We start from the raw sequence: 50,244 nt of genomic DNA, 5'->3' as shown, positions 1-50,244 counted from the left end.
GCTTATGCCGTGCAAGCAAATGGGTTTGTTTGATTCAATATAAACAGACTTGAAATGAGAGAATCTTACAATATTCGAGACTCTCATTCAACATACAAAACAGTGAATTATCATTATAAATCAGTGTGTTGTAGGTTTACAGAAAAAGACAAGCCGCCGCGTTTACCTTGGTTTATCAGGAGCCCCTTTGCTAATTTTTTATATTATTCAACGCCTATAACAGAAGGTCTGAATGACAGAGAGCATCATGAACATCATCTCATGGCAGAGAGGGTTGGTGGTGTTGAAACGCGCCCCGTTAATGTGAGTGTAATTTATGGGATCAAGACATGAGGAGTTGAAATGTCATTAAAACCGTTTGCGATATCAGAGATTAGCGACCCGTCTCAAGTACGGGTCGTTTTGTATTCTGGGGGAGGTTTTGTACATGCGCCGCTTACTGGCGTTTTTGATTTATTGAAAGCCGCTTTGAAAACAGAGCTTGATGGTTCACTGAAAGATTTAGAGAAGCGCTTAGAGACCTTAAGAGAAGAGTTTGAAGATTTGAAAGAGTGTTCATTAGACGAAGTGCTCTGAATGAAGGAATAAAGCAGATGAAGATACCCGATCATGAACATGAATATTTGATACCTGTTGCAACGAAAGAGGAAATCAGAGAAGGGACTTCGCAAGACAGCGTTGTTGTTCCGAAGCTTTTAGGGACGGCCTCTTTGTATTCGTATGAAACCTTTGCGCCGTTAGAGCAGGTTGTTAATGCACGTCAAGAAGCAGAAAAAGCCATGTCGCGTGCGAATGGTGCGCAACAGGTTGCAGAAGAGGCGAAAAAAGTATCGGAAAGAGCGCTTAGCGAAGTTACCAAAACGGGTGAAGCGGTTACAGCAGTAACGACAACGGCTAATCGTGCAAAAGATACAGCGGATACAGCCAAGGGATTAGCCGAAGAAGCCAAGAGTGCCTCTGATGCCGCCAAGCAAATGGCAGAAGAGGCGAAGGCAGGATTTGATAGAGCTACAGGGGAAATAAGTAGTACGAAAGGTTCATTGGCTACGGCATTGCAAAGTTTTGTAGAGGTCAAGCAGGCAAGTGAGAACGCCGTCCATGTTTCGACAGAAGCAAAGAGATTAGCCGATGAATCGAAGTCCATTGCTGAACGTGCAGAACAAACAGCGAGAGATGCTTCCCAAACAGCAACAGAGACGACGCAAGTAGCCGCAACAGCGGTAGCGACGTATCATGAAGTTAAGACAGTAGCGACACAAGCAAGTATGAAGGCAGATGGAGCCAAACAGACAGCCGCTGATGCGAAGGATATTGCCGAAGAAGCAAAAGGTTTATCGGAACGGGCGACATCTTCTGTTAGAGAACTTACAAAAACAGCGTCTCAAGTACAAACGGCAGTAGAGAAGGCATTAACGGAGTCAAGAGAATCCAAACAGATAGCAGAGTCATCTAAGACACTCTCAGAAGAAGCCAAACAACTTGCAACAGAAGCCCAAAATGCCTCTACCAATGCGCTTACAGAAGCGAATGCAGCGAAGGATAAAGCATCTACAGCGCTTACCTTAGTCAATGATGTCAAGAATATTTCTGAAGAAGTGAAAGGTATTGCAGAAACGGCATTATCGACCGCTACCACAGCTAAACAGGCTGGTGATGAGATCGGGCAAAAAGCTTTAGAAGCGTTAACGAAGTCGAGTGAAGCTAAGAGCACAGCAGAGACGGCAGAAGAGAAAGCCGCAAGAGCGGAAAAGAAGGCGGATGATGCGACAATCACAGCTTCTGAAGCCAAGACTATGGCGCAAGAAGCCAAACAGACGTTAGAGACATCAACAGCGCAACAAGATGCCTCAGAAGCACTGTCTAAAGCCGCTGAAGCGAAGAAAGTAGCAGATCAGGCAGCAACGTTAGCCAATGAAAGTAAAACGACAGCTGTTGAGGCAAAAGGTTTAGTGGAGGAAGTAAAACAATCGGTAGCGACAGCGACAGAAACAGCAGAGAGCGTAGCTAAGGAAGCCAAAGTAGCATCAGAAAGCGCTGTTACAGTTGCGAATGCAGCGAAGAGCACAGCAGAAGAAGCCAAGAGTGCAGCAGATAGTGCAATAGCGAAAGCGGAGCAAGCCCAACAGAGCACAACAGAAGCCTCTAGAATAGCTTTGGAAGCGAAAGCGGTAGCAGAGTCTGCGGCGCGTTCAGGAGAGACGGCAGGGCAGGTGAGTGGGGAAGCGGTGAAGGGCATAGCACAAGAGGCGAAGCGTAAAGCGGAAGAAGCCGAGAAAATAGCACAAGAAGCCAAACAGACAGCAGGTTATGCCAAGCATGATGCGGAGCAAGCGCGTAGTGAGGTGGAAAATGCAAAAAGCACAGCGAATGCAGCGTGGAATAAAGCCCACAAAGCGAATGAAACAGCAGATAGTGCTAAGCTTACAGCAAGTTTAGCAGAAACGGCAGGCGAAGAAGCCAAGAAAATAGCGGAGAAAGCCAATAACTACGCGTATGAAGCAAAAGATGAAGCCGAAAAAGCCAAGGAAATAGCCAATAGTGCAAAATATGCAGCAGGAGAGGCGAAAAAGGCAGCTGAAACAGCGGGTAAAAAAGCCGCGTCTTTAGAAGCAGCCGCAGAAGAAGCACAAAAAATAGCTAAAGAAGCCAAACAGACAGCAGGTTATGCTAACCATGATGCGGAGCAAGCGCGTAGTGAGGTGGAAAAAGTAAAAAGCACAGCGAATGAAGCGTGGAGTAAAGCTTACGACGCGAATGAAGCAGCCAATAACGCTAAGACTATAGCAAGATTAGCAGAAATGGCAGGTGAAGAAGCCAAGAAAATAGCAGAGAAAGCCGATGACCGAGCGTATGAAGCCAAGAATGAAGTAGAAAAAGCCAAGGAAATAGCGAGTAATGCAAAATATATAGCAGGAGAGGCGCAGAGGGCAGCCGAAACAGCGGGTAAGAAAGCCGCGTCTTTAGAAGAAGAAGCGGAAGAGGCACAAAAAATAGCCAAGGAAGCCAAGGAGTCTGCTGGTTATGCAAGACATGATGCGACGCAAGCGCGTAGTGAGGTGGAAAATGCAAAAAGCACAGCGAATGCAGCGTGGAATAAAGCCCACAAAGCGAATGAAACAGCAGATAGTGCTAAGCTTACAGCAAGTTTAGCAGAAACGGCAGGCGAAGAAGCCAAGAAAAAAGCCGAGGCGGCAGATTCACAAGCCTATCAAGCCAAGAGCGAAGCCGAAAAAGCCAAGGAAGTAGCCGATAGAGCGAAAAGGACAGCAGAAGAAGCCAAAACAACCGCCGATACAATGAAGAAAGAGCTTAGTGGTATCAAGAGTTCTCTGGAAACAGCGACAACAGCTCATACAGTAGCTTCACAGGCAAAAGCGCTAGCGGAAGAGGTAAACAATTTACTGAAACAGTCCAATTTAACGGTTCTTTCAATTTCCACGCCGTTTCTTATTGCAACAGGGAAAAAACAACTCACATTGAAGAAAGGAACGCGTATAACCTTGGCATTAGGCAATGATACTTTGGTTGCAAGTTATACGGAAGATACAATAATAAACGTTTCTTCTATTTCGGCGGGGAAGGATTATTATGTTTATTTGGTTTCTGATGGAAGACAGTCTCATAAATTTGTTTTATCAGAAAACTCTACGTATCCAAGGAATTACACAGTGAGTAATTCGCGAAAGATAGGAGGGTTTCATACGCTTTGTGCGGATGTTGGTACGATTTCCGGTCATCCATTGTCTGGTTATAGAGCAGGGGATATTTTACCCAATTCAGTTTGGTGTCTCAATCACCGTCCGCATAGTTCACCAGAAGGTATGGTTTATGACCCCTCTACAGATCTTTGGGTTGATATTTATCTTCAATCAGGGACGGGTGAAAATACGAAATCAATGTATCGTACCAATATAACAACAAACCGTAATTATACCGAACATGTAACAGATATGGCGCGTGTTAAAAAATCTTTACTGAGTGATGAAGCGTTTGCTTCTGCTATGTATGGAAGCAATGAAAAGACACATATTGTTGGCAAGAAAGAACCAACCTCTAAGGTTTCAGGTGGATATAAGGATACGGCGAATCGTCGAATGATCTCGCATATCGGTTGTGAGGATGGTTGCGGTTATGTTTGGCAATTTTTATCGGGCACGTTTCCTATACCCATAAGCCGTACGCAAAATACGTTTGAAATGAGAGCATTGTTAGGGGGTGGTAGCTGGAGTAATACAACGGATAATGGGCGTTTTACTCGAGCCACCATGATCGTCAATGGTGGAAATGAACAAGTTGCGGCGCGTGGATGTAGCCATACGCGTCATTTTGTTTAGGAGGGGGAGATGATAGAATATCCAGAACATTTAAATAGCAAAGAAGATTATCTGAACATGCTTTCTTTTGACAAAGTTGAAACAGTAAGAAGGCTAGGGAATCTTTTAACAACACGTTTTTATTGGGTTTTTGTTAAAGAGCTTGGAGAGGGAGAAGAGGGGATTGAAGATGACACGCATAAGGTTTGTCTAACAACAACCATGCCGTTTGATTCAAATGGTGATTTTGTAGAAAAGCGTTGTCAGTATGAATTACAGGAAAGCGACTATGCGCCGCTCTTTCAACTTGGCTTTCGTGTTGAAGAAGTCGAGCAGCTGATCAAAGAGCATAGCCAATAGAGATCATAAGAAAACATTTTTATGCCGCCTCACTTTTGTGGGGCTTTTTTTATGGAGCGTCAGATGAGAAAGATATCGAAAGAAGGATTAGAGCTTATCAAACAATGGGAAGGTTTGCGTTTAGAGGCATATCGAGATACGGCATGTGTCTGGACGATTGGTTATGGTCACACCAGCAATGCGGGTCACCCCCTTGTCAAAAAAGGCATGTGTATTAGCCAAAAGCAAGCAGAAGAAATCCTTTGTGAAGACTTAAAGCAATTTGAGCAGACGGTAGAGGAATCGGTGACGGTTTCGTTAACGGATTGCCAATTCGCGGCATTGGTCTCATTTTGCTATAATGTAGGAACAGCTGCTTTTCGCAAGTCAACCTTATTGAAGAAGCTTAATCAAGGGGATTATGAAGCCGTACCCTTAGAATTACAGAAATGGAATAAGGTCGGTGGGAAGCCTCTTGCGGGTTTAGCCAACCGTCGAGCAGCAGAAGCGGGATTATGGGTAAAAGGGGCTTATGTTTCTTCGAATTATCAAAGGGTAGAAACGAAAACAGCAAGCGGTCTTTTAAAGATAGAAGCACTTGCCCCGATTATAGGGTCTTGTTCGGGGTTTGGAGGCTTGTTGGTTGGCAATGGTCCGGTGCAATGGGCTTTAGCAGGTATCATGGTTTTAGCGGCTGTAACGGGCATAGTGATTGTCGCCAAGCGGTTTGGGGAGCAACGCTTATGATTTTTTGGCTAAAGAAATATTCTCTTATGTTTACAGCGGCTTTAGCCGTTTTTTTTATGGCTTTAGCCAAGGCATTTCAGCTTGGCAAGCAAAGCGAACGGCAAAAGCAAACAGAGAATGCTTTAAAGACAGCAACAACCCGTCTTGAGGTAGAAAATGAAGTTAATCAAAAAAGTGATGCTGGTGTGCGCTCTGAACTTTCTCGTTGGGTGCGCGGCAAATAGGTCTGTTTCTTGTGGTGGCTGGTTGCCCATTTATTTGGATAATCAGGATGTTGAGGTCATCAGTTCCAACCTTGCAAGAGATATTTTGAAGCATAACAAGCAGGGAGCCCATTTATGTGGTTGGAAAGATGGCTAGAAAAAACACAAAACGATACAGAACTTATAGAAGCAGAAAAGTGATGTCACATTATACCAAACAGATTGTATTCATTATACTCTTATTAGCGCTTGATTTTTTGCATCTCATAGAGGCATTGGAAAATATTTTTACACAAAAATCAAATATCCAACTCTAAATACACTCTGGACGCGCAAAATTTTTTAGCAAATGGATTATTAATTTTGCTTGTTTTATGGATGCGACAGATAACATCCTCTCACACTTAAAAAAGCGGATAATCAAAAGCCGAATAATAGAATGCTTCACTGGTTTTCTATGATCGATGGCATAACAAATCCTGTTTAATAATATTCATAAAAGTGCTATTTCGTGATTTTGCGTTACTTAAAATAGTGTGTAGAGAGATAACGTGTACACAAGCATTTAATGTAGGCCAATAACGTCGATAATATTTTCCTTCTGGAGAAAAAATTTTAGTGAAATTATTTGTAACAAGTAATACCTTTTCGTAAGCATCATCTACTTCAGCAATGAGATAGAGATACATTTCTTTAACACCGGCGCTTTGAAGTGTTTCGGCATAATACATTAATTGAGAAACACCTGAATTTTTGTAATCTGCTGTAGGACCTTTAAACTCTATTAAGACAGCACGGTTCCCATTCTCAGAGTCAAAATACACAGCTATATCAGGTCGACTGCGTAATTTTTTATTACTTTCCTCAGAAGTCGATAAAAGCAAATTAACCTTAGTAATAAAGGACTTTATTTCCTTTTCACTTTGTAAATAGCTGTAGCTCATTAAGTTGTCATCAAGTATCCACAAATTATTCTCTTTTAATGGTAAAGATAAGGTTTTATCAGCAGTGCATTGTTGTGGAATAAATAAATTATGAATTTCTTTCTCTAAGGTATTAGGTTTTAATAATTTAGAGAGCTCATTCAAAATATCATCTCGGAATTGAATATATTGAGTTAACTCCAGACTAGCAAAATTTCGTGCTTCTTGTAAATTCTTTTTCGGTGTTCCTTTACCTTCACGAAGAATCTTTCTAAATGTCAACTTCCTTTTTGAATATTCTCTTTCTGCTTTTTCAATAAATGAATCTTCTTTTGAGAAACCACCAATTACATACTTTGTGTCTAGAAAATCTACTAAATAAGGATATTCTTCAGAAATTTTTTTGAGAAGAGCGCTCTTTTTTTCTTTAATTTCTGGAAATCTTATATTAATTGTTTCATCCAAAATACTCTCTAGTTTTTGATTAATATCATACCAAGATAGTTGCGTTTCTAAGTCAGGATTTGTTTCATTAATCTCAAACTCATTTCGTTCATCGTTAACATATTTGTCAAAAACAGGAGATTCCAATAAAAATATCATAATCATATCGTTTATTGGATTGATATTTATAAACTTTGAAAAAGGCATGACAGTACGATTATTAGCACAATAGAAAGCTTCTATTTTAGCTTTAGAGTTTACGTTCTGTTCGAAATAATAAGAAAGGGTGAAGGGAATCTTTAAAGGACCAACTTCAAAAATTTTATTTTCTAAGTAAGGTAAATCTTGCGTATTTATTGTTCTTTTCTCTAAGTTTTCTATAGCTTCTAAATTTTCTATGTCCTTTAAGTTATTTAAATCTTCTAAATTTTTTACATCATGTACATAAAAGTTAATTTGAATATTTTTTTCTTTCAGTAAAAAAAGTAAAGGAAGGAGATGATAATAAATTTCGTTACGGACTAAATTTATATCTAAATCAGTTTGTTCATGAGTTTCTTGTAAATGCAAATGTGTAGTCCACCATTTATAGTTTTCGCTATTTTCCTTTTTAAAAGAATCTTGTGTAAACTGCGGAGTGAAATTTAGTGAAATTTTAGTATGATGTTCATTTTTGCTAAAACTAACAATTTTAACTGCCTTGAATATTTTCAAGTAAGTAATACGTCCAATCCCTTTACATCCTTCTTGAATTTTATAATCACTTTTGTAGGTAGAGAAAGATTTGATATTTTCTTTTGTAAATCCATCTCCATTATCAAAAACACTTATAGAAAAAACTGGTTGATTCTTCCATAAATCCGTATTGCCATAAAGTTGAAATAAAATATCAATTTTTGTCGCATGAGCTTGTATAGAATTAACTATAGCTTCCTTAAGAACTGTAACGATATTAGTTTTTGGAGAAAGATCGCGAATTATAGCATTAAGATTGACAAGCATGAGTACACCAATATATTTTATTTATATATCTCGTTGTAATATTTAAATTTTATGATGATATTAAACGCACTGTGCCTGATGAAAATTAATAACTTCTTACCATAATAGATATTGTATATGCTTGATAATGGTTTTTGTACAGTGATCGTGGAAAATATTCTACTTGTAAAAAATAATGTACCACTTTTGTCTTTTGTCGAGATTGACAAAAGACTTGTTCTTGTGGGGATGAAGGAAAAGATAACTGAACTCTATGCTTTAAATCAGAAAGCAGCAGAACATTAAGGATTTATCAAAATTCAAAAAATTATTAGAGAAAGTCGGCAAAAAAGAATGCTCTTTGTAAAAGCAAGTTTGAAAATCCTATTCCCTAACTTTTATCCACGTACCCCGTACTTTAAAAAAGATATATAAAATCGATAGATTGTGTACAGTAAAAAGAAACATGGTACGCCCAAGGGGAATCGAACCCCTGTTTCCGCCGTGAAAGGGCGATGTCCTAACCGCTAGACGATGGGCGCAAACCAATGATGAGGCTTATAGAGAGGATCTTTTTACTTCGCAAGCCCTCTGTGTCATTTTTTTTGAAAAAAGTGTGTTTTATTGAATAATTTTTGAGCGATTTCTGTTTGGATTGTTTTTTTCAGTTTGAGGAGTAGGCAAAAATGATCAAAAACAGCATTTTTAATGTATTTATTTTTTGCATATTTTATCGTTTGTTATCTTTGCTCACCATATGAGAATATTATTTAACTTGCTTGAAAGAGCCTTTATACAGAAGACTTCTCATTTGAGCTTATCATAAAGCAAAAACTGTATAATTTATGAAGTAGAAAGACAATATTTATTACCAAATTAACAAATAATACCAATCATACAAAAGTTTTTTGAGGAGCAAGCCACAGATTCCTTTCAGTTTAACAAAATATAAAAAGATTCTTTATAATAAAAATATTAAAGCAATTTTTACAGAATATATTAAAAAATAATTTTCTTATATTTACTTTTACATGACTGTAAAATTTTTAAAATTAAAAACCATTCATTTGTTCTTTTACATATTGAGAAATTCTTGATTTGAAAATGAATTAGCGTGGATAAAGGGTAAATTGAGTTTTTTGTCACTTCAATTCGCTAGTTTTGCAAAGAGGTGGTAATAAGTTGAGATAAAATATTCGAATTTTGCAAATTTATTCTCCATATTTATAATATTTCAGAATTATGGTGTACACATATCAAGTCTTGTTTTTTACTTTAATGTAAGGTTCTATTTTGATATATGAGTGCGTTAAGATTTTTGCATTAAAGATTTATAGTTAAAGCTATGGAATGGTAGGAAGGAATGTGTTATCATTTACTGATTTACTTTATTTTATTCATTCCCTTAATTTATCATATGAAAGAATGTTTTTTGTTCCATACTTGTTGATTTAGAAGAGATGTTTTTATTCTTTCTTACCAATTCTTCAATATTCTTTAACTGGTTATTGATTATTTTTTAGAACTTTTCTTTAGGGAAACTTGCATTTATAAGTTTTACAGATTTTCATTCTGAATTAGATATTTTATAAAGATTCTGAAATCTTTGAAGACAATAAATATTATATTTTTAGGAATGTTGATTGAACAAGCGGGGATAATTCTATTAGAGAAAATGAAATGAATAGAGCAGGGTATTTCTTTTGTTTTTATGAACATAAGTACTTTTTGTGTTGATTGGCACATCATTTAAACGATTTTTCAATGAAGATAGGGATCAGTGGTTAATAATGGCAGAAGCTTTAAAAGTTGGTGTTGCGGGACTTGGTACAGTTGGTACTTCAGTTGTTCGAACTCTATGTGAAAAAGCGAATAGTTTAGCTTGTCAATGTGGGCGATTCATCAAAGTTGTTGCTGTTAGTGCGCGCGATAAAGGCCGCAATCGTGGACTTGATCTCAGTGATATAAAATGGTTTGATTCACCTGTGGAGTTGGCTGCTTCTGATGAGATTGATGTTTTTGTAGAGTTAATTGGTGGTGAATTGGATGTGGTGTATACCGCTGTTAAGAGAGCGCTTGAGGCGGGACATCATGTTGTAACAGCCAATAAAGCTCTTCTTGCTCGACATGGAGTAGAGCTGGCTATAATTGCAGAAAAAAAAGGTGTTTTTCTTCATTTTGAAGCAGCTGTTGCAGGGGGGATTCCTGTCATCAAAGCGATGAGAGAATCACTTGTTAGTAATCGCATATCGCGAATTTATGGTATTCTCAATGGAACCTGTAATTATATATTAACACGCATGTTTACGGAAGGTCTTTCATTTAAAGATTGTTTAGCAGATGCACAGAGACTTGGGTATGCTGAAGCAGATCCAGCTTTTGATATTGAGGGAAATGATACTGCTCATAAATTAGCTTTGTTGACAAGCTTGGCATTTGGAACAGCTGTTTCGTTAGATGATGTTTATGTTGAAGGAATTCATAATATTTCGCAAATTGATATTAGAGCAGCTGATGAATTGGGGTATCGGATTAAGCTTTTAGGGGTTGCATTAAAAACGGATTCTGGAATAGAGCAACGTGTTCATCCAACAATGGTACCAGCTTCCTCAATGATTGCACAGATAAATGGTGTAACCAATGCTCTTTCTATTCAAAGTGATTTATTAGGTGAATTACTGTTTTCTGGTCCTGGCGCCGGAGGAAAGGCAACAGCATCAGCCGTTATTGGTGATTTGGCTGATATAGCAAAAGCGCGTTCTGGTTTTCAGTATGCGCCTGTTTTAAGACGTCCAGCATTAGAACTTACTCCTCATAAAAAAGCACGTATTTCGCATCATGCAGGTGGTTATTTTATTCGTTTAAATGTTCATGATCGTACTGGTGTTTTTGCCGCGGTCGCAAGGCATATGGCTGATAATCACATCTCATTGGAGTCGATTGTTCAAAGATCTTTTGTAGAAGATCAAATTGAAAAAACAATTATTTTAATTACGCATGAAACAACAGAGGTGAATGTACGACAGGCACTTGCAGAAATTGAAAAAGATGGACATCTTGTTGCAAAATCTCAATTTATTCGTATTGAACCTATGGCAAAGAATTGATAACTTTCTTGATAATAAAAAAAGCACGCTTGAGTTCTTTTATCTCTTGTGGAAAATTTTCATCTTTGCCAAAAAACTTTATTCTTAGTATTTAATAAGGACTCATATTTTTCTGGTATTCATTCGGTAGGATTTTTTCATATGCCCACAACTCAGAAGATTTTAAATGGACTTGATCGTATTTTGACGCTTGAATTGGTACGTGTTACTGAACGTGCTGCTGTTGCTGCTGCACGCTGGCGCGGACGTGGCGATGAAAAGGCAGCGGATCAAGCTGCTGTAGATGCAATGCGGCAGGAACTTAATCGATTGCCTATTGATGGTACAGTGGTGATTGGTGAAGGTGAGCGGGATGAAGCGCCTATGCTTTATATTGGAGAAAAAGTAGGTTTTCAAAGTGGATTGGCGATCGATATTGCACTTGATCCACTAGAGGGTACAACACTTTGTGCTAAAAATATTGCCAATTCTTTGGCAGTAGTTGCAATTGCTGAAAAGGGTAATCTCCTTTATGCCCCTGATGTTTATATGAACAAAATTGCTATTGGTCCTGGTTATCCAAAGGGAGTAGTCGATATAGATGCTTGTCCTACCGATAATATACATGCTCTTGCGAAGGCTAAAGGAGTGACTGTTAATCAGATTGTTGTTTGTATTATGGATAGACCTCGTCATGAAAAATTGGTTAATGAAGTACGAGCGACAGGGGCGTCGATTCGCTTGATTGGGGATGGAGATGTGGCTGCTGTTATTGATACAACTGATCCAGAAGAAACAGGTATTGATATCTATATGGGGATTGGTGGAGCACCTGAAGGTGTCTTAGCTTCTGCTGCTTTGCGCTGCATTGGAGGACAGATGCAAGGTCGTTTGCTGCTAGATACAGAAGAGAAAATTGCTCGTGCAGCTAAAATGGGGATTAGTGATCCCAATAAGGTTTATACAATGGAAGAAATGGCAAAGGGTGATGTTTTGTTTTCAGCAACAGGGGTGACAGATGGCAATATGCTTTCTGGTGTTAAATTTACATCTCGTTACATTCAAACGGAAACTCTCGTAATGCGCTCCTATACGGGTACAGTCCGTAATATTAAAGCAAAGCATAGAAATCATTCGAAATTTGATTAGTGCTTTCTTTTTTGTCACTAAAAATAGAGGGAGTTTTTCTAGGAAAAACGCTTCCATGAATCTACTTTCATGGAAGCGTTTATAGATATGAGAATACCTTAAATATTATGAGATCTGGACAGAATGTACCCAGCCATTTTTATCTTCTATGTTCCCTTTTTGAATGCCAACCAATTGTGTACGAAGCTGCTTTGTAACTTCTCCAACTGTTTCATTTCCAATAATAAATTCTCCCCCTTTATATCTAAAACGACCAATTGATGTGACAACGGCAGCTGTACCACAAGCAAAGGCTTCTTTAAGGTGTCCACTCTTTGCATCTTCTTGAAGCGCTGTAAAAGAATAAGGACGCTCTTCTATTTTTAATCCCATTTGTTGAGCTAACCTTAAGATTGAATCACGGGTTATCCCTGGAAGGATAGTTCCATTAAGTGGGGGGGTTACAAGTGTATTATTGTCCATAATAAAGCAGACATTCATACCACCAAGTTCTTCAATCCATTTATGTTCAATCATATCAAGGAAGAGTACTTGGCTACAATTATTTTCAGTTGCAGTTTTTTGTGCCAGTAAGCTTGCTGCATAGTTTCCACCACATTTGGCAGCCCCTGTTCCTCTTGGACCGGCACGACTATAATCTGTTTCAATCCAGACGCTGACAGATTTTTCTTCTCCTTTGAAATAGGATTCAACTGGAGAGGCTATGACACAAAAAAGATATTCTTGAGAAGGGCGGACTCCCAAAAAGTTTTCATTGCCAAACATAAATGGACGGATATAGAGGCTAGCGTTGGGCTGATCAGAAACCCATTTTTGATCAATCTTTACTAATTGATGAACGGCATCCAGAAAAATATCTTTTGGCAATTCTGGCATAGCTAAACGTTGTGCTGATTCTATAAAGCGTTGTGCATTGGCATCAGGACGGAAGAGCAAGATGCGTCCATCTTTTGCACGATATGCTTTTAAACCCTCAAAAATTTCCTGTCCGTAATGTAAAACGGTACTTGCAGGGTTAATTTCTAAAGCTTTGTATTGAGAAATGACGGCATTGTGCCAGCCTTTGTCTTCAGTCCATTGAATAGTACACATGTGGTCTGTAAAAAATTGACCAAAACCAGGACTTTTTAAAATTTCTTCATATTTTTCTTCTGACAGAGGAGATGGGTGTTTTTCTATTTTAAAGGGAAGCGATGATATGGGAGATTTCATAAAAAACCTTTTGAGTATGTTTCATTTTTATTAATAAAAATAATGAAATATTTTGATTATAACTCTATTATTAACAAAACCTTTGTGTCAATGTTTTATTATAGAATACAAAGGGGTTTATTATAGAATTCAAAGGCTAGAGTAGGGTAGATATTTTAATTCTATCCTCGCTTCTTTTTCTCAACTTTATGAAGTAAGCTGGAACTTTTGTCTATAATTATCGTTTTCTCACAATAAGTATCTGAATAATTTCATATATGCATATTTTCTAGAAATTTAAAGGTAAGGGAATTGAGAAAAGGAATCCACTATGATTGATAAAAATTATCACACATATGAAGAACGTATGGCCGCAGAAAGAAGAGGTCGTGAACAACCTGTTTCAATCGCTAAGGGTATTTTTGCTATTCTTCTTGCGATGGTTATTATCTGGTTTATTTTTGGTTTTTTAGGATCTTTTTTTGCAAAATCTCCTGAACATAGTTCGCGTTATAATACCCCAGAAACAAGCCAAAGTGTAACAACGCCCAAAAAAGATTTAAATTCACTTCCTCCTGTACCTTATACCTATAAGGGTACGGAGTAATTTTTTCGTAAATATAATCTTTTAGATAGGGCGAAAATCGACGTAGATTAAGGAATAAAGTCAGCACAAAGACATAAAAAAGAGAGGAATGATTATAATTTCTGAAGTTTTTGATAAGTAATTAAATGGTATGGAAATAAATAATGCAACGGTTGTTAAAACCGTTGCATTATTGGTTTAGCGTGTGATGAAGCAGCTTCCACCAGAACTTTTAATGGATTCACAAAGGATTATGGCTTCATTACGGTCTTGCGCTTGAATCCGAACACGGTAATAAGTACCTTTTCCTGGTATAAAAGCGGATTGAATATTTAAAGAACGGGCACCGATAAGGAATCCAAATTTAGATTTCATATTTTTTAAAGAATTTCTAGCGAGCTCATACGTTGGTTGAGATGCAAGTTGTACGTAATAACTTTCTGAATTTTGTGCTGCGACTCTGTTTGGTGATATGGGGCGAGACGCGGCTGGTGTTTCAACTTGTGTATTTCTTTCTGCATGAGAAGGGATAGGGATAAATTTTTCTTCAATATTTGAGCTAGAATTATTTTCTGCGATTATTTTATCAATATTATTTTTGAGATCATGATCTCTTTCTTGGTCGTTTATGTCAGAATCATGCGACGAAACAAGGGACGAATCTTGAAGTTCATTAGAAGTTTGATCAATGCTTTCTTCAGATTGAGCAGCAGTTTTGCTGTTTGTTTGATGCGCAGGGGCTAGTGTAACTGTACCATCTTGATTGACAATAACAGTTTGTACTTCTCGCATTGGAATAGTATGATTTATGGCTTCTGTGACTGCATCTTCAACATCAGATTCATTTAAAGACGATGAGGAAACGCTTGAAGATTCTTCAGGGTTTAATTCTTTTAAATTTTCAGGTTGTTCAGAGTTATCAATAAGAAATTGTTGTGTATTTTCTTGTTTCTCATTTTGTTCAGTTGTTTGTTTATAGATATCTAAATTATGTGCAACATCATTTTTCGTTTCAGTTGTTTCTGGTTTGAATTTAAAAGGCGTATTATCAGCGTGGATAATGACCGTTTCTTCATTTTTTTGTGATGGCATAAAAAAATGAGAATAACCAGCAAACCCAAGTCCTATTAAAATAAGTATAAAAAAACCTTTAATGAAAGTTTTACCAAAAATAAAACTTTTTAAGGGAGGAGGAGCTGATGGAGGCGTGGGAACCTCATCTGAGTTTGTGTATGATGAATTCTCGCTAAAAGAGGGAAAATTATATTCCATATTGGCAGAAGAAAAATAGTCGGAATTTTGTTCTTTAGAGTTTATATAAACACCTTCTTTTGAATTTTGCATAGACTGATGAAAAACTTCACTAAAAACCTCGTTTTTCTGTTTTTTTTGAGAAAAATTATCCGTTGGGACATTCCCTACATTGAGTACATCAGCAAATTCTTCTTCTAAACCACCATTAGTTGGCACATCATATTCTGGCGCTTCATACGGGACTTCTGGAACCATAATAGGACCAGTTTTTTCTACGATTTCCTCTGAAAATTTATAAGTATCAACATTGGGAGGGGGAGTATCTCTGTGCGTATAGTTATGGGCAAAAAAGCCATCCGTTTGTTTTGTATTTAAAGAGGGGGATGAGGAAAGAAACTCATCTAAATTATTTTCATTATATGAAATTTCTCTATTTGGGTTAGAGGCACCTTCGGCGTTATTGATGTATTGGGCTCGAGCCTCATCATATATCGGAACTTTTTCGCCATAAGTTTCTTGTTGTGAGGGGGGGGCTGCAAAAAAATGGGGATAATTGGTTGTATGATCTTCTTGTGAAGCCCCCTTTAAATAAGATTGTCTATCAACTGGTGGAGAATCTAAAGGTGAGGAGAAGGTACTTGTTGTTTGATTTCTTGCAGTGTTTTGTCTTTCTGACACAAGATTAGAAGATGAGAAAAACTCATTTTCCTCTGTAGAAGAGGAGACATTAGGATAATCTTTTTTAATCCAATTTTCTTGATCAGCTGAAATTTTATAGGGATGGTTTATAGGAGTGTCATAGAGGTTTTGATTGTCCTCATAAGTTTTTTGTATATTCGTAGTCTCAGGTTGTTGTGAATTTATTTGTGAAAAACGATTGGTTTGTTCAACATCTTCTGGCGTCTCTCTCTTATTTTCGTGCCTTTCAGATTTATCAAAAAAGAAATTTTCTGATTCTGATTGTGACATAAGATTACTTTTTTCAAGAAAAGGATCAGCATTGGTTGCTGTTTTTTTCTGTTGATGTGATTGATTCTTTGGGATTGGTAATGGAGAAAGCTCATCTAAAATTTGTTCTTCATCATGACTGCTAGGTGAAGAATATTTCTCTTCAGATAAATTATTTTGTTTTGAATGGTTGAAAGAAGAAGATTGTGCAATATCTGAGGCTGTTGCGTTGCTGGTTGCATGCAAGTCCCATTGTTTTTTTTGATCATCAAACGGTAAGTCATGTGCTAAATTTTTTTCAAGTTCCTCTTCTAGAAAGGAGAAATCAAAATCATCATCATAGGATGATGTTTCGGGGTGAGATGTTGATCGTTCTGTTTTTAAAGAAGATTGCTCATTTTGGTTTCCGCTTTGTTTGTGCGGATTAAAAATGCGCGTAAGCCTTTCTAAAGGATCATGGTGTTCATGATCGTGTTTTGTTTCGTGTAGATTTTTGCGATCGTTATCGCTCATAGCTTTTCTCACATGATGGTTTGCACTTACGTGCAATCAATGGTTGATTTTGATTTGTTATATTAAAATTATAAATTTTCCCCCTCTCATGCAAGGATACATGAAAAAGTTTATCAATAGAGTACCTATTGTATGTATTTATAGAACTTTTTCAACGCATTTCTATGGGTGCTTCGACTCCTATGATGGTAAGCCCTGATGATAAAATATTGATAACAGCTTGTATCAATCCTAATCTTGCAAAGGATAACTCTTTATCATCAGGTTGAATAAAGCGTAAATTGAGATTTTCACTCCCTTTATTCCAATGGGTGTGAAAGCTGGAGGCAAGGTCATAAAGGTAAAACGCTAATCGATGCGGTTCTTTATGAATTACGGCCTGTTCAATGATACGTGGATATTCAGAAAGTTTGCGTATTAACAATATTTCATGGTTATCTGTTAATCGATGAAGATGGGCAATCAATGTATTATTTGAAAAGCTTTTAATATGAAGCGCTTCTTGTGCTTGACGAAAGACTGAGTGACAACGTGCACTTGCATATTGTACGTAAAAGATGGGGTTATCTTTTGATTGTTCTGTTACTTTTGCAAAATCAAAATCAAGAGGTGCTTCACACTTACGGTATAGCATCATAAAACGCACAGGATCACGACCAACTTCTTCGACAACATCCCGTAGAGTGACAAATGATCCCGCTCTTTTTGACATGCGGACAGGTTGACCGTTGCGAAAGAGTTTTACCAATTGACATAAGAAAACACTTAATTTGGCTTTATCACCAGAAATCGCTTTTGCCATTGCCTCTAGCCGCTTTACATAGCCAGCATGGTCTGCGCCTAGAATATAAATCATTTCATCAAAATGACGATTAAATTTATCCCGAAAATAAGCAACATCAGCAGCAAAATAAGTGTAAGAACCGTCAGATTTGACTAAAACACGGTCTTGGTCATCACCGACATTTGTTGAACGGAACAAAGTTTGTTCGCTTGGTTCCCAGTCTTCTGTATTTTGTCCTTTGGGAGGGGGGAGTTTTCCTTTGTAGATATAACCATTTAAAGTGAGGTCGTTGATGGTGTTACGAATGGCGCGTGCATTATCTGCATAAAGCATTCGCTCAGAGAAAAAGATATCATGATAAACATTAAGAGCAGCCAAATCTTCGCGAATCATGGACATCATTGCATGAATTGCACGTTCTTTCACAAGAGATAAGGCTTCATCTTTATCCATTATGAGGAGTTGGTCACCAAACTCTTGAGCAAGCGATTGACCCAATGGTATCAAGTATTCTCCAGGATAGAGTCCTTCTGGAATTTCATTAATTTTTTGCCCAAGAGCTTCACGATAGCGCAATAGTACCGAATGGGCGAGGACTTCGATTTGTTGACCCGCATCATTGATATAATACTCTTTTGTAATGTTATAGCCCGTAAATTGTAGCAAATTGGAGAGAACATCCCCAACAACGGCTCCGCGGCAATGTCCTACATGCATTGGTCCAGTGGGATTTGCTGAGACATATTCAACATTGACGCATTTTCCTTGTCCCATTGGAATACGACCATAAGAAGTACCTAATTCAAGCATGGATTTTATAACATCTTGCCAAAATAATTTTGTAAGCTTGATGTTGATAAAACCAGGACCGGCAACATCTATATTTTCGATAGAGGAATCATTTTTAAGAAGTTCTATGATTTTATCTGCAAGTGCACGTGGATTGATTCCAATAGATTTTGCAAGCACCATAGCAGCATTGGTTGATAAATGACCGTGGGAGGAATCACGCGGAGGATCAACAGTGATTTTTGATAAATCTAGATCTTCTCCATTTTTTCCTTTTATATCAGATAATTCAATTGATCTCTTAATTTTTTTTTCGAAGTTTTTAAAGATATTCATATTTAGCTTCCATGATGATGCCAAAAGCCATTAAACGAAATTATCTGTATGGTCAAATAAACGCTGATATTCACGTAGAGCGTAGTGATCCGTCATGCCTGAAAGAAAGTCAGCAATCAAACGTGCTAACTCTTGATTTTTTAAGTGCACTGTTTTGCTCTGCCAACTTTCAGGCATTGTATTTGGATTTTCATAATAACAATTGAATAATTTTTGTACAATGCATTTTGCTGCATTGCGACGACTAAGAACTTGTTCATGGTAGTAAAGATTTTTAAATAAAAAGTTTTTTAGTTCTTTTTCATAAACGGTCATTGTCGGTGAAAAGGTGACAATAGTTTGTTTTGCTTGGTGAATATCGTTTATGCTTGTTGGTTTGATGCGTGCTAAATTTTTTTGTGACTGTTTGATAACATCTTCAACCATGGTTGTTATTTGTCTTCGTACAAGCGTGTAACCGCGACGCGTTTGGTCGAGGTGGGGATGCTCATCTGTTATATCTTTTAATATTGCTGCTGTTAGTGAAACATGTTCAAATTGATCGAGTGTTAAAAATTGCGAACGTAGACCATCATCAATATCATGCGCATTGTATGCGATATCATCTGCAATAGCAGCACATTGCGCTTCTAGTCCTGCAAAACAATCGAGTGCAAGCTCTTGCTTTACATTGTATTGTAAAATATCGATAGGAACCTCCTTATTCTTCGCGTGAGGACCTAAAAGGGGACCATTATGCTTTACAAGTCCTTCGAGGGTTTCCCATGTAAGGTTAAGTCCATCAAAATTTGCATAGCGCTGTTCTAGTTTTGTTACAATGCGTAATGCTTGTGCATTATGATCAAAGCCGCCATAATGTACCATGGCTTCATTAAGAGCATCTTCTCCTGCATGGCCAAAGGGTGTGTGTCCAAAGTCGTGAACAAGGGCAATGGCTTCGGCAAGGTCTTCATCAAGACACAGGGCACGGGCTAATGTTCTTGCAATTTGAGAAACCTCTATGGAATGGGTTAGGCGAGTACGGTAATGATCGCTTTCATCAGCAATAAACACTTGCGTTTTATGTTTAAGACGTCGAAATGCATTAGAATGGATAATACGATCTCTATCTCGTTGAAAAGGTGAGCGTGTGGTGCTCATCGTTTCATGGTATAATCGACCACGGCTTGTTTGTGGATGAGCACTGTATACTGCTCGAGATTGGTAATTGAAGTTGATATTTCCTATATCCATTGCAAGCTGTCTATTATCATCTTAAAATTGAGAGTGGTTTATGAGAAATAAACTGCTCTTTGAGTGTAGGATACTCTTTCTTGATGGTTTAATGCAAGGATATATAAAATGAATGTGAAAATTTCAGATGTTGCTGCCAAAAAAATTGCACAGATACTTTTGCGTGAAACCGATAAAATAGCATTACGTATTTCTGTTGAAGGTGGTGGGTGTTCTGGTTTTTCTTATAAATATGACTTGGTTTCTGAAATGTGTGAAGATGACCTCGTTCTCAAAAAAGACGGGGCAGTTGTGTTTATTGATTTACTATCACTTCCTTTTATGGAAGGAGCTGAGATTGATTTTGTTGATGATCTTATGGGGCAGTCTTTTCAAATCCACAATCCCAATGCTGTTTCATCATGTGGTTGTGGTGTAAGTTTCTCAATTTAAAATGATGGCTGTGTGATATTGTTTCTTGAAAAAAAGATCATGTTGGTCAACAATGCAAAAATGGGTATTCTTATAAAAATAGTGCACCGATGTGTATGGTTGTGCGTGGTGCTTGCTTTATTGACTTGGAGTCACTGTGCTTTTTCTGAAGCAGGAGAAGGGCAAGATCAGCAGCAGAGACAATCAAGGAGTTTTATTGTAAAGACTCAAGAGCAGGAAAATGAAAACTTAGCATCTCAAACACAACTCATTTTGAATGCTCGATTAACAAATAGTCATCCGGATATTGAAAAAGGGCTTGTCTGGCGGGTTTATGCCCCTATTCTAGGGATTGATAATAAGTTACCATTAGTGGCAACCTATAAGGGGGGAGGTGCACGTTTTAATCTCGAACCAGGAAATTATCTTGTTCATGTCTCATTTGGTCATATGAGTGCTGTGCGCCATATTCGTTTAGAAAATGGGCAGAGTCTTGTAAAAAACTTTAATCTTGAGGCTGGTGGTGTCATTTTAAATGCAACACTGCTCAATGGCGTAATGAATGAAAAGGAACTCCGTTTTACCATTTATGAGGATGAAAAAGAAAATGATGATACGGGAGTGATTATATCAAATGTTAAACCCCACTCAGTTGTGCGTTTAAAAGCTGGCCGCTACCATGTTGCTTCCCATTATGGTTCTATTAATGCGACGGCTCGTTCCGATATTCAAGTGGATGCAGGTAAAATAACAGAAGTTACTCTTGAACATCAGTCCGCTCAGATTGTCTTAAAGTTGGTGCGACAAGAAGGAGGAGAAGCGCTTGCAGATACAAGTTGGTCTCTTGCCAATGATTCTGGTGATATCGTTTATGAAACAGTTGGTGCGTATGTTTCACTCGTGTTAGCAGAGGGAGAGTATATTGCAATTGCTAAAAATAAAGATAAAATCTATCAAAAAGTTTTTTCAGTCGTTTCTGGTCATGATGAAGATATAAGTGTGATAGCGAATGAAGAAAATATGCAACAAATTGATGAAGATGTGGATTGATCATTGTTCATGGGGGTAAACTATGATGAAAGACGGGGTATGAATTTTGATTGAAATTTCAACAGTTGGTGTGTTTTTTGCTGGGGCACTCTCTTTTTTGTCACCATGCGTTTTGCCGTTAGTTCCTCCTTATTTGTGCTATATGGCAGGGGTTGGTATTGATGATTTTCGTTCAGAAAAGCCTGATGAGAAAGTCTTTATCCGGTGGGCTTTATTATCTTCTGTTATTGCTTTTGTTCTTGGGTTTACGACTGTTTTTGTTGCTTTAGGTGCCAGTGCTAGTACAATTGGGAAATTCATCGGTTATTATCGTGATTGGTTTGCCCTTGCTGCTGGAATTGTCATTATTATTTTTGGTTTAAATTTTTTGGGGATTTTCAAGATCGCTTTTTTATTTCGTGAGGCGCGTTTTCAGACCAAAAAAACACCTGCTGGTCCTTTAGGCGCGTATATTATCGGTTTAGCTTTTGCCTTTGGTTGGACACCGTGTATTGGCCCTATTTTAGGTCCTATTATAACGCTTGCTGGAACAAAAGAAACTGTGGGAGAGGGAGCTGTTCTCTTAGCGGTTTATGCATTAGGTCTTGCTATTCCTTTTATGTTAGCAGCTTTATTTTCGAGCAGTTTTATGCGATTTTTAGGAGCTTTTCGTATTCATTTAGGAAAAGTTGAAAAAATCATTGGTGTTTTTCTTATTCTTACAGGGATTTTGTTTTTAACAGGTTCTATGCAGGATCTTTCATTTTGGCTTTTAGAACATTATCCTTCGTTGAGTTATATTGAAGATATTCGTTGGCACAGTATTATGAATTTTTTTGGATTTTCTCGTTAGTCTTATGTGTTTTTATGGTTAGAAGTTGTCTTTCTATTGTTCTTGCCGCAGGTGAGGGGACGCGCATGAAATCGTCTCTGCCTAAGGTACTTCATAAAATTGCTGGATTGCCTCTTATATGCCATGTTCTAAAACAAATAGAATTGGCAGGCTCTTCACAATTAGCGGTTGTTGTGGGATATGGTGCTAAGGAGGTTATGCACGTTGTTCAGTCATTTGTAAAAGATGTAATGATTTTTGAACAAAAAGAGCGTTTAGGAACTGCCCATGCTGTTTTGTCTGCTCGTTTAGCTTTGCAAAAGGAGGTGGATGATGTGCTCATTGTTTTTGGGGATACTCCTCTCATTCAGCAAGATTCATTGCACCAAATGCGTGCACAGCTTGCTGATGGAGCAGATGTTGTTTTTGCAGGTTTTCATACCAAACATCCAACAGGTTATGGACGTCTTCTCGAGAAAAATGGTCAATTGATTGCAATTGTAGAAGAAAAAGACGCTAGCGATGAAGAAAAAAAGATTTCTTTTTGTAACGGTGGAATACTCGCTATGCGTGGAAAACATGCACTTTCTCTTTTAGAGAAAGTTGGTAATAATAATGTGAAAAAAGAATATTACTTAACAGATATTGCTTCTCTTGCAACACGCGAAGGATTAGATGTGCGTGTTGTTGAAGTTCCTTTTGAAGATATTGTAGGAATTAACAACGGTTTTGAGCTTTCTGAGGCTGATTCTTTGTGGCAAAAACGTAAAGCGCGCGATTTAATGTTATCGGGTGTTACACTCTTAAAGCCAGAAACACTCTATTTTTCTTATGATACAGAAATTGCACCAGGGGTGGTGATAGAACCAAATGTTTATTTTGGGTTAAACGTAAAAGTACAATCTGGTGCGGTTATTCATGCATTTAGTTATCTCGAAGGTGCTGTGGTTGGTAGAGATGCACAGATTGGTCCCTATGCACGTTTGCGTCCTGGAACAGAGTTGGCTAAGTCCGTAAAGATTGGAAATTTTTGTGAAGTCAAACAAGCTAAGGTAGGAGAATCTTCTAAAATCAATCATTTAAGTTATATTGGTGATGCCGAAATTGGTGCACATACCAATATTGGAGCCGGTACGATTACTTGCAATTATGATGGATTTAACAAATATAAAACCATGATTGGTGATCATGCTTTTGTTGGGTCTAATACGGCACTTGTTTCCCCATTGGTAATAGGGGATGGCTCTTATGTTGCTTCAGGAAGTGTTATTACTGAAAATATTCCTATGAACAGTATGGCTTTTGGGCGTGCACGACAGGTTATAAAAGAGGGCTATGCGACAAAATTTCGAGAGCGTTTGTTAGAAAACAAACAGAAAAAATGATTATTTTCAGCTTATTCTTTTGTTTCGTGTTAATCTAACGATGGATGGAAGATTTATTCTTAAAGATTGCCGTATTCCATGTTTGAATTATTTTTATTATTTATAGTTTTAAATAAAGGCTGTTGGATTGTTTTGTAAAATTTGAATCTTAAGATGTGGGTTGGAGCTTTTTAATGTGTGGAATTATTGGAGTTCTTGGAAAGAGGTGTGTTACGTCCTCTTTGGTTGAGGGGTTAAAACGTCTTGAATATAGAGGGTATGATTCATCTGGGGTGGCAACGGTCCATAATGGGCATCTTTATCGTGTACGTGCTGAGGGGAAGCTTGTTCATTTAGAAGAAAAATTAAAAAAAACACCTCTGGAGGGAAGTTTAGGGATTGGTCATACCCGTTGGGCTACGCATGGAATTGCTGTTGAACGCAATGCGCATCCCCATGTGACTGAAAAGCTTGCGATTGTTCATAATGGTATTATTGAAAATTTTGTAGAACTGCAAAAGGAACTCATAGAGGATGGTTGTATCTTTGAAACAGAGACGGATACGGAAGTTATTGCACATTTAATAACGCGTGCATTAAAAGATGGTCTTTCTCCGCAAGAAGCCATACGTACCAGTTGGAAAAGGCTGCAGGGGGCTTTTGCTATTGCTCTTATTTTCGAAGGTGAAGATAACCTTATGATTGCGGCTTGTTCTGGTCCACCTCTGGCAATTGGTTATGGAAAAGATGAATTTTTTGTGGGGTCAGATGCCATAGCTTTGGCACCATTCGTTGATTATATTAGCTATATGGAAGATGGGGATTGGGCTGTTCTCACACGGGAAGGTGTTACAATTTATGATGCTAATAACCAACCGGTCAAACGTCCTGTGACGACATTACTTGAAGGGGCTTTATTGATTTCTAAGGGTAATCATCGTCATTTTATGCACAAGGAAATGTTTGAACAACCTGAAGTGATTTCTCATAATTTGGCACATTATCTTGATCTTGGAAATTATGTCGTTCGACCGCTTAAGAATTTGATTGATTGGAAAAATATTCATCGGCTTCTTTTTGCGAGTTGTGGAACGGCATATTATTCAACCTTAGTTGCGCGCTATTGGTTTGAGAAATTTGCCGCTTTAAGTGTTGATAATGATGTTGCTTCGGAGTTTCGTTATCGTGAACCTCCTATAACGTCTGATGTGTTATCGCTGTTTGTTTCTCAATCTGGTGAGACAGCTGATACATTGGCTTCTTTGCGTTATTGTCGTGAGCGGGGTGTAAAAACAGCAACAATTGTGAATGTAGAGCAATCAACAATGGCAAGGGAGGCTGATTTTATTCTCCCAACACTTGCTGGACCGGAAATAGGTGTTGCTTCAACAAAAGCTTTTACCTGTCAATTGGCAACGCTTGCTTCACTCGCTCTTAGTGCGGCTAAACAACGTGGCTATCTCTCGGCTCAAATAGAAAAGCAATTGGTTCAACAGTTGGCAGAAGTTCCACGTATTTTAAATGAGGTCTTAAAATTAGAGAGAAAAATTGAATGTATTTGTCGTGATTTGGTGAATGCAAAAAGTGTTCTTTATCTGGGACGTGGAACTTCTTATCCGATTGCTTTGGAGGGAGCTCTTAAACTGAAAGAGCTTTCTTATATTCATGCTGAAGGTTATGCGGCAGGTGAATTAAAGCATGGACCAATTGCTCTGGTGGATGAGACAATACCCGTTATTGTTGTTGCACCTTATGATCGGTGGTTTGAAAAAACTTTTTCTAATATGCAAGAAGTGGTAGCGCGTAATGGTCGTATTATTTTAATAACCGATAAAAAAGGAGCAGAGGTGGCTTGTCTTAAGACTTTATCAACGATCACTTTGCCAGATGTTCCAGAATTTATTTCTCCTATTATTTATGCACTCCCTGTTCAGTTAATCGCTTATCATACGGCTGTTTTATTAGGAACAGATGTTGATCAACCCCGTAATTTAGCAAAATCAGTCACGGTTGAATAAAAGTATATTTCTGAATCTTTTGGAGAATAATCAAGTGTAAGAAATTGATTTATAATGAAACTTATTTTTTCATTTTCTCTGTTGAACGAGAATGCTGTAGACAGTTTTTTTCTTTCTCAATCCTTTACGATAAAACGAAAAATATCTTCTTACCTATCAAAAAATGGATCAGCTATGTGAACATAATGGTAAAAAAGACGCAATATTGCTTCTACTGTTTTAATGCAGTTGATTTGTTATTCGTTCATGAAGCATAAAGATGGTAAGAGACTGCGTAGATCATTTATGGGTAATTCTAAGAAAAAACCATATTTGAACAGAGAGATATTTAAGTTTTTTATTAGAGGGTCTTTGTTATCCTGCTCGTAAGAGGCGTGCAGCATCGTTGTGTCCGAAAAGATAAAGGAGCAACCGTAAAGCTTGTCCTTGCTCAGAAGAAAGATGAGGATCGCGTTGTAAAAATAAACGAGCATCTTTTCTTGCCATTGACAAAAGATCGCTATGAACTGCAAGGTTTGCTATATGAAATTCAGGGACTCCAGATTGTTTTGTACCTAAAAGCTCTCCTTCGCCTCGTAGGCGCCAATCTTCTTCAGCGATTTCAAAACCATCTTCTGTATTGCGGATAATATTAAGGCGTGTTGCTGCTGTTTTAGTCAGTGGATCTTTATAGAGCAAAATGCAGGAAGACTTTTTATCACCTCGTCCTACACGTCCACGTAATTGGTGCAATTGTGAAAGGCCAAAATGTTCCGCGTGTTCGATGATAATGATCGAAGCATCTGGAATATCTACTCCCACTTCAATGACTGTGGTTGCAACTAAAATACGTGTATTTCCACATTTAAAAGATGCCATAGCGGCTTCTTTTTCTGCTGTAGACATTTTTCCATGGATCATACCAACGTGTGCTCCAAAGCGCTCATGGAGAAATGCAAAGCGGTTTTCAATTGAAGTGAGATCAAGAGCTGTCGATTCCTCTACTAAAGGACAAATCCAATAGAGCTTTTCTCCTTTTTCTAATGCAATTGCGATTCTCGCTATAAGCTCATGAAGACGTTTCAAAGAAAGCGTTGCTGTTGTAATGGGTTGTCGTCCCATTGGTTTTTCGGTAATTTTAGAGACATCCATATCACCAAAAGCTGTTAAGACAAGTGTGCGCGGAATGGGCGTGGCGGTCATAACCAGCATATCAGCTTTATTGCCTTTTTCTGTAAGAGCGATACGTTGATGGACACCAAAACGGTGTTGTTCATCGATAATGGTTAAAGCGAGATTATTATAAGTAACACTGTTTTGTATGAGAGCATGGGTTCCGATGACAATAGAAACTTGACCTGACAGAATATCATTCACGATATTTGTCCGCAATTTCCCTTTTTCTCGTCCTGTTAAAAGCGTTGTTTGTAATCCGACCTTTTCGGCAAGAGGAGCGATGGTGGCAAAATGTTGCCTAGCAAGCACTTCAGTTGGTGTCATTAAAGCTGATTGTCCTGAATTTTCAGCAATTTGTGCCATTGCCATCAATGCAACAACAGTTTTTCCTGCGCCTACATCACCTTGAAGTAGTCTTAGCATCGGTTCTGGTGAAGCAAGATCATTTGCGATATCTTCTACTGCTTTTTTTTGTCCGGTTGTGAGTTGAAAGGGGAGGATATTAAGCAATTTTTTAGTATAAATTCCTGTTGATGGTCGAGAAGTGCCAACAAGAGATTTAGTTTTCAAACGCACGAGTCCTAGTGCCAATTGACAAGCGAGCAATTCATCATAGGCAAGACGTTTGCGTGCTGTACTTTCTAAGGATAGATCATTGGGGTTAATGGGCGCATGGATACGGCGTAAAGCAACGGAAAAAGAAGGAAAATTTTGCTGCTTTTTTACATTTTCATCTATCCATTCTGGTAGAAGAGGAATAAAATCAAGAGCGTTTTGTATGGCGCGTCTTAGTGTCTTTACAGTTAGTCCGGCAGTAGAGGGATAGACAGGTTCGATCAGAGGTATCTGATTTGATTGTTCGCTTGGGGCAATATAGTCTGGATGCGCCATTGAAAGCTGTCCATTAAACCATTCAACTTTTCCTGATATAATGACTTTTTTTCCTTCGGGGAGTTGTTTTTTTAGCCAAAGAGGTTGAGCATGAAAAAAGACTAAATTTATTTTTCCTGTGTGATCATGGGCAATAACACGATAGGGAATTCGGTTGTGACCACGGGGTGGTGGTTGATGCTGATCGATGATAATTTCGAGCGTAACAGTATCTCCTTCTTTTGCACAAGCAATGTTGGGACGCATTCTGCGGTCTATAACGGAATGGGGCATTAATTGAAGAAGGTCAATAAGGGTTGCTTCGCGTTGTGTGGGATTAACATCTAAGAGTTTGGTCAATAAACCATAGACTTTAGGTGTAATACCAGAAAGAGTTCGGATAGAATTAAAAAGTGGGGTAAGAAGACTTGGAGGCATGAGCAAATTTAACCTGCCCTTTTTGTTTTTTCTAGACCTTTAGAAGAGCTTTTTGGGGATAAAGTCATAAAGAGGAGGTTGCTTTATTTACACATTGAACTTTAGGAAGAGAAATTAATATTTAAAGAAAAATACAATTAAATGGTCAAAAATTAAAGTGCTTAGATGAGGTATATTGTTTTTCTTTTTATTTTAGGTGTTTATTTGCTGTGAATAGAAGCATTTTCTTGATAGAACTCTCTTATAAATATTAATAAAATTGGGATATTGCTCCTATGTAGGATGATGAATTTATAGCTTTAAAGTTTGATGATAAACAGAAGTTTTTTCTTTTATAAGGGGTGCTGTTTAGCATTTATTTTGTAGTGGGAAATTGTGAGAGTGGTAAAAAATAAAATGCAAATGCAAGAGAACAAAAATTCTCTTCCTCGCTTTATTCATTTGAGAGTGCATTCAGCTTATTCCTTGCTCGAAGGGGCTTTAAAAATCCCCCAAATTATTCAACAGACGATTTCAGATCATGCACCAGCGGTTGCTATTACCGATACCAATAATTTATTTGGTGCTTTGGAATTTTCACAGCATTGTCTTTCTCATGGGGTCCAACCTATTATTGGTTGTCAGCTTACTGTTGATTTTTGTGATGAAAATGATCATTCACGTTTGGCTAAATGGCGTAATCCTTCAGATTTTTGCTCTATTGTTCTTTTGGCTGCTAGCGAAACCGGTTATGCTCATTTGGTTCGTCTTGTGAGCCGTGCTTATCTTGATAAGTGTGATACTGATCCTCCTCATATTAAAGCTGATTGGTTGTCAGAACACAGTGAAGGCATAATCGCTTTAACGGGTGGAAAGGGAGGACCTATTAATCTTTCTTTGGCAGAAGAGAAAAAAGAACATGCTGTTGAGCGCTTAATTTATTTGAAAAAATCTTTTGCTGATCGTCTTTATGTGGAGTTACAACGGCATGGCTCTTATGACCGGAGAGTAGAAGCTGATCTTATTGAATTGGCTTATGCGCATGAAATTCCTCTTGTAGCAACGAATGAAGCCTTTTTTCTGAAAAGAGAAGGATATGAAGCGCATGATGCGCTGATGGCTGTTTCAGAAGGACAAATTGTCTCTAATCCAGATCGCAAACGTGTGACACCAGATCATTATTTGAAGTCACAAGATGAAATGGTTACACTGTTTTCTGATCTTCCAGAAGCTTTGGAAAATAGTGTTGAAATTGCATTGCGTTGTCATATTGCCTCGCCTCTTCGAAAACCGATATTGCCTCGTTTTATAGAACAATCTGTTAATTCAGAAACTACTTTAGAAATAGAAGATAGTGAGTTATTAAATCAGGCTAAAGATGGTTTGAAGATTCGGCTTGAAACAATAGGGTTGGCTGAAGGGTATACGATTGCAGATTATGAACAGCGGCTTGATTATGAAATTTCAGTTATTACGCGTATGCAATTTTCTGGATATTTTCTTATCGTTTCAGATTTCATAAAATGGGCAAAGGTTCATGACATTCCCGTTGGACCAGGCCGGGGTTCTGGTGCTGGTTCACTTGTTGCTTATGCATTGACGATTACTGATGTGGATCCCTTGCGGTTTTCTCTTCTCTTTGAACGTTTTCTGAATCCAGATCGTGTTTCGATGCCAGATTTTGATATCGACTTTTGTCAAGAGCGGCGCGAAGAAGTTATTCAATATGTTCAAAAAAAATATGGACGTGATCAAGTTGCTCAAATTATTACTTTTGGTAAGTTACAGGCACGTGCAGTTTTGCGTGATGTGGGGCGTGTTTTAGAAGTTCCTTATCGTCAGGTGGATTATCTTACAAAATTAATTCCTGCCACCCCAGGAAGTCAGGTAGAATTAGCAGATGCTATTAAGGATGAACCTAAATTTGAAGAAGAAAAGAAAAAAGATCCCGTTGTTGGACGCGCATTAGATATAGCGCTTCAGTTGGAGGGACTTTATCGTCATGCTTCAACTCATGCTGCTGGGATTGTTATCGGAGATCGTCCACTTTGGGAGCTTGTCCCGATGTATCGTGATCCTCGTTCTGATATGCCTGTTACACAATTTAACATGAAATATGTTGAACAAGCGGGGCTGGTAAAATTTGATTTTCTTGGATTAAAAACGCTTACTGTTTTGAAAATGGCAGTCGATTTTGTTGCCAGAAAGGGGATTAAAATAGATTTATCAAATATTCCTCTGAATGATGAAGCAACCTACGCTATGATGGCACGTGGTGAAACGGTTGGCGTGTTTCAGGTGGAAAGTTCTGGTATGCGCAAGGCGTTGATTGGAATGAAGCCAGACCGTATTGAAGATATTATTGCGCTGGTTGCACTTTATCGTCCAGGTCCAATGGAGAATATTCCAACCTATAATGCACGCAAACATGGGGAAGAGGAAATTGCTTCTATTCATCCTAAAATAGATCATCTGATCAAAGAAACACAAGGTGTTATTGTTTATCAAGAACAGGTGATGCAGATTGCTCAGGTGCTTGCTGGCTATTCGCTTGGGGAAGCCGATTTATTACGTCGTGCTATGGGGAAAAAAATTCATGCTGAAATGCAAAAACAGCGTACGCGTTTTGTTAATGGAGCCGTTGCAGGTGGTGTGGATAAAGATCAAGCTGATATTATCTTTGATCTTTTAGCAAAATTTGCCGATTATGGTTTTAATAAATCGCACGCTGCTGCTTATGCAATTGTTTCTTACCAAACAGCTTATATGAAAGCAAACTATCCCGTTGAGTTTTTAGCTGCTTCAATGACATATGATATGACGAATACAGATAAGCTCAATGATTTTCGGCGTGAAGCATTAAGGTTGGGTATTGAAGTTATTGCACCTTCTATACAAACATCTCATCGTGTTTTTGAGGTTGGTGATAACTGTATTTATTATTCTCTTGCTGCCATTAAAGGTGTGGGAGAAACTGTTGTAGATCATATTGTTTCTTGTCGTGGGAGTAAGATTTTTAAGGATTTGGAAGATTTTTGTGCGCGTGTTGATCCTCGTATTGTTAATAAGCGTGCGATGGAAAGTTTAGTTTGTGCTGGTGCTTTTGATTGTTTTAACATTGCACGTGAGGTTTTATTAGCCAATCTTGGAACCCTTCATGCGCGTGCACTTCGTATTCTCGATGACAATTCTAGCGGGCAGGTTGATATATTTGGAATGGCAGGCGGATTAAAAGAACCATTGATTTTATCGCAAACAACCCCTTGGTTGCCGGCTGAGAAACTTTATCGAGAATTTCAAGCTATAGGTTTTTACTTTTCTGCGCATCCTTTGGAGGAGTATCAAGCTATTCTGAACAAAAAACGCATTCAGACTTGGGGTAATTTTGCCAATGCCGTTAAAGGGGGAGCAACGGCTGCACGGCTTGCTGGAACTGTTGTGGCAAAAAACGTGCGCAAAACAAAATCTGGTAAAAAAATGGGAATTATTCATTTTTCTGATACAAGTGGACAATATGAAGCAGTTCTCTTTTCTGAGGCACTCTCGGATTATGAAGAGATGCTAGAACCCGGAAAATCTTTTATTATTACGGTGAGCGCAGAAAATCGTTCTGAAGGAGTTAGTTTGCGAATTGAAACAATTCAGTCTTTGGAAAATGAATCATTACAACAGCATAAAATGATGCGTCTCTTTATAAAAACAGTTGATATGCTTCCACAAATTGAACAAAATTTAAATCTTGGGGGGAATGGAGAGGTTGGGCTTATTTTAATTCAAGAGGATGGATTGCGAGAAGTCGAAATTGCGCTTCCTAAGCGATATAAGGTAAATTCACATGTCGCAAATGCTATGAAATTAATTCAGGGTGTTGTTGATGTAGAATTGAGTTAAAGAAAGATTAAAAATGGGAGCTGATTTTGAGTGGTGTTTTTGCTTTTAGGAGAGCTAAAAATGGAGCTTTTAAAATCGGATTGTAGGTTTCGAAAAATATTGCTTTTATTAGAGTAAATTATGATATTTTTTAGTGTCATAAAATTAAAAAAATCTCGTTCTTTCGTAATATTCAAAGTGCCGGAAGAATTTTATAAGTTTTTATCATTATTTTTTATAGAATTCATCGCATCATACATGTAAAGCCAATTGAGATCTGACATAATGCTCTCTGGTGTACGAATTTTCATCATGAGATTGCGTGCAATTGCTATGGGACCGGTTGCGTGATAGGCTAATCTATTGAAATCTCCGCGTTTTTTTACTGCTGCAATACGCGGGGTGCGTGTTGTTTCGTAAAGCGAAAGTGCTTTCGTTAATGAAAAATCTTTCAATGAAAGTGCTTTTGCTAATGTGGCAGCATCTTCGATTGCCATAGCGGCACCTTGTGCTGCAAAAGGTAAGGCAGCATGTGCGCAATCGCCAACAAATACTTGTCTCTCTAAACCGATAAAACGATTTTGTTTCATTTGAAAAAGTGGCCAATAACTCCATTCATCAATATGATCGAAGATTTGTAAGATTTTTGAATTCCAATCTTTAAAAAGAGATTTGAGTTTTTCTTTATCTCCTTTATGGGCCCATCCTTCTTTTGAATTTTCTCCATGCGTAATGGCGACAAAATTAAAAATTTTTTCTGACGATTGAATGGGGTAGACAACAAGATGATTTTTTGGTCCCATCCAAGCCGTAATTGTCTTCATATTTTGCAATGAAGAACGAAAGTTTTGAGGAAGATTATCAGATGTTGTTGTTGCACGCCAAGCAATAAAGCCACTAAAATTTGCTTTTTCATGAAAAGGAGATTGTTGCCGTAATGTTGACCAAACGCCATCACATCCGATCAAGAGGGGCGTTGAATAAAGCTGTTCTGTTGCCGTATCTGTTTTTATTGTCGTGATTTTAATGTTGGTTGCCGATTGGGTAGAAGATACAATCGTTTCGCCTGCTTTGTATTTGATCAAAGGATTTTCAATCACTGCATTATATAAAATTTTTTGTAAAGCCGCGCGGTGAATCGTCATATAAGGGGCTTTCCAATATTTTTCTGTTAGATTAATAAGATGAGCCCGTAGATGTATTTTTAAAGATAATCCATCTTTTAACTCAAGAAAATATGGGATTGTCGCGACTTCAGTGAGTTTGTTAAGAAGTTTCCAGCGAGCAAGAATAGATGTTGCATTTGGTGTCAGTTGAATACCAGCGCCTATCGTTTCAAGTTGCTTACACTTTTCGATAATGGTGCTTGCAATTCCTTTATGAGCGAGTGCTAAAGCAGTGCTTAAACCAGCAATTCCTCCTCCAACGATGATGGGTGATTGTTCCACAAATGATTTCATATTAAACAAGCAGAATTAAAAGAGGGGTTATTAAGAAAGCCAAAAAACGCAATTATAATAGCTTTTCTGGATGATATAAGCATCCTGTTGGGCTTGTTTGATCGTATGATAGCGAGGGAACATAACGATAAAGGGTTGAGCAGTAAGGGCAAATTTTCTCATCTGCTGCTCCCATATCGATAAAGATATGAGGATGATCGAATGGGTGTGTAGCGCCTACACACATAAATTCTTTCACACCAATTTCGATTGTTTTATATCCAAGGTCATTTTGGAAATGAGGAATATTGTGATCAGCCATGGCATACAAACTCCAGAATAAATTTTCTCATCAGCTATGATTGGGCTCTTCTATTTTATAGGCGTGAGTTTGTAATAAAGCGTATAATAATGCAAGATGCTTTTTAAGACAAATTTCTCTTCTTTTATGCTATATTAGAATAGTTGTCTTACTTTTAGTGCTTTGCGCATAGCAATAATTCCAAGTACTTTTAAATATTAAATGGAAAAATGATGAGGGAAGTTAGGCATTGATATATTATTATGATGATAACATATTATCAAATGTTATGTGAGATATTTCGTCAAGGATTTTAGAAAATATAAAAGAAAATTATTTAGGATATATGGAACAGAGGGTGGTAGATAAAATTTCTATATCGAATATAACAATGAAAAATCCGGTACGATTTATTAATCGAGAGTTTTCATGGCTACAATTTAATAATCGTGTTTTGATGGAAGCGGCTAATTCGAAACATCCTTTATTAGAACGTCTACAATTTCTTTCTATTTCAGCTGCAAATCTTGATGAGTTTTTTATGGTTCGTGTTGCAGGACTAGCAGCTCAAATTCGTGCTCGCGTTACAGCGTGCAGTGCAGATGGGCACACTCCACAGGAACAACTTGATATTGTATTAGCTGAGATTTCAAAGCTGCAGGCTCACCAACTACGAGAATTGAATGTTTTACGTGATGAATTAAAAAAGAATGATATTGAAATTATTTGTTCTGATGATCTTTCAGAAATTGAAAAATCATGGCTTGAAAAATATTTTCTTGAGACAATTTTTCCTGTTTTAAAACCTTTACCTGTTGATTCTACTCATCCTTTTCCATTTATTCCTAATTTAGGGCTTTCTATTGGGCTTCAATTGTCTGGAGAAACTGATCAGAATTCACACACAGTGTTGTTATCTATTTCAATGCTTTTAAGGCGTTTTATTCTTCTTCCTCAAGAAGGCAATCATTTTCGTTTTATTGCATCTGAAGATGTTATTTGCCTTTTTATTAAATATGTATTTCCTAACTATGAGGTTAAAGAAATTGGTACATTTAGAATAATCCGAGATAGTGATATTGAAGTAGAAGAAGAAGCTGAGGATCTTGTTCATTTTTTTGAAACTGCTCTTAAAAGGCGGCGCCGTGGGCAGGTTATTCGAGTTGAGTTTGACGCAAAAATGCCAGAGAGTTTACGCCAATTTATAGCGAATAGTCTCGCTGTTCCTGATAATTGTATTAATGTCCTTGACGGATTTTTAGCGCTTAATACGGTATCAGAAATTGTTTCTATTCCCCGCGATGATCTTAAATTTATTCCTTATATTTCTCGTGTTCCAGAATGTATTCGTAAACATAAAGGGGATTGTTTTGCGGCTATTCGTGAAAATGATATTGTGATTCATCACCCCTATGAGACATTTGATGTTGTTGTCCAATTTTTACGTCAAGCTGCTTGCGATCCTGATGTTGTAGAAATAAAACAAACACTTTATCGTACATCAAATGATAGTCCAATTGTTGGCGCTTTGATTAAAGCAGCTGAACAGGGAAAGTCTGTGACTGCTTTGGTAGAACTTAAAGCACGTTTTGATGAGGAAGCAAATATTCGTTGGGCCCGGGATCTTGAATGTGCTGGAGTTCAAGTTATTTTTGGTTTTATTGCATTAAAAACGCATGCTAAGATGTCATTAGTTGTGAGACGTGAGGGAAAACGTCTTCGCTCTTATGTTCATCTTGGAACAGGAAATTATCATCCCATTAATGCTAAAACTTATACCGATCTTTCTTTTTTTTCCACGGATGATGATATCGCTCATGATGTTGCGTTATTATTCAATTATATTGCGCAATATGAGCGTCCAAATGAAACAATGAAGATTGCTTTTTCACCCTTAACACTGCGTGGTCGTATCTTAGAGCATATTGAGGGAGAAATTGTTCATGCACAACAGGGAAGGTTTGCTGCTATTTGGATGAAAGTTAATGCATTGGTTGATCCTGAAATTATTGATGCTTTATATCGTGCCAGTCAAGCAGGGGTGCAAATTGATTTGGTTGTGCGGGGGATATGTTGTTTACGTCCTGGTATTCTAGGAATTTCGGATAATATTCGTGTAAAATCAATTGTCGGGCGTTTTCTTGAACATAGTCGCATTTTTTGTTTTGGGAATGGTCAAGATTTGCCTAATGAAAATGCACTCGTTTACTTAGGCTCTGCTGATATGATGCCTCGTAATTTGGACTATCGTATTGAAATATTGGTTCCGGTTTTTAATAAAATAGTGCGTCAAAAAATTCTTTTACAGATTATGTTAGCTAATATCATTGATAATCAACAAAGCTTTGATATACTTAAGGATGGAACATCAAAACGTATTACACCGCAGATAGGTGAAAGTCTATTTAATGCGCAGGAGTATTTTATGGCCAATACAAGTTTTGCGGGGGAAAATGAGTCTTTTGAGTCTTCTGTTTCGCGCTTGGTTGCGTTGCATCGGCAACAAGCCGAAATACATAAAGACTAAAATCCAATGACATATAGAGATGCTCAAGGTCGGTTAAAAGGGCGTAAGCCTGTTGCTGTTATTGACATTGGCTCAAATTCTGTTCGGTTGGTTATTTATGAGGGGCTTGTTCGATCACCAACAGTTTTATTTAATGAAAAGATTCTTTGTGGTCTCGGTCATGGTGTGGCGAAAACAGGATTTTTAGAAGAAAAATCGATGAAAATGGCGTTGCAAACACTGAAACGGTTTCGTACGCTTTGTCGACAGATTGGGGCAGATGAGGTCTATACTTTAGCAACAGCAGCAGCACGAGATGCACAGAATGGCGTAGCATTTATTCAGCATGCTGAAGATATTTTGCAAAATAAAATATATCTTCTTTCAGGAAGTGAAGAAGCTATGTATTCAGCATATGGAGTTGTGTCTACTTTTTATCAACCAAAAGGTATTTCTGGGGATCTTGGTGGTGGAAGTCTTGAGCTGATTGATATTGATCATTCTGATGTTGGTGAAGGGATAACGCTCCCATTGGGTGGTTTAAGGCTACAGTATATGTCAAATAATGATAGTGCTGTAGCTACAAAAATTGTACATGAGCAATTTTATAAATCGTCTGTTGTTCGTGCTCGTAAAGGTATAGCACGTTATTTTTATGCAGTAGGGGGGACATGGCGTAATTTGGCAAAACTCCATATGGCAATGAAACACTATCGGCTCCCTGTTATGCATGGCTATGAAGTTGATGCTGTTGAAATGGAGAACTTTTTACGTCTTGTAGCACGTGGCAATATTGATAATATGAGAGGGATTGCAGCGGTTTCTCAGAACCGTCGAAAACTTTTATCTTATGGGGCAATAGTTCTTATTGAACTCATTCAGTGTATGGAGTTTGAAAAGATAATCTTTTCTGGTGCTGGCGTTCGTGAAGGTTTTCTTTATTCACGATTGCCGCAGGCGATTCGACTTTCAGATCCTCTCATTGCAGCATGCACAGAAATGGCTATTTTACGGGCACGTTCACCAAAACAAGCAGAAGAACTCATTGATTTTACGACGAATGCTTTTGAAGTTTTTGGAATTTCAGAAACCGAAAATGAATGCCGTTATCGTCAAGCCGCTTGTCTTCTTGCGGATATTGGTTGGCGTATACATCCAGATTATCGAGGCAATGAAGCAGCAAATCAAATAGCTTTAGGATCTTATCCAGGAATTTCTCATGAAGGGCGCCTTTATGCGGCACTTGCTGTTTTTTTTCGCAATACGAGTTTATTGGTTGATAAAGAATCTCTTCCCATTTTTCAATTAGCAACTCAAAATATAATTGAAAAAGCACGTATTCTTGGCGAAACTATGCGTATTGCTCATCTTTTTAGTGCTTCTGTTGCAGGAATTTTACCTCATTTATTGTGGCATAAAAAAGCAGATCATATTATCCTGCAGATCCCAAAGAATTACGCTGGGTTATTAGGAGAACGTCCTCTTGGACGATTACAGAAGTTATCAAAAATAATAAAACAACCTCTCGCTTTTGAAATTTTTTGATTTTTTTCCTAATTTATTCGTGTTTTATGTCTTAATAATAGGGCCATTGACGAGGGATAAACTAGGTAGCCTATCATCATGAGCTGGACAATAGGACTTGTTCCATAACGCCCATGCTAGACACCACGCAAAGCATTTGTAATGCCTGAGCATTCATAAAAGAAAACATAATTTTTTATTCTGTTACTTGCATCACAGGATGGATTTTTCACTTCACAAGCTTCATGTGAAAATGAAAAGTTTTGTCCATTTTTACGTGAAAAGGTTTTCTTTTTATGCTGCGTCGTTATAACGTTTCTGTTTAGCTTGCTCGATTATCTTAATAAGATTACGATTGTAACCAACGCGATAAAAAACAAGTTTTAAAGATTTTGGGAGAGATCCATTGGTTACATGACGCTGGAATGTTGAAATACTCATATGAAACAGTTTTGCACTTTCACGGTCTGTCAAAAGAATATCATTTCAGTCATTATAAAATCCTTTCACTATAAAAAATAGAAATAAATCACAACTATTTATTAACCATGATTTTCGAATCCTTTGAAAGGTGTTTAATTTATAAAAAACAGCGCTTTATCATATAATTTCTTATGTGAAACTTTATGAGTCTTATTGAGATGGAATGAGAGAATCTTACGATATTCGGAGGTCTAATTCAATATAAATAACGCTAGATTATCGTTAGAAATCAATATATTGCTTTTGTTAGGTATTTTAGTTGTTATGCTGGCTCGTTTTTGATTGTTAGATTGCAATCTTGGTAGTTTTTAATACGATATGGTGACGTGAGGCATTATATCTTTGTTTGTTCCTATTTCTAGGCTGCTATTTTTGTAATGAATGCGCTTTTATTATCAGAACTTTTTTTTTCAAAACTTTTAAATAAGGAACTGTCTGTTTTTTTAGATTATTTTTAATGGGATTTCTATTTAATTGACCTGATAAAGATTTAGCTATCATTTTAATAAGAGTTTACTATTTAATTTTTTAACTTTGTCAGAAGTAGGCTTTATTTATCCTGTTTGCGTTGGCCTATAGGGCATACCAATTGATGTAGATAATGAGTAGCGTAATGGATTTTTCAAAATGAAAATGTAAATTAAAGCTGTTTTGTGCTTATTTTTCCATCGTTAAAGTAAAACCCTATCTGGCCCTTTAGCAGTTGTTCGGCTTTTTTACCAAATATTTCATAGCGCCAGCCATTCATAGCGGGAATATTTTTCTTTATTCCTCCATTGGCAATTTTTTCTAAATCATTAGATGTTGCAATAATTTTAGGGGCAATGCTGTTTTCATTTGCAACAATTTTTAATAACACTTTGAGCAGATCGATAACAGCGGCTGTCGTATCATTGAGTGGATTATGTTTAGGAATGGGGGGTAAAGTAGAAAGATCCACCTCTAATCCTTCGTGGACAGCTTTGATTAATGATTGAGCAATTGAGAGTTTATCCCAGTTCTTATTAAGACTGCGCAACCGTTTTAATGCAGATTCATCTTTTGGTTGTTGGGTTGCTATTTCTATAAGACATTCATCTTTTATGATATGACGACGTGGCATATTGTATTTTCGTGCTTCACGTTCCCGCCAAGCTGCTATCTTTTGTAATACAGCAAGTTCACGTGGCTTTTTAATTTTTCCTTTCACTTTTTTCCATGCTTCATCTTCTGGCATATCATAGGTTTTAGGATTTAAAAGGATTGTTATTTCATCATCCATCCAGTGAGCTCGTTGATTTTTCTCTAACCTTTTTTTCAATAACAAGTAAACATCTCTTAAGTAAGTTACATCGGAAAGTGCATAGAGCAGTTGTTTTTCAGACAAAGGGCGGTAACTCCAGTCTGTAAAGCGGGAGGATTTATCAAGATGATGCCCTGTACAGCGTTGTACAATTTGATCATAGGAGATAGAATCACCAAATCCACAAATGGATCCTGCTATTTGCGTATCAAAGAGAGGGGAAGGAATAACACCTCCAAGGTGATAAATTGTTTCAATATCTTGGCGCGCAGCATGAAAAACTTTTACAACTTTTTTATCGACCATAAGGTCAAAAAATGGTTGTAAATCAATATCTGGTGCTATGGGATCAATCAAAACTGTAACATCTGGTGAGGCGAGCTGTATTAAACACAGTTGAGGCCAAAAAGTTGTTTCGCGGATAAACTCAGTATCGACTGTTACAAAATCAGAGGTACGTAGAGCGTTAAGTGCAATTTCAAGATCTGTTGTTTGTGTAATAAGATTCATCATTTTATTATAATTCGATAAATTAAATTTGTCCTTTGTTGACTTTATTTTTGAGTTTTTATTCTCATATCTTGACAAATGGTTATTAAAAAGCGTTTGTAGCGCATGTGAATATTATAATCAAAGGCAAAAAACATGCATCGTTATCGCAGTCATCATTGTGCGGCTCTCCGTAGATGTGATGTAGGAACACAAGTTCGTCTTTCGGGGTGGGTTCATCGTGTTCGTGATCATGGAGGGATTCTTTTTGTGGATTTACGTGATCATTTTGGAATCACACAAATTGTTGCTGACCCTGCTTCACCAGCTTTTAAAGTTATTGAAAAAGTGCGTTCTGAATGGGTTATTCGTGTGGATGGGGAGGTATGTGCTCGTTCTGATGAGGTTATTAATGCAACGCTTCCAACAGGTGAGATTGAAATTTTTGCACAAGAGGTAGAAATTCTTTCAAAATCTGATGAGCTTCCTTTACCGGTTTTTGGTGAGCCTGATTATCCAGAAGATATTCGATTAAAATATCGTTTTCTTGATTTGCGTCGGGAGACTATGCACAAAAATATCATGCGTCGGACTGAAATTATTGCGGCTATGAGACGAGCTATGCAAAATAATGGTTTTACGGAATTTACGACGCCACTTTTGACAGCTTCATCGCCGGAAGGAGCGCGTGATTTTTTGGTTCCAAGTCGTGTTCATCAGGGAAAATTTTATGCGCTACCGCAAGCGCCACAGCAATATAAACAATTGTTGATGATGTCAGGTTTTGATCGTTATTTTCAGATTGCTCCATGTTTTAGAGATGAAGATCCAAGGGCCGACCGTCTTCCTGGTGAATTTTATCAATTAGATGTTGAAATGAGTTTTGTTGAGCAAGAAGATGTTTTAGCAACTATGGAACCTATTATGCGTTCTATTTTTGAAGAATTTGCAGATGGAAAGACTGTGACACAAAGCTTTCCTCGCATTTCCTATGATGAAGCAATGCAAAAATATGGTTCTGATCAGCCTGATCTACGTAATCCGATCATTATGGAAGATGTTTCTCAGCATTTTTATAATTCTGGTTTCAAAGTCTTTGCTCAAATTTTAGCGAATGATGAGAATGCTCAAGTGTGGGCTATTCCAGCTAAAACGGGTGGAAGTCGTGCTTTTTGTGATCGTATGAATGTATGGGCACAAGGCGAGGGGCAACCAGGGCTCGGCTATATTTTCTGGCGTGAAGAAGAAGGAAAATTTGAAGGAGCAGGGCCTATCGCTAAAAATATTGGTGAACAGAGGACTGAAGCAATCCGTATACAGCTTGGGCTTGAAAGTGGGGATGCCTGTTTTTTTGTAGCTGGCGATCCAAAAAAGTTTTCATCTTTTGCCGGAGCAGCACGCACAAGGGTAGGGGAAGAATTAGATCTTCTCGATAGAGATAGTTTCTCTTTGGCGTGGATTGTTGATTTTCCATTTTTTGAATGGAATGAAGATGAAAAAAAGATTGATTTTGCACATAATCCTTTTTCCATGCCTCAAGGGGGAAAAAATGCCCTTGCCTGTCAAGATCCTCTTACTATTAAAGCTTTTCAATATGATCTTGTTTGCAATGGTTATGAAATTGCATCAGGTGGAATTCGTAATCACTTACCAGAAATGATGCTTAAAGTTTTTGAACTTGTAGGACTTTCTAAGGAAGTTGTGAAAGATCGTTTCGGTGGTCTTTATCGTGCATTCCATTATGGGGCTCCACCACATGGTGGTATGGCTGCAGGAATTGACCGCATTATTATGCTGTTGCAAGGTGTTAAAAATTTGCGTGAAGTTGCTTTATTCCCTATGAATCAACAGGCGCTTGATCTTTTGATGAGTGCTCCGTCTGATGTTTCTCCTACACAATTACGTGATTTAGGAATCCGCATGGCTCCTACTCACAAAAATAGCTCATAAAGTTGATAATGGATTGTTTTCATCTTTTCTACGTAGAATGAAGTTTTGATGCCTTTCAAGAGCCATCGGTGTGTGTGGCTGTTTGTGAAATTTAGATAGGAAAACGCTATTGTGTTGATTCTTTACGAGGCATTTTTATTCCTTGTTTCTATAGTGGCTCTTCCACTTGTGATAGGTGAGGAAATGATTATGATTGCTTGATCATGAATAAATTAGAAATGAAAGAACTCTATAATATTCGGGAGTCTCATTTTAGTTGAAAAAAATGAATTATCTTTATGTGTCAATATATTATTTATTTTTTATTGAAGTTTTTACAACGTTGTAGCAGAGAATTGTGTCTCTTCGTTTTTATGAGAATAATGTGGTTTTCCATTCTATGGACTTACTCTGAAAAGTTTAAATTTCATAAGCTTTGAACATTTTTTTGGTTTTTCGTAGAAAAACTGAATGGGGTTGTTATACAATTTATCTTTATAATAAAAGATGATGTTTGAAAGGTGCTTTTGTCATTTCAGAAAAAGATGAAATAACTCTTTGTGGGCAGTTAAATTATCGTCGAATTTGACAAAGCTTTCAATAAATTACTTAGGACAAGGGGGGGAGGACATGTATAAATTTTTCAAATTGATATAATTTTCTGTTCATGTTCTAATTGCAGCGTTTGTTTTTATGTAATTGACTTTTAATAAAAAAGTCGACTCATAGAAGATTTCATTAAATAAATCCTATAAAATAATTTCTTATTATTGTGGGAATTGTTGTTTTAATCTATGTCTGATAAAATGAATTTACCTTTTGATAAAGAACATATTGAACCAATAGAATTACGTTCTGCTTTACAGGAACGTTATTTGGCTTATGCACTTTCTACGATTACACACCGTGCATTGCCTGATGTACGTGATGGATTGAAGCCGGTCCACCGGCGGATTGTTCATGCGATGCGTCTTCTCAAACTAAATCCTGGACAGTCTTATGCGAAATGTGCGCGGATTGTTGGTGATGTCATGGGAAAATTTCATCCTCATGGGGATGCGTCTATTTATGATGCCTTGGTGCGCTTGGCTCAAAGTTTTGCTGTTCGTTATCCGTTGGTTGATGGGCAAGGCAATTTTGGTAATATTGATGGTGATAATGCTGCTGCCATGCGTTATACGGAAGCACGTATGACTGAAGTGGCTGCATTGTTACTTGAAGGAATTAATGAGAATGCTATTGATTTTCGTTTAACCTATAATGAGGAAGATGAAGAGCCGGTTGTTTTACCAGGAGCTTTCCCTAATCTTTTAGCAAATGGTTCTTCTGGTATTGCTGTTGGTATGGCAACATCTATTCCACCCCATAATGTTGCTGAGCTTTGTGATGCAGCGCTCCATTTGATTGCGCATCCCGATGTAAATGATGAGGAATTAAATCAATTCGTTCTTGGTCCTGATTTTCCGACGGGGGGAATTTTAGTTGAACCTAAAAAAAGTATTGAGGAATCCTATCGTGTTGGGCGTGGATTCTTTCGCTTGCGTTCACGTTGGCATCAGGAACCTGGTAGCCGTGGTTCTTACGTGATCGTTGTAACTGAAATTCCCTACCAAGTTCAAAAGTCACGCCTTATTGAAAAAACTGCGGAATTGTTGCTTGCACGTCGGTTGCCAATGCTTGAGGATATTCAAGATGAATCAGCAGAAGATATCAGAATCGTGCTTGTTCCTAAAAATCGGTCGGTTGATCCGGAGCTCCTTATGGAGTCTCTTTTTAAATTGACTGACTTTGAAGTAAGATTTCCCCTTAATCTGAATGTTTTGTCTTTGGGAAAAATACCCAATGTTCTTTCTTTGCGAGAAAGTTTGCAGCAATGGCTTGAACATCGTCAAGAAGTGCTTATTCGTCGCTCTTATTATCGGCTTGATCAAATTGATAGCCGATTGGAAATTCTTCATGGATATCTTATTGCCTATTTAAATCTCGATGAGGTCATTCAGATTATTCGTGAAGAGGATGAACCGAAAAAGAAGCTGATTAATCGGTTTGAATTAACAGAAAATCAAGCTGAAGCTATTCTTAATATGCGCTTGCGTTCTTTGCGTAAACTTGAGGAATTTGAAATTCGTAAAGAATTTGAAAGTTTGAAAGCTGAAAAAGAAAAACTACAGAATTTATTAGCTTCTCCTATAAAACAGTGGAAAATAATTTCAGAAGAAATCAAAAAAGTTCGAAACACTTTTGGTCCTGAAACACTCTTGGGGAAAAGACGTACGACGTTTGAAGAGGCACCAAGACATGATCTTGATGATATTCAACAAGCAATGATCGAAAAAGAACCGATTACTATTGTTATTTCTGAAAAGGGGTGGATGCGTGCTTTGAAGGGACACTTGAACGATTATAAAGCACTTTCTTTTAAAGAAGGAGACAGTTTAAAGTTAGCCTTTCCAGCATTTACGACCGACAAGATTGTGCTGATCAGTACGGGGGGGAAGTTTTTTGCTATTGGTGCAAATAATTTACCTGGAGGGCGGGGACATGGTGAACCTATTCGTCTCTTAGTTGATATGGATGATGAGCACGATGTTCTCACAGCGTTTGTGCATCACGCCGAGGAAAAATTGCTCTTGGTTTCATCTCACGGTAATGGTTTTATTGTTTCTTCTGCAGAAGTGATCGCCAATACACGAAAAGGAAAGCAAGTGATGAATGTGAAAGCTCCTGATAAGGTAAAGCTTTGTGTTCCGGTAAATGGTGATCATGTTGCTGTAGTCGGTGAAAACCGTAAAATGCTTATTTTTTCTATTGAACAAATACCAGAAATGAATCGCGGTAAAGGTGTTCGTTTACAGCGTTATAAAGAAGGTGGTGTTGTTGATGCCAAGACTTTTAATTTATCAGAAGGCTTAAGTTGGCAAGATACAGCTGAACGAATCTTTAACCGTCAAGCTGATGATCTCATTGAATGGATGGGAATGCGTGCGGGCGTCGGGCGTTTGGTTCCAAGAGGATTTCCAAAATCAGGAAAATTTATCAATTAAATGTATTTTATAAATGGGAAAGTTCCCTATGGTTTTATGATTGTGTAAGATATTAATTTATAAAGATAATTTATTATTTTTTATATTGAACGAAAGACCTAAAGCGTAAGTTTTTCTCTTATTTCGATCTTGTTTAGGTTAAACCAATCAAAACTGTTTGTTTGCCTGTCATGAGATGAGAGACCAGCCCGTCTTCATAAAAACTATTGAAGAAAAGAATCAAAATATTTTTTAATAAACCGTTTCACAGACAAGAGTTGTTGCAACAATAGGTATGTTTGTTTTTTTACATTATACCATTTATGGGTGCTGTCGTGAAATGATTTGATATTTCGAGAGCTGTACCTTTAAACAAACAATGTGAATGTTTAACACAAGAGTGTTCTATTTGGAGATGTTTTATTTTGTCTGATAGGTTTATTTTCTTATTGTTCAAGAGAGATGTTATTAATCTTTCGTAATAATATTTATTCGTTAGGATTACTATGATATTGCCTAAAAAGATGACCACGTTCAGCCCATAAGACGAGAAGTATGGCAGTGAGACTCAGAAAGAAAAATCCTGCTGAGTTTGGGATGGTTGTTTCATCGAATTGTTGGGCAATAAAAAAGCTAAGTCCTGCACCGATAGATGTTTGAAGAAAGCCGGATACAGAAGAAGCTGTTCCAGCTATTTCTCCTACAGGTTCAAGAGCGAGTGTATTGAAATTGGCCATAATACCACCGCAGGTAAACATTAATATACAATATAACGTCATATAAAAAGGAAAAGGGATAACACCACCTGCTAAGATGGACCCAATAAACCAAATGCATGAAGTGGCACAAAAGAGCAAAAGCATAGTATGAGCAATACGCCGCATTCCAAGGCGTCCAACGAGTTGAGAGTTAAAGAATGATGATAGAGCTTGAAATGCAGCACCAACTGCAAAAGCAATAGGGAACCAAAGTCCTAGATTATAGATCCCTTCATATGTTTGTTGTGATGTATTAACGGCGGTAAAGATACAGCCTAAAATAATGGAAGTTGCAAGTGTATAGCAAAGTGTTGTGCGATTGGTTATTACAATCCATAAGTTGTGTTTAACTGAAGAAAAGGAAAGAGAGCGTTGCGCATAAAGAGTTTCAGGCAAGCGTAGTTGAATCCAAATCATCAGTCCTAAACCAATCATTGCCATGAAAATAAAAATATATTGCCAATGTCCAAGAAGTAAAATGATCTGTCCTGTTGCGGGACCAACCATTGGTGCAACAAGAAAAACCATCATAACAATAGACATAACTTCTGCCATTTTTCGACCACTGTAAAGATCACGTACGACGGAAACTGTAAGAACTCGCATAGCAGCCCCTCCAATACCTTGCAAGATACGTAAAATAAGTAAGAGAGAAAAATCAGTTACAAAGGCACAGCCAATCGCCGTAAATGAATAAAAAGCGAGCCCGAGAAGAATAAGTTTACGTCGTCCATACCTATCGCTTATTGGACCGAAAAATATTTGAGCAATACCATAGCTAATAAGATAACTCGAAATGATATAATGTTGATCATTTTCATTGAGAACATTTAAGCCGTCTAAAATATCGGGCATAGCTGGCAGCATAATATCAACAGCTATAGCGTTAATAGCCATGAGCGAAGCAATAAGAATAACAAATTCTTTATAGCCAATTTTGTTTCTAATCGCATCTCTATGCGTTTGTTCATCGACTGAATATGACATATGGCATCCTTGAAATAAAAATTTCGTCTGAAAACAGCTCTTTTTAAGAGTCTGAATAAAATGAAAGATACCTATGATTGATTACATGAAATATTTTTTTCTTTCAAAAGTTCCTGTAACTCATTGTTTTGAAACATCTCTTTAACAATATCACAGCCTCCGATAAATTCACCTTTGATATAAAGCTGTGGAATTGTTGGCCAATTTGAGTAATCTTTAATCCCTTGACGCAATTCGTTAGAAGTTAAGATATTAATCCCTTTATAATTCAATCCTAAATAATCAAGAATTTGAACAACTTGTCCCGAAAACCCGCATTGCGGAGCGTCAGGTGTTCCTTTCATGAATAAAATGACGTCGTTTGTTTTAATTTCGTTGTCAATAAAATCATGAACAGTGGTCATTTTTATCCCTCGATATTTCAGATTTTTATCAGTGTGTAATTTATACTCATACTGCTTTTAATCGTATTAAATGTGTGAATGCAAGAAGAAATTTTAGATTATTTTGGGACATTTGTTTGCAACATTAAGGCGTGAAGGTCATTTCCCATATTGCCTTTAAGGGCATCATAGACCATTTTATGTTGTTGAACACGGGTTTTACCACGAAAACTTTCAGAAATAACTTCTGCAGCATAATGTTCCCCATCTCCAGCAAGATCACGAATTCTTACTGTAGCATCAGGAATGCCTTCACGAATAAGCGTTTCAATTGCATGGGCACTCATTGCCATCATTATTCTCCTATGTTGTTCATTTTTTATAAAGGCTGTTTAAGAGAAAAAACAATTTTTACTCTTCACCCATAAATTGTGGAAACCAGTTTTCATAGGCTTTTGTGAGTTTGTCTATAGAAAGTGTTAATATCCCATCTATATTAAGAGAAGTACCCTCGACTTGACCTAGCTCTGTTAAAGAAACTGTATTGATTTGTGCACGCTCTTTAAGACTATTAAGAGAGTGAGGTTTGACGGCTAAAAGATAACGTCCTTGGTCTTCTCCAAAAAGTTCTGCATGATGGGGTGATTTATTGCTTAACTTTACTTTGATTCCTTTACCTGCTTTAATCACCATTTCAGCAAGTGCTATCGCTAATCCTCCGTCAGAAAGGTCATGGGCGGCGTGAATAAAACCACGATGTATGACATCTCGAACAAATTGACCATGCTTTTTTTCAAGTTGTAAATCTACAGGTGGGGGGGCGCCTGCATCAATATTTAAAATGTTACGTGCATAGATTGATTGTCCTAAATGGGAGCCGCAATTTCCTACTAAAACAAGAATATCTCCATTTTGCATACCACTTATTGTTACCATTTTAGACCAATCATTAAGAAGGCCTACACCAGCAATTGTGGGGGTTGGAAGAATGGCTTCCCCATTTGTTTCGTTGTAAAGAGAAACATTGCCTGAAACGATAGGAAAATCAAGGATTCTACAAGCTTCTCCTATACCTTTAATAGCAAAAACCAGCTGTCCCATAATTTCAGGTTTTTCAGGGTTACCAAAATTGAGATTATCTGTAGCAGCCAGTGGTGTTGCACCTGTCGTACTAATGTTTCGCCAGCATTCTGCGACAGCTTGTTTCCCCCCTTCATAAGGGTCTGCTTCACAATAGCGAGGTGTTACATCAGAAGAAAAAGCAAGAGCACGTTTGCTGTTGTTTCCTACACGGATAACGCCTGCATCACCTCCTGGACAAACAAGGCTATTTCCTTGGATAAGGGTATCATATTGTTCATAAACCCATCGCCGAGAACTTTGATCAGCAGAATTCAATAAGCACAGAAGCGCATCACCAAGATTTTCAACTTTTTTGACGTCTTCTGCTTTCAAGGGTGTTTTTTTTGCCGGCTCACTCCAAGGACGATCATAAACAGGCGCTTCATCACCAAGCTCTTTGATGGGAAGATTGACAACTTCTTCCCCTTGATGAAATACACGAAAACGTAAATCATCGGTTGTTTTTCCAATGATAGAAAAATGTAGTCCCCACTTATGAAAAATTGCTTCTGCTTGCTTTTCTAGTTCTGGTTTAAGGACCATGAGCATACGCTCTTGACTTTCAGAAAGCATCATTTCATAGGCTGTCATGTTTTCTTCTCGAACAGGAACTGTATCAAGATTAAGCTGTATCCCCAGATTTCCTTTTGCTCCCATTTCAACGGCAGAAGAGGTGAGTCCTGCTGCCCCCATATCTTGAATAGCAACCACGGCTCCAAGTTCCATGAGCTCTAAACATGCTTCAAGGAGACATTTTTCTGTAAAAGGATCACCGACTTGAACGGTTGGACGTTTTTCACTGATTGAAGAATCAAATTCAGCAGAAGCCATTGTTGCTCCACCGACACCATCACGTCCTGTTTTTGCACCCAGATAAACAACAGGGAGTCCAATACCTTGTGCTTTAGAATAAAAAAGGGCGTCTGTCTTTGCAATACCGGCGACAAAAGCGTTAACAAGGATATTGCCATTATAACGCTCATCAAAATTTACTTCTCCACCAACCGTTGGAACACCAAAAGAATTGCTGTAACCACCTATTCCAGAAACAACACCAGAAACAAGATGGCGTGTTCGTGGGTGATCAGGAGCACCAAATCGCAATGCATTCATAGCAGCAACAGGACGGGCTCCCATTGTAAAGACATCACGTAAAATACCACCAACACCTGTCGCTGCACCTTGATAAGGTTCAATATAAGAAGGGTGGTTATGGCTTTCCATTTTGAAAACAACACATTGTCCTTCGCCAATATCGACAACACCAGCATTTTCACCAGGTCCTTGGATGACACATTTTCCTTCTGTCGGAAGAGTTTTTAGCCATTTTTTAGATGATTTATAGGAACAATGTTCGTTCCACATCGCAGAAAAAATTCCTAGTTCAGTAAATGTTGGTTCTCTACCAATTAACGTTAGGATACGTTGATATTCATCTTCTTTTAGCCCGTGTTGTGCAATGAGTTCTGATGTAATAGTGATGTTATTGCAAGGCTTCATGAGTATTTATCCGTCAAATTAATCGAAATTTAGTATTTTTATTTTTTTAACCTAGCAGCTTATATTATAAACAATCATGTTGTTTAATAATAAAAATATTTATAGACAGTAAGCTGAAGATTTTGTCCGTTTGTTTGGTGGGATTTAAGACTAAAAATGGTCTTAAATAATTATGTGTTTAGAAAATAATATCCATTGTTGTTTGTGAAGAGCTTTGTTTATAGCTTTATGAAGCAAGAAATGGTATAAATCCTTATTTTTTTAAATTATGGAGCGCGAGTATTTTTGCAGCATTATCCATTTACTAACTCTAAAGCACTTTGAAAAAGTAAACGACCGTCAGTACCTCCGTGGGCGGGTTCAATAAAGTTTTCAGGATGGGGCATCATACCAAGAATATTACCAGCTTTATTAACAATACCAGCAATATCTTTCATTGAGCCGTTCGGGTTTGTATTTTCTGCATAGCGAAAAACAATTTGTTCATTGTCTTCCATTTGTTTCAATGTTTCACTATCAACAAAATAATTTCCGTCATGATGGGCAACAGGACAACGAATAATTTGTCCTTTAGAATAATATCGAGAAAATTTTGTCTTGGCGTTGACGACTTCAAGCTTGATTTCACGACAAACAAATTTTAAAGAAGCGTTACGCATTAAAGTACCGGGTAATAATCCTGCTTCCAACAAAATTTGAAATCCATTACAGATACCTATAATTGTCGTACCTT

The 50,244-nt window shown here is 37.6% G+C and carries 34 protein-coding genes, 1 tRNA gene and 2 pseudogenes (1 of these 37 cut by a window edge); 21 read left to right on the top strand and 16 right to left on the bottom strand.

Going from position 1 to position 50,244, the window contains the following annotated elements; genetic code table 11:
- Positions 1-135 precede the first annotated feature (135 nt).
- The 7 genes and pseudogenes from ACFINE_RS05640 to ACFINE_RS05610 all read left to right on the top strand — a co-directional run.
- Positions 136-333 (top strand): annotated as a pseudogene (locus ACFINE_RS05640) (phage tail protein); the annotation flags it as partial.
- A gap of 9 nt (positions 334-342) precedes the next feature.
- Positions 343-576: a hypothetical protein gene (locus ACFINE_RS05635; RefSeq protein ID WP_375611072.1), complete on the top strand. Its 234-nt coding sequence runs from the start codon at positions 343-345 to the stop codon at positions 574-576.
- A gap of 17 nt (positions 577-593) precedes the next feature.
- Positions 594-4,334, top strand: coding sequence for a hypothetical protein (locus ACFINE_RS05630; protein ID WP_375621336.1), 3,741 nt, complete (start codon positions 594-596; stop codon positions 4,332-4,334).
- Between the two features lie 9 nt (positions 4,335-4,343).
- Complete coding sequence (locus tag ACFINE_RS05625) at positions 4,344-4,673, top strand: hypothetical protein (RefSeq protein WP_375621335.1); 330 nt, start codon at positions 4,344-4,346, stop codon at positions 4,671-4,673.
- A gap of 63 nt (positions 4,674-4,736) precedes the next feature.
- Positions 4,737-5,399: a lysozyme gene (locus ACFINE_RS05620; RefSeq protein ID WP_375612676.1), complete on the top strand. Its 663-nt coding sequence runs from the start codon at positions 4,737-4,739 to the stop codon at positions 5,397-5,399.
- A complete protein-coding gene (locus ACFINE_RS05615; RefSeq protein WP_375612675.1) occupies positions 5,396-5,623 on the top strand; it encodes a hypothetical protein in 228 nt (75 codons plus the stop codon). The genes ACFINE_RS05620 and ACFINE_RS05615 overlap by 4 nt, the downstream gene beginning before the upstream one ends.
- Complete coding sequence (locus tag ACFINE_RS05610) at positions 5,556-5,759, top strand: hypothetical protein (protein WP_375621334.1); 204 nt, start codon at positions 5,556-5,558, stop codon at positions 5,757-5,759. The genes ACFINE_RS05615 and ACFINE_RS05610 overlap by 68 nt, the downstream gene beginning before the upstream one ends.
- 298 nt (positions 5,760-6,057) lie before the next feature.
- Here the strand turns inward: ACFINE_RS05610 and ACFINE_RS05605 are convergent, their stop codons facing one another.
- On the bottom strand, positions 6,058-7,971 hold the full coding sequence (locus ACFINE_RS05605) for an ATP-binding protein (RefSeq protein ID WP_375621333.1): 1,914 nt from the start codon (positions 7,969-7,971) through the stop codon (positions 6,058-6,060).
- A 117-nt stretch (positions 7,972-8,088) separates the two neighbouring features.
- Here ACFINE_RS05605 and ACFINE_RS05600 point away from each other — a divergent pair, with 117 nt between their 5' ends.
- Positions 8,089-8,256 (top strand): hypothetical protein, encoded by a 168-nt coding sequence (locus tag ACFINE_RS05600; RefSeq protein ID WP_375621332.1) that lies wholly within the window; start codon positions 8,089-8,091, stop codon positions 8,254-8,256.
- 161 nt (positions 8,257-8,417) lie between these two features.
- On the opposite strand, the gene ACFINE_RS05595 is transcribed toward ACFINE_RS05600, so the two are convergent.
- A tRNA-Glu gene (locus ACFINE_RS05595) sits at positions 8,418-8,492 on the bottom strand.
- 1,248 nt (positions 8,493-9,740) lie between these two features.
- On the opposite strand from ACFINE_RS05595, the gene ACFINE_RS05590 reads away from it, so the two are divergent.
- Positions 9,741-11,057 (top strand): homoserine dehydrogenase, encoded by a 1,317-nt coding sequence (locus ACFINE_RS05590; protein ID WP_375621331.1) that lies wholly within the window; start codon positions 9,741-9,743, stop codon positions 11,055-11,057.
- A gap of 141 nt (positions 11,058-11,198) precedes the next feature.
- Entirely contained in the window at positions 11,199-12,185 is a 987-nt protein-coding gene (glpX, locus tag ACFINE_RS05585; protein ID WP_375621330.1) for a class II fructose-bisphosphatase, read from the top strand.
- A 105-nt stretch (positions 12,186-12,290) separates the two neighbouring features.
- Here the strand turns inward: glpX and ACFINE_RS05580 are convergent, their stop codons facing one another.
- Entirely contained in the window at positions 12,291-13,397 is a 1,107-nt protein-coding gene (locus ACFINE_RS05580; RefSeq protein ID WP_375613100.1) for a branched-chain amino acid aminotransferase, read from the bottom strand.
- A gap of 310 nt (positions 13,398-13,707) precedes the next feature.
- Here ACFINE_RS05580 and ACFINE_RS05575 point away from each other — a divergent pair, with 310 nt between their 5' ends.
- On the top strand, positions 13,708-13,983 hold the full coding sequence (locus ACFINE_RS05575; protein WP_375611528.1) for a hypothetical protein: 276 nt from the start codon (positions 13,708-13,710) through the stop codon (positions 13,981-13,983).
- Between the two features lie 177 nt (positions 13,984-14,160).
- On the opposite strand, the gene ACFINE_RS05570 is transcribed toward ACFINE_RS05575, so the two are convergent.
- From ACFINE_RS05570 to ACFINE_RS05560, 3 genes are all read right to left on the bottom strand, one after another.
- The gene (locus tag ACFINE_RS05570) at positions 14,161-16,677 is read right to left on the bottom strand and encodes an SPOR domain-containing protein (protein WP_375621329.1); all 2,517 of its coding nucleotides are present in this window, start codon (positions 16,675-16,677) and stop codon (positions 14,161-14,163) included.
- 151 nt (positions 16,678-16,828) lie between these two features.
- Entirely contained in the window at positions 16,829-18,586 is a 1,758-nt protein-coding gene (gene argS, locus ACFINE_RS05565; RefSeq protein WP_375621328.1) for an arginine--tRNA ligase, read from the bottom strand.
- A gap of 30 nt (positions 18,587-18,616) precedes the next feature.
- Positions 18,617-19,819, bottom strand: coding sequence for a deoxyguanosinetriphosphate triphosphohydrolase (locus tag ACFINE_RS05560; protein WP_375621327.1), 1,203 nt, complete (start codon positions 19,817-19,819; stop codon positions 18,617-18,619).
- 108 nt (positions 19,820-19,927) lie between these two features.
- On the opposite strand from ACFINE_RS05560, the gene ACFINE_RS05555 reads away from it, so the two are divergent.
- From ACFINE_RS05555 to glmS, 5 genes are all read left to right on the top strand, one after another.
- Positions 19,928-20,251, top strand: a complete 324-nt coding sequence (locus tag ACFINE_RS05555) for a HesB/IscA family protein (RefSeq protein ID WP_375613096.1) — start codon at positions 19,928-19,930, stop codon at positions 20,249-20,251.
- 39 nt (positions 20,252-20,290) lie between these two features.
- Positions 20,291-21,280 (top strand): carboxypeptidase regulatory-like domain-containing protein, encoded by a 990-nt coding sequence (locus tag ACFINE_RS05550; RefSeq protein WP_375621340.1) that lies wholly within the window; start codon positions 20,291-20,293, stop codon positions 21,278-21,280.
- A gap of 43 nt (positions 21,281-21,323) precedes the next feature.
- Entirely contained in the window at positions 21,324-22,112 is a 789-nt protein-coding gene (locus ACFINE_RS05545) for a cytochrome c biogenesis CcdA family protein (protein ID WP_375610470.1), read from the top strand.
- Between the two features lie 14 nt (positions 22,113-22,126).
- Positions 22,127-23,476, top strand: a complete 1,350-nt coding sequence (gene glmU, locus ACFINE_RS05540; protein ID WP_375610449.1) for a bifunctional UDP-N-acetylglucosamine diphosphorylase/glucosamine-1-phosphate N-acetyltransferase GlmU — start codon at positions 22,127-22,129, stop codon at positions 23,474-23,476.
- Between the two features lie 173 nt (positions 23,477-23,649).
- Positions 23,650-25,473: a glutamine--fructose-6-phosphate transaminase (isomerizing) gene (gene glmS, locus ACFINE_RS05535; protein ID WP_375621326.1), complete on the top strand. Its 1,824-nt coding sequence runs from the start codon at positions 23,650-23,652 to the stop codon at positions 25,471-25,473.
- 354 nt (positions 25,474-25,827) lie between these two features.
- On the opposite strand, the gene recG is transcribed toward glmS, so the two are convergent.
- Positions 25,828-27,936, bottom strand: a complete 2,109-nt coding sequence (gene recG, locus ACFINE_RS05530; RefSeq protein WP_375621325.1) for an ATP-dependent DNA helicase RecG — start codon at positions 27,934-27,936, stop codon at positions 25,828-25,830.
- Between the two features lie 402 nt (positions 27,937-28,338).
- Between recG and dnaE the strand changes: the two genes are divergently transcribed.
- A complete protein-coding gene (gene dnaE, locus ACFINE_RS05525; RefSeq protein WP_375621339.1) occupies positions 28,339-31,806 on the top strand; it encodes a DNA polymerase III subunit alpha in 3,468 nt (1,155 codons plus the stop codon).
- A gap of 191 nt (positions 31,807-31,997) precedes the next feature.
- On the opposite strand, the gene ACFINE_RS05520 is transcribed toward dnaE, so the two are convergent.
- Entirely contained in the window at positions 31,998-33,245 is a 1,248-nt protein-coding gene (locus tag ACFINE_RS05520; RefSeq protein WP_375621324.1) for an FAD-binding protein, read from the bottom strand.
- A 52-nt stretch (positions 33,246-33,297) separates the two neighbouring features.
- Positions 33,298-33,546, bottom strand: a complete 249-nt coding sequence (locus ACFINE_RS05515; RefSeq protein ID WP_375621323.1) for a zinc-finger domain-containing protein — start codon at positions 33,544-33,546, stop codon at positions 33,298-33,300.
- A 325-nt stretch (positions 33,547-33,871) separates the two neighbouring features.
- Here ACFINE_RS05515 and ACFINE_RS05510 point away from each other — a divergent pair, with 325 nt between their 5' ends.
- Together ACFINE_RS05510 and ppx are read left to right on the top strand one after the other, a co-directional pair.
- The gene (locus tag ACFINE_RS05510; protein ID WP_375613092.1) at positions 33,872-36,052 is read left to right on the top strand and encodes an RNA degradosome polyphosphate kinase; all 2,181 of its coding nucleotides are present in this window, start codon (positions 33,872-33,874) and stop codon (positions 36,050-36,052) included.
- Between the two features lie 6 nt (positions 36,053-36,058).
- Positions 36,059-37,576 (top strand): exopolyphosphatase, encoded by a 1,518-nt coding sequence (ppx, locus tag ACFINE_RS05505; protein WP_375611538.1) that lies wholly within the window; start codon positions 36,059-36,061, stop codon positions 37,574-37,576.
- Between the two features lie 273 nt (positions 37,577-37,849).
- Here ppx and ACFINE_RS05500 read toward each other — a convergent pair.
- Together ACFINE_RS05500 and rnd are read right to left on the bottom strand one after the other, a co-directional pair.
- Positions 37,850-38,035: pseudogene (locus tag ACFINE_RS05500) on the bottom strand (helix-turn-helix transcriptional regulator).
- 643 nt (positions 38,036-38,678) lie between these two features.
- Positions 38,679-39,833: a ribonuclease D gene (gene rnd, locus ACFINE_RS05495; protein ID WP_375611539.1), complete on the bottom strand. Its 1,155-nt coding sequence runs from the start codon at positions 39,831-39,833 to the stop codon at positions 38,679-38,681.
- Between the two features lie 132 nt (positions 39,834-39,965).
- Here rnd and aspS point away from each other — a divergent pair, with 132 nt between their 5' ends.
- Both aspS and parC read left to right on the top strand, forming a co-directional pair.
- A complete protein-coding gene (gene aspS, locus ACFINE_RS05490; RefSeq protein ID WP_375621322.1) occupies positions 39,966-41,759 on the top strand; it encodes an aspartate--tRNA ligase in 1,794 nt (597 codons plus the stop codon).
- Positions 41,760-42,532: 773 nt separating this feature from the next.
- Positions 42,533-44,782 carry a DNA topoisomerase IV subunit A gene (gene parC / locus ACFINE_RS05485; protein WP_375621321.1) on the top strand — a complete coding sequence of 750 codons (2,250 nt, stop codon included), beginning with the start codon at positions 42,533-42,535 and terminating at the stop codon, positions 44,780-44,782.
- Between the two features lie 467 nt (positions 44,783-45,249).
- On the opposite strand, the gene ACFINE_RS05480 is transcribed toward parC, so the two are convergent.
- The 5 genes from ACFINE_RS05480 to purQ all read right to left on the bottom strand — a co-directional run.
- Positions 45,250-46,506: a multidrug effflux MFS transporter gene (locus ACFINE_RS05480; protein WP_375611542.1), complete on the bottom strand. Its 1,257-nt coding sequence runs from the start codon at positions 46,504-46,506 to the stop codon at positions 45,250-45,252.
- A 71-nt stretch (positions 46,507-46,577) separates the two neighbouring features.
- A complete protein-coding gene (gene grxD, locus ACFINE_RS05475; RefSeq protein WP_375621320.1) occupies positions 46,578-46,910 on the bottom strand; it encodes a Grx4 family monothiol glutaredoxin in 333 nt (110 codons plus the stop codon).
- A gap of 98 nt (positions 46,911-47,008) precedes the next feature.
- Entirely contained in the window at positions 47,009-47,242 is a 234-nt protein-coding gene (locus tag ACFINE_RS05470) for a BolA/IbaG family iron-sulfur metabolism protein (protein ID WP_375611543.1), read from the bottom strand.
- A 58-nt stretch (positions 47,243-47,300) separates the two neighbouring features.
- Positions 47,301-49,511 carry a phosphoribosylformylglycinamidine synthase subunit PurL gene (gene purL, locus ACFINE_RS05465; RefSeq protein ID WP_375621319.1) on the bottom strand — a complete coding sequence of 737 codons (2,211 nt, stop codon included), beginning with the start codon at positions 49,509-49,511 and terminating at the stop codon, positions 47,301-47,303.
- Between the two features lie 293 nt (positions 49,512-49,804).
- Positions 49,805-50,244, bottom strand: partial view of a phosphoribosylformylglycinamidine synthase subunit PurQ gene (purQ, locus tag ACFINE_RS05460; protein WP_375613086.1) — the 3' portion only. Its footprint extends 232 nt past the window's final position; 440 of the gene's 672 nt are visible here — the last part of the coding sequence; its start codon lies off the right edge, out of view; its stop codon occupies positions 49,805-49,807.

It is taken from the genome of Bartonella sp. AA97HXZ, assembly GCF_042196985.1.
GTDB lineage: Bacteria > Pseudomonadota > Alphaproteobacteria > Rhizobiales > Rhizobiaceae > Bartonella.
This window is presented reverse-complemented; position numbering and strand designations above follow the sequence as displayed.

Excerpts from the sequence above, each read along its gene's own strand:
- ACFINE_RS05590 (WP_375621331.1), top strand. The coding sequence starts at position 9,741 with ATGGCAGAAGCTTTAAAAGTTGGTGTTGCGGGACTTGGTACAGTTGGT.
- ACFINE_RS05575 (WP_375611528.1), top strand. The coding sequence starts at position 13,708 with ATGATTGATAAAAATTATCACACATATGAAGAACGTATGGCCGCAGAA.
- glpX (WP_375621330.1), top strand. The coding sequence starts at position 11,199 with ATGCCCACAACTCAGAAGATTTTAAATGGACTTGATCGTATTTTGACG.
- ppx (WP_375611538.1), top strand. The coding sequence starts at position 36,059 with ATGACATATAGAGATGCTCAAGGTCGGTTAAAAGGGCGTAAGCCTGTT.
- ACFINE_RS05625 (WP_375621335.1), top strand. The coding sequence starts at position 4,344 with ATGATAGAATATCCAGAACATTTAAATAGCAAAGAAGATTATCTGAAC.
- ACFINE_RS05560 (WP_375621327.1), bottom strand. The coding sequence starts at position 19,819 with ATGGATATAGGAAATATCAACTTCAATTACCAATCTCGAGCAGTATAC.
- ACFINE_RS05520 (WP_375621324.1), bottom strand. The coding sequence starts at position 33,245 with ATGAAATCATTTGTGGAACAATCACCCATCATCGTTGGAGGAGGAATT.
- purL (WP_375621319.1), bottom strand. The coding sequence starts at position 49,511 with ATGAAGCCTTGCAATAACATCACTATTACATCAGAACTCATTGCACAA.
- ACFINE_RS05570 (WP_375621329.1), bottom strand. The coding sequence starts at position 16,677 with ATGAGCGATAACGATCGCAAAAATCTACACGAAACAAAACACGATCAT.
- recG (WP_375621325.1), bottom strand. The coding sequence starts at position 27,936 with ATGCCTCCAAGTCTTCTTACCCCACTTTTTAATTCTATCCGAACTCTT.
- ACFINE_RS05480 (WP_375611542.1), bottom strand. The coding sequence starts at position 46,506 with ATGTCATATTCAGTCGATGAACAAACGCATAGAGATGCGATTAGAAAC.
- ACFINE_RS05555 (WP_375613096.1), top strand. The coding sequence starts at position 19,928 with ATGAATGTGAAAATTTCAGATGTTGCTGCCAAAAAAATTGCACAGATA.
- ACFINE_RS05600 (WP_375621332.1), top strand. The coding sequence starts at position 8,089 with ATGCTTGATAATGGTTTTTGTACAGTGATCGTGGAAAATATTCTACTT.
- ACFINE_RS05620 (WP_375612676.1), top strand. The coding sequence starts at position 4,737 with ATGAGAAAGATATCGAAAGAAGGATTAGAGCTTATCAAACAATGGGAA.
- ACFINE_RS05515 (WP_375621323.1), bottom strand. The coding sequence starts at position 33,546 with ATGGCTGATCACAATATTCCTCATTTCCAAAATGACCTTGGATATAAA.
- dnaE (WP_375621339.1), top strand. The coding sequence starts at position 28,339 with ATGCAAGAGAACAAAAATTCTCTTCCTCGCTTTATTCATTTGAGAGTG.
- grxD (WP_375621320.1), bottom strand. The coding sequence starts at position 46,910 with ATGACCACTGTTCATGATTTTATTGACAACGAAATTAAAACAAACGAC.
- glmU (WP_375610449.1), top strand. The coding sequence starts at position 22,127 with ATGGTTAGAAGTTGTCTTTCTATTGTTCTTGCCGCAGGTGAGGGGACG.
- ACFINE_RS05605 (WP_375621333.1), bottom strand. The coding sequence starts at position 7,971 with ATGCTTGTCAATCTTAATGCTATAATTCGCGATCTTTCTCCAAAAACT.
- ACFINE_RS05510 (WP_375613092.1), top strand. The coding sequence starts at position 33,872 with ATGGAACAGAGGGTGGTAGATAAAATTTCTATATCGAATATAACAATG.
- ACFINE_RS05550 (WP_375621340.1), top strand. The coding sequence starts at position 20,291 with ATGTTGGTCAACAATGCAAAAATGGGTATTCTTATAAAAATAGTGCAC.
- ACFINE_RS05580 (WP_375613100.1), bottom strand. The coding sequence starts at position 13,397 with ATGAAATCTCCCATATCATCGCTTCCCTTTAAAATAGAAAAACACCCA.
- ACFINE_RS05610 (WP_375621334.1), top strand. The coding sequence starts at position 5,556 with ATGAAGTTAATCAAAAAAGTGATGCTGGTGTGCGCTCTGAACTTTCTC.
- argS (WP_375621328.1), bottom strand. The coding sequence starts at position 18,586 with ATGAATATCTTTAAAAACTTCGAAAAAAAAATTAAGAGATCAATTGAA.
- ACFINE_RS05470 (WP_375611543.1), bottom strand. The coding sequence starts at position 47,242 with ATGGCAATGAGTGCCCATGCAATTGAAACGCTTATTCGTGAAGGCATT.
- rnd (WP_375611539.1), bottom strand. The coding sequence starts at position 39,833 with ATGATGAATCTTATTACACAAACAACAGATCTTGAAATTGCACTTAAC.
- ACFINE_RS05630 (WP_375621336.1), top strand. The coding sequence starts at position 594 with ATGAAGATACCCGATCATGAACATGAATATTTGATACCTGTTGCAACG.
- ACFINE_RS05635 (WP_375611072.1), top strand. The coding sequence starts at position 343 with ATGTCATTAAAACCGTTTGCGATATCAGAGATTAGCGACCCGTCTCAA.
- aspS (WP_375621322.1), top strand. The coding sequence starts at position 39,966 with ATGCATCGTTATCGCAGTCATCATTGTGCGGCTCTCCGTAGATGTGAT.
- ACFINE_RS05615 (WP_375612675.1), top strand. The coding sequence starts at position 5,396 with ATGATTTTTTGGCTAAAGAAATATTCTCTTATGTTTACAGCGGCTTTA.
- glmS (WP_375621326.1), top strand. The coding sequence starts at position 23,650 with ATGTGTGGAATTATTGGAGTTCTTGGAAAGAGGTGTGTTACGTCCTCT.
- parC (WP_375621321.1), top strand. The coding sequence starts at position 42,533 with ATGTCTGATAAAATGAATTTACCTTTTGATAAAGAACATATTGAACCA.